The organism is Candidatus Endolissoclinum faulkneri L5 (assembly GCF_000510265.1).
Classification (GTDB): Bacteria; Pseudomonadota; Alphaproteobacteria; order Thalassobaculales; family Thalassobaculaceae; genus Thalassobaculum; species Thalassobaculum faulkneri_A.
Genome location: NZ_CP006745.1, coordinates 865,072 through 922,742 on the forward strand (window position 1 = coordinate 865,072; position 57,671 = coordinate 922,742).

The window sequence follows — 57,671 nt, forward strand, 5'->3', positions numbered from 1 at the left end:
CTGACGCAGCTGACGCTATTTTGCTCCAAGGAATATCTCAATCAGTATCGCAACGTCTCGGCAATACGGAAGCCATAGAAAGATCAGAAGATTGCAAGCTTGCTTTACGAGTGTTTATTGGCTGTCAAGAGGCAGCAGTTTCTACAACTGACTTTAAAAAAAGTGTTCTAAATAACATGATTGAGCGAGCCATAGCTATGGCAAAAGTAGCACCAAAAAATTCATATGCTGGTCTAGCTGATTCTGCGCAAATAGCTAATAAATGGCCTTACATTGAAATGTTTGATAAAACTGAGCTGAGCGTTGATAACTTGATAGAACGCGCTAAATCTACTGAAGAAGCGGCTCGTGCCGTGCACGGAATTACAAATTCTGAAGGGGCCCAGGCACAGTTTACAGTTTCTGAAATAACTATGGCTGCGACCAACGGTTTTGCTGGAGCTTACAAACAATCTAGCTACTCATTGGGAGTAGCTGTTATAGCTGCTGGTACTGACCAAAAAATGGAGCGTGACTACGATTATAGTACTAAGGTTTTTGACGAAGATTTAGATAAACCAGCTGATGTTGGCCGTAGAGCTGGGGAGCGCGCTGTACGTCGATTAAACCCGCGCCCAGTAAAAACTTGTCTAGTACCAGTTGTTATGGAACCGCGTGTATCCTGCTCGATGCTTAACTATCTTGCATCAGCGATTAGCGGTTTAGCCATCGCTCGGGGTACAAGTTTTCTAAAAAATTCTATGAATAAACAACTATTCTCTGAAGAAATTCGTATTATGGATGAACCACATCGACCTCGAGGTTTCCGCTCTAAGCCGTTTGATGCAGAAGGGCTAGCTACAAGCTCACGTGCAATGATTGATAAAGGCAGACTAACCAGCTGGATCCTAGATCTAACTACTGCTCGACAGCTTGGACTCAATAGTACAGCTAACGCGGTGCGCAGTAGCAACGGTAATATAGAGCCAAACGTTAGCAATTTCTACATGACTCCTGGTAAGGTATCACCCAAGCAGTTAATCAACGAAGTAAGGCAAGGATTATTTGTTACTGACCTAATGGGAACAAGCGTTAATTTAATTACAGGCGATTATAGCCAGGCAGCTATAGGATATTGGATCGATAATGGGGAAATTACTTACCCAGTATCAGAAATAACTATAGGTGGCCACTTAGAAAAAATGTTTACCTCAATAGTCCCAGCTAACGATTTAACATTCCAATATGGAACAGATTGCCCAACAATTCTTATTGATGGTTTAGTGGTTGCTGGTAAGGGTAGATAATCAATTTTATACTATAAAATTAGCATGACATTTTCTTTGATTATTGCTCAATCTGCTTTTAGTCATCAGTTAAAAAATGCACTAACTGGTAAACCAGACTTGTTGATTAATCAAACGGCCATTACCTTCTGTTTTCTGATATCAAGTCAGCATTTTTAAAACTTTGTGTAATAAGATTAAGTACACTGCATCTTAGTATTAAGTTCTTATTCTAAACAATTGCTTATACTCTGATTAATTAGAGTTACCACCTGATAAGAATTAATCAGTAAAATATATATTAGAAAGTGGTAAAGATCACTTTTAGATGCATAATTTGCACTTATCAAAAATACTAAAAGTTACGTATAATAAATAAGTTATAAATGAACTTTATTGTAAAAATAAATCGCACTCAGAATCTGAGAAACTATTTCTAGTTCGTTTTTAGCCAAACTTCAACAACATCAATCGATACATATTGAAAAGCATGTTATTGAATTAATCAAACAAATAGTACTTTTATAATACAGTATTACAGTTATTAATCAATCTCCTTCCTAAAACTATACATTAGTTGGTTAAAAGTAAATAGCTTTTTATTAATGAATGTATCAATAGCTAGTTAGTTTTATATATCACAAATTGCAAAAGCAACCTGTAACAAACTAATCAAGACTGTGCAATTATTCCTTTTGTTAAAATAGATGGCGGACGGAGTGGGATTCGAACCCACGAGGGAATTGCACCCATGGCGGCTTTCAAAACCGCTGCCTTCAACCGCTCGGCCACCCGTCCTTGTAAAGAAAGTATGTGAACATTTCATAGATAATTTATCATGCAACAACAATTCTACTTTGAAGTTATAGTAAATGCAATTGTAAGCTTGGAATAAGCCAAGAAATACTATCAGTAAGCAAAAGCTTTTTCAGCATTTATATGCTATTTCTCATTGCTTATCAAAATACCTTAAAAAAAAGAATACTAATGATTCAATAAATTATTGGCGATAGCTTAATTCAAATTAAATTCATGTAGACTTTAATATTCTAATCATTTTTAATACAGTTAAAGTATATTACAAAAGTTATACAATATTAGCTTTTTAGGACTAAATAAAATCTATATTAAGGAAATAGTAAATTGCCCATTTATAGCTTATGGTCAGCTGATACAAAAAAAAGAAAAACCTACCTTTATTTAAATAGTAGACACCAAAAATAATTAATTTTTAATATTTTAACTAATTAACATATACGCGTAAAAGCTACGCAATTTCATTAAGTTGACAACTGATTACAAGTCGCTTCTTTATTTAAAAACAGTTAATAACAAATCAAATTTTACTAAGCTTTATCTAGTAAGGCTAAAAATATCAATGTAACAAAACTTAACAAGTAATTATAAGAATTAATCAATGATTGAGTTTTGATCAATAAAATCCTCATAAACCTCCGAACAAAAATATCTGAATTTACAATTTCACACTATTGACAGATATTACAAGAAATTAGCATTGCCGAAAACAGATTATACGTAAATTACATAGTCTAGTAAAAACAAAGAATCATTTAATTGTAGATATTGAAACTCATTAATTTAATACTGAAACACTTATCGTATCATAATAATAATTAGTAATATTAAGCTTTACTAAATACAGATCAATCAGTGCATTGATTCTTCTGTCAAAGCATCCCAAGCTTTGGGTTATTATATTAGTAATGTCAAGAATATGTATGAATACCTTCACAAGGTTTTTTGTATTCGTCCATGGACGCTAACGTTAATTTTTATTGTAGCGCTAATTCTGAGCAACTGTTCACAAAAAGATATACTGGAACATACACTCAACACCAATTACGGTCATGCCTACTATGATCATAGAAGAAAATATAAGCTTGGCACTTCTTACAAAGTGAAAGGCGTTTGGTATTATCCGAAGAAAGAATTAAATTACTCAGAAGTCGGCATTGCTTCTTGGTATGGACCAGGCTTCAACGGCAGAAAAACTGCTAATGGAGAAGTTTTTGATGACAACAAATTAACTGCTGCACACCGTACCCTGCCAATGCCGACTCTAATACGTGTAACAAATTTGAGAAACAGACGTTCAATAATCGTACGTATAAACGACCGTGGGCCGTTTATACGTGGTCGAATCATCGACTTATCTCGCCGTAGCGCTCAGCTTTTAGGCTTTGTAAATAAAGGTACTGCTCCGGTTCGTCTCGAAGTGGTAAAATTTAGCAAATATTGAAAGTACTATAACACTGTACGAAAAAATAAATTACTTCTATGTATAAAACTAAATACTAAATTACAGTGTAGTATTTAGTTTGCTGATAACAAATATAACCTTAACTATAAGATAAATCTTGTTATCAGAAAAATCTTGAACTAAAGTAGATATTGGAACCTCTAGCAATTTACTGTATTCGTATGTCAATCACATCAATCAGATAATATAAACAATACCTAATAAGCGTTCACTAATTAATCGTAGTATTCTCTAGCATATAAGATTTACAAAGATCTGATACTCAGGTCTAAGTACGCCGTAGTATTTTTTGTAGTAATGTCCGAACCAAAAATGCTTATGAACGAATTACTCCTAACCCACTTGTACTAACGGATAGCTGCAAATGATAATAAGCACTATTATCCGCATGATTTATTTCATACTTTTCATGATTATTTTGGCGCCATCATTAGCCAATGCAACTAAAACATCAACTAGTGCGCGTGAAGCAATACTGTTAGATTACGATACTGGTTACGTGTTACTACAAAAAAATGCAGACACCCTAATGCAACCAGCATCTATCACTAAGATAATGACTGTATTACTGGCTTTTGAACGATTGGCAGATGGAAGGCTGCACATGCAAGATGAGATTCCGATTTCCGAGAAAGCCTGGAAAAAGGGTGGCTCTAAGATGTTTGTAGAAATTGGTTCAAGAGTAACTGTTCATGATATTCTGCGTGGTATCATAGTACAATCAGGAAACGACGCCGCAATCGCACTTGCCGAAGCAATCGCTGGGACAGAAAATGCTTTTGCGGAACTAATGAACGAAAAAGCTTCTGTTATCGGGATGGGACAAGCTACCTTCTGTAATGCTACGGGTTGGCCAGATCCAAAACACCTAGTTACTGCACGTGGACTTGCGGCTTTAGCTATCGAGACAATCCGAAAATTTCCTGAATACTACAAGATTTATGCGGAAAAAACCTTTAGTTATAATGGCATCAGGCAAAAGAATCGTAATCCTTTACTATACAAAAATATAGGAGCTGATGGGCTTAAGACTGGATATACTGAGATCGCGGGTTATGGGCTAACTGCTAGTGCAAAACGCAACGAACGTAGGTTAATATTAGTTATTAACGGTCTAGAAAGCGCTAACCGACGCTCCAGAGAAGGCGAAAGATTACTGGAATGGGGATTTCGTGAATTTAATAACTATAAACTGTTTAATCCAGGTCAAACTATCGAACAAGCTGACGTTTGGCTTGGTGAACAAAATACGGTATCATTAGTGACAGAAAGAGAACTGATTATCACTATGCCTTGTACAGATCGTAAAAAAATGCAACTTAGCGTGGAATATGATGGGCCGATTCTCGCACCGATTTTGAAGGGTCAGGTATTAGCCAGATTACGTATCTCTGCTCCCAACAGAGAAGATCAGATCGTTCCGCTTGTAGCTAAGAATAATATTGGAAAATTGGAAGGATTAAATCGCATCGCTCGAGCTATACAATATTTAATCTGGGATAGCTATATAGCGCAATTATAAATATACAGTATTAATTATAATTTTGTATTAAATGAAGCGCTATCCTGTATGTAACTAAATTTGTATAATTAGTGATAAAATATCAATACTAGGTTACTAGCTTGTATATTGCATTATACTAGAAGCGAAACTAAAAACCTGGTTTATAATATAACTTAAGATGTTAACTGTGCTCTAAGGTTTATAGATAGAAAATGCTTCATAGAAAAATGTATTTATAACTAATATTAGGCTATACTTCATATATAGCTAGAATATCTAGAAATTATTAGTTGGTATTGTGTGCATAATCTGGGAAATATTACTTAATATTATATATTTTGTACTAGAAATGTTTAATGAAGGATAAAAATCAAAGTTTGCCTCGTCCTTCTGCATCAACCGAACTGCTAGGGCATGAAAAAGAGGAACGCGAGCTTCTCGAAGCTTATAATTCAGGAAGGATGCCTCATGCTTGGCTATTTTCTGGACCACCTGGTATCGGTAAGGAGACTTTGGCTTTTCGTTTAGCGAAATTTATTCTCTCCCAGGAAGAAGATAAGGCACACCAACCATTCAGTCGTGATCTACCTCGCAGTCTTGCGATAGATCCTAATTGCCAAGTTGCTCTTCAAGTTTCCTCTGAATCCCATCCAGATCTTAAAATTTTACGCTGTAAATCAAACGCACAAGGAAAAACAAATTCGATGATTTGTATAGATAGCGTTCGTTCTTTTAAAAGTTCATTGCACCTTAAATCCTCCTCTGGAGGTTGGCGTGTAATAATCATTGATCAAGCTGAAAAGATGAACATTAATGCTGAAAATGCAATTCTTAAATTGCTTGAAGAACCTCCTGAAAAAACGCTAGTAATAATAATTTCCACTGCACCAAATGCTATGTTAGCAACGATTAAATCACGCTGTCGAAAATTAATGCTGAGGCCGATAAATGACAAGTTTATTAGCAGACTAATAACCAAGGTTCATCCATATCTATCAAACAATGACATGAATATGATCTTACGCTCGGCAGAAGGCAGTTCAGGAAAAGCTTTAGCATTCGTAGAAGCCGGTGGAGCAACAATATACCGTAACATTATCAATGTTGTCGCTAAAATGCCTAAAGTAAGTGGAGAAGATGTGCACGCATTAGCAATGAATTGGTGCGAAAAAAAATCAAAAAATACTAATCAAGACATTTTTTATATTGGTATTTACATGTTATTGCGCTGGATAGAACGTGCTATTCTGGCGGTTAATCAAGCCCCCAACATTCAAGAAATCATTCCTGGAGATTTAGAAACTGGGCGAATGTATATCTCCTCCATCGGTCTAGAGTCTGCGTTTCATCGCCGCGATGCTATACAACGACTGATCAAATTAGAAAATGCATTAATACTTGATCGCAAGCAAATCGTAATCGAAGCCTTCTATATTTTAGCACTCGGAGGAAAAAATAAGTATTCCACTTTTCCCCCGAGTGCTAAAATATAGAAGGCTTCGATTACGATTTGCTTTATTTTTAAATATAAACGCCAAAAATAAAATCTTACAACGAAACTGTTGCAAAAAATTTATCAAAAAAGTTAAAATAAAACAAATTATAGCAATTAATAATAATATTCGAATACTAGATCATAAAATTAATCTCTAGAGTGTACGGATCGATAAAAATTAGAAAGCTATTTAAGAATCCACAATAAATTACTGGTCAGTTTTTGAATGCCAGCTACAACACTAATTATTCAAAAAAAAATAGTATTATGATAAACAGAACTGAACAATTAGCCTGTTGATAAATAAGTGTAATAAACTATACTTTATTATTTATTAATAAACTTACATGCAAGGAAGTTTGTCAAAATTAATTAATGCTTCTTAGATTACAAATATTTTACTGAGTAAAATAGCTATAGACTTATTTTGCATTAAAAGTTTTCTATCGTTTTTGTTACTCAAAAATTTTGAAATAATAATTATTGTTACTTGAAAACAATTATAAGTATAAGTTTAGCAAAATTGACAATAGTATGATGCATAACAGAATCTAGTAATTCTATTACCGAGGAAATGAATGCGCCTATCTAGCTATTTTCTACCTACTCTAAAAAATTCACCACGTGAAGCGGATACCATATCGCATCGTTTAATGCTGCGAGCAGGGATGATACAACAATCTAGTACTGGTATTTATTCTTGGCTTCCGCTTGGATTTAAGGTCCTCAAACGCATTGAGCAAATCATACGCGAAGAGCAAAACGCAGCAGGCTGGAACGAAATGCTAATGCCTACCATACAGCCAGCCGAATTGTGGTATAAAAATAATTGTTACAACGATTACGGCCCAGAGATGCTTCGTATTACTGATAGGCATAAACACAACATGCTTTACGGACCTACTAACGAGTGGCAAATTACTGATATTTTTAAAAAACATATCCATAGCTATAAAAAGTTACCCAGCCGACTATACCATATTCAGTGGAAATTTCGTGACGAAGTAAGACCACGCTTTGGTGTAATGCGTGGTCGTGAGTTCCTTATGAAGGACGCCTATTCTTTCGATATTGACAGAGAGACTGCTAAAATCAACTATAATCGCCAGTTTATGGCATATTTACGGACGTTTAATCGGTTAGGCTTGAAAGCACTCCCCGTTAATGCTGATAGCGGTCTAATTGGTGGTAAAATGAACCACGAGTTCGTTATATTAGCCGATAAAGGGGAAAGTGAAGTATTCTGTCAAAAAGATTGGCTTAATGCAGACGTAAATATCGATAAATTTGATTATAATGAAAATCTTCAGCCTGTAGTTGACTCCTATCTCAAGCGTTACTCAGCAACCAAAGCAAGGCATGATCCCGTTAATTGTCCGATTGAGCTAGGAAATCTAATAAATCTTCCCTGCATTGAAGTTGGTCACATTTTTTATTTAGGCAATAAATATTCTGAGCCAATGGGTGCAAGGGTTACCTGTCCAAATGGCAGAAAAAAAGTTGTGCACATGGGTTCATACGGTATCGGAATTTCCCGTTTGGTCGGTGCTATCGTTGAAGCTTACAACGATAAAAACGGTATTGTCTGGCCAGAAAAAATAGCACCGTTCCATCTTGGATTGATCAATTTAAGTGTTGATGATATGACTTGTCGTACCGCTTCAGAAGATATTTACACTAAGCTTTGTTCAGCCGGTGTCGATATTTTGATGGATGACAGTTATTATAGGCCTGGTGTTAAGCTAGCTATCATGGATCTAATAGGCCTACCTTGGCAAATTGTCGTCAGTCCACGTCATGCTGTAAATAAAATCGTAGAAATTAAAAACCGTAGGACGGGCAAACGCGAGGAAATATCGGTCGAGGAAGTGCTTACTCGGTTCGCCCCAGCTAACCAAGCACTAACCTAAAGATCCCATATACTACGATATCGATCGCATATAGCATAGATAATGAAACTTATCACAAAAAGCTAAGTAATGATTTTCGGTGATTTTGAACGAATGCTAGCAATGCGCTATTTGACGGCTCGTCGCCAGGAAGGTTTTATTTCGCTTGTAGTTGGGTTTTCTATACTAGGTATTAGTCTTGGAGTAGCAACCTTAATCATTGTTATGAGCGTAATGAACGGCTTCCGAGACGAGCTAATCAGTAGAATCATTGGACTTAACGGCCATGCTAGCATCTATGCAAGAGATGGGGTAATTAAAAATTACGATAAGCTAATGATGAAAATTGCTTTAGTGCCCGGTGTATTTAGCGTTACCCCATTAGTTGAAGGTCAAGCAATGCTTGCTGCTAATAAAATTGCTTCGGGTAGTATGGTAAGAGGTGTACGAATAAAAGATTTAAAGTCCAAAAAACTTATCGCAAATAATATTAAAGATGGTTCCCTCAAGAATTTTAACGGTATGAATAAAGTAGTACTGGGTTCCCGCTTAGCTCATCGTATGGGATTGCAAGTCGGCGACTATATCACAATGATCTCACCTAGTTTCGCTGTCACAGCAATAGGTAATATGCCAAGAATAAAAACCTATGAGGTAATTGCCTTGTTCGAGATGGGCATGTACGAATACGATAATAATTTCGTTTATATGCCTATAAAGGCAGCTCAAAAGTTTTTCCAACAAGAAAATTCAGTTAATGCACTAGAAATCTTTACAGAAGATCCAAACTTGTTGGATAATATAAGATGTAAGATAATTAAAGAACTGCCATCAACAGTATATTTTTATGACTGGCAGCAAAAAAATAACAGTTTATTTAATGCATTGCAAGTTGAACGCAATGTGATGTTTTTGATCTTAATGCTAATAATTTTAGTTGCAGCATTTAATATAATCAGCTCAATGACTATGCTGGTAAAGGACAATCTCAAGGAAATTGCTGTACTGCGAACCATGGGTGCCTCACGCGGTATCATCACCAGGGTATTCTTTATGACAGGAGCTAGTATAGGCTTTATCGGTACAGCTATGGGTACAGTGCTTGGATTATTATTTATTGCAAAAATAAATACAATTCAGAAATGGATAGAAAACATCTTTGTTACCTCAATATTTCCATCAGAGATATATTTTTTAGCCAATGTACCAGCTAAGATAAACTCAATTGAAGTAATCATGATCCTTATAATGACACTAGCGCTTAGTTTCATGGCAACAATATACCCTGCTTGGCGTGCTGCTCGTACTGATCCAGTTGAAGCTTTACGCTATGAATAAAACGATAAGAGTCTCACAACCAAAAGCATCTGTAATTTCAGATAAAGAAGCTATTGTTCTGAACGAAATAACTCGTATGTTTAGCGTAGGAAACCAGCAACTGCTAGTTTTAAGATGCGTTAATCTAACTCTTAATAAAGGACAAATTATCGGCTTGGTAGGTCCATCTGGCGCTGGTAAATCAACCTTGCTACACATTGCTGGACTTTTGGAACAACCAACCAGTGGCAGGGTTATTGTAAACGGACGCAACTGCTCCGGACTGAGTGATGGAGAACTCACTAGTATTCGCAAAAACACTATTGGTTTTGTCTACCAATTTCACCATTTGTTGCCAGCATTTTCTGCTCGCGAAAATGTCATGATCCCACAAATGATTGCTGGGTATTCCAAGCATAAAGCACGAAAGCAAGCAGACAAATTACTGGATATGGTAGGCTTAAGTTCTCGAGCAAATCATCGGCCTGCTAGGCTTTCCGGAGGAGAACAGCAAAGAGTAGCGATCGTGCGCAGCATAGCTAATTTACCAAGAGTATTGATTGCCGATGAGCCAACTGGTAACCTCGATCAACAAACAGCATATCAAGTATTTAACCAACTCCTCCAGATAGTAAAGAGTACTGGTTTATCAGCCTTGATAGCAACCCATAACATGGATCTAGCAATACAAATGGACCGTATAATCGAGTGTCGTGACGGATTATTAGTTGAACAAAAACCATCCACATGACAGCTTGACTATTCAAGTCCTAGCTGATTCTCGATCAATAAAATCAAATAAAAATTACACTAACACCCAGAATGATAGCGTACTAAATGCTTAATATTTAGCAAATAATTGCGTGGAATAGGTAAGCTCAATTTTATCTGTTTGCAGATGCACAAGCACAAATGGCTGTCTAAAAGTTCATCACTTCATTTATCTTATACCATATTTTTAACTAGTTCAGTAATACCTTATCTCCATTACCAGCAGTTCGGTTTTTTAGTATAATCTTTCTTCTCAAATTAGAACAATCCTAATCTAATGATAATTAGAAATTACATTAAATATAAAATCAAGATTTAAAATTTTATAATTCAGATTAACTAGGTTTTAGTTATTGATTTTATCCTAAAGATAAAAATAATGTTTTTTAATAATAATTAAGGTAATTCAAAATACTTCATGTTACATTAACCAAATTATTTGTTTATGAATTAACTAAATAATTAGCATAGGCAAAATAGAAAATTTCGTTTATGTGGCTTTTTATCTAAAAAACACTAGAATAATCAGAATATTAAAGTGTTACTAAATATTAGAATTTATTTTATGGTTCAAGCAAACTTAATTAGATACACTATATTAGTAATTGAATATTAATATATGCGGTTATTATGTCTTATGCTCAATTTATTCATCTTCGTGTGCATTCAGCGTATTCTATGGCTGAAGGAGCAATTCATGTCAATGAGATTGTAAGGCTCGCCAAGCAAAATGCGATGCCAGCTGTCGCCATAACTGATAGCAGCAACATGTTTGGAGCGTTGGAATTTGCTGTTACAGCTTCCAACGAAGGCGTACAGCCCATAGTAGGAGTACAGCTTAACATTAGCCCGACAATCGATACGAAATTACCGGGCACGTATGGAGTTAGCAATAGTAAGCTGCCGGATCAACTACCGCTGATTGCTCAAAACGAAACGGGCTACATGAATTTGATTAATCTTGTAAGTCAAGCTTTTCTCGATACTACAGAAAATGAAGCTCCTCTAATTTCCCTAGATAACATGGAGGGACGTACCGATGGTCTGATTGCACTAACTGGGGGTCTGAAAGGTAGTTTGGGTCGTTTACTATTGACTAAAGGCGGTAAAATCGAAGCGAATACTATGCTCAGACGTTTAGAGGAACTTTTCCCCAATAGACTTTATATCGAACTACAGCGCCACTTTCTTGAAGAAGAACTCCAAATAGAAAATTCTCTGATTAATTTAGCATATGCTCACAATCTACCTCTGGTAGCTACCAACGATGTATTCTTTGCAGATCTAGATATGCATGAACCACAAGACGTGCTTCTTTGTATAGCACAAGGCACAACAATTAGCAATTTAAACCGCTGGCGAGTTACTCCACATCATCGATTCAAAACCGCTGAAGAGATGCATAGACTGTTTGCAGATTTGCCAGAAGCAATTAACAACACTCTAGTAATCGCAAGACGTTGCGCGGTAATGCCGGAAAAGACTGCACCCATACTACCAAGCTTTGAGACGCAAGATGGTAGAACTGAAGCCGAAGAATTGCGAATAAAAGCTAATGAAGGTCTAGAAAACCGTTTAAACTTTTATGTTTATAATAAGGAGATGAATGCTACTACTCGAGAAAAAACTGCAATTCCCTACCGCAAACGACTCGATATGGAGTTAGCGATTATCGAACAGATGGGATTCTCGGGATATTTTCTTATCGTATCGGACTTCATAAAATGGGCTAAGACAAAAAAGATTCCGGTTGGTCCAGGACGCGGATCAGGCGCAAGTTCACTTGTTGCTTATTCTTTATTAATTACCGACTTAAATCCGCTACGCTGGGGATTACTATTTGAGCGCTTTCTTAACCCAGAGCGCGTATCAATGCCAGACTTTGATATAGACTTTTGCCAAGATCGCCGTGATGAGGTAATCCATTACGTGCAAAAAAAATATGGCCGAGAATGTGTCGCTCAAATTATCACTTTTGGGAAACTTCAAGCTCGTGCCGCTCTGCGCGACGTCGGTCGTGTACTTGAAATTCCCTACAGCCAGGTAAACAGGATTTGCAAATTGGTGCCGAACAACCCTAATAATCCAGTAACCTTGAAACAAGCAGTTCAAAATGAAAAAGAGCTCCAAGTGCAAAGTGCAGCCGATAAAAATGTCGCCAACTTGATCAAGATTGCTCTAAAGTTGGAAGGACTATATCGCAATGCATCTACGCATGCTGCTGGCATAGTAATAGGTAATAAGTCATTAAACAATCTAGTACCTCTCTATCGTGACCCGCGCTCAAATATGTTAGTCACTCAATTTAACATGAAATGGATAGAGCAGGCTGGACTTGTAAAATTTGATTTTTTAGGCTTGAAGACTCTAACCGTACTCAAGTTAGCCGTTGACCTATTAAAAGAACGAGGACTAGAAATAGATCTATCTAAGATTTCTCTTAGCGACGAGCAAACTTATTCCATGCTAACCAAGGGCGATAGTATTGGTGTATTTCAGTTAGAAAGTTCAGGAATGCGTGATGTATTGCGACGCATGCGTCCTGATAGATTTGAAGATATCGTTGCGCTAGTTGCATTGTATCGCCCTGGACCGATGGCAAACATAGAAAAATACATCGCATGTAAGCATGGCGAAGAACAGGTAGATTACATGCATCCTATTTTGGAGCCAGTTCTTAAGGAAACTTTTGGTATAATGATTTACCAAGAGCAAGTGCAGCAAGCTGCTCAGCTACTCTCTGGCTATACCCTCGGTACTGCAGACCTGCTACGCCGAGCTATGGGTAAAAAAATTAAGAAGGAAATGGATGCCCAACGTGATAAATTTATTAGGGGAGCAGCTGCAAATGGAGTAAGCAAAAATCAATCTAATTGTATTTTTGATCAAATCGCTGCTTTTGCAGGATATGGCTTTAACAAATCTCACGCCGTGGCCTATGCTATGATTAGTTACCAAACATCTTATCTAAAAGCTAATTATCCAGTTGAGTTTCTAGCAGCATCAATGACCTATGAAATGAACAATACAGATAAACTAAATGTATTGCGTCAAGAATTAAACAATCTTAATATCAAACTACTACCTCCAGACATTAATAAATCAGGTCAGAATTTTTCAGTCGAAAAGCTTGAAAATGATAACTACGGTATTCGCTATGCTCTTACTGCAATAAAAAATGTTGGCATTTCAGCGATGAGCTTACTAGTCTCTTCACGAGATAAAACCGGGCCGTTTAAAAGTATAATAGATTTTGTTGATCGTATTAACCCCAATCAAGTAAACAAGCGTCTGATCGAAAATTTAATTCGTGCCGGGACTTTCGATGAATTACACAACAATCGTGCAGAATTATTTGAAAATATTAATACAATTATGCTTCGCCTGAACATAGCGGCAAGTGAGCGAAACTCTGAGCAAATAAGTCTTTTTAATCTCGCAAAAGATTCGGCATTACAAAAACAAATCTTACCTAAAAGGAGACCAGACTGGACAAGTATAGATCGCCTGCGTGCGGAATTTGATGCACTTGGATTTTACCTCTCAGCCAATCCGTTAGACTCCTATGCACAAAATTTAGTTAAAATGAAGGTTATCGCTTCTAGCGAAGCATATTCCGAAACCCTATCTAAGAACGGAAAAACAGAACTGATGATGGTTGGAATAGTCATTGGTAAACAAATCCGCACTTCTAAGTTTGGCAAACATTTTGCAGTTATACAATTTACTGATAGTAAAGGTGTATTTGAGTTAACCATGTTTTCAAAACTATTTGCTACATCACAGGATTTATTAGAATCAGGAGACCCACTCCTGATTCGTGCTAACGCAAGAATTAAAGACAACAACTTACAATTATCAGCCTCATCAATAGAATTACTAAACCAGGCGATCGATCGGGTAGCATCCGGGATAGAAATTTTTCTCAGCAATGGTTCATCTCTAGAACAAATTAAACAGTTGATAGAAAAAGAAGTAAACGGATTTGGCCGTATTTATATTATTATCCAAACTAGTCGCGGTAACGTCCGCATCAAACTACCAGACAATTATCAACCTTCCAGTAGTTTGCGTGAAGCTATTAAAGATATGCCAGGTATCAAATATATAACGAATCTTTCCTCGATTTATGTCGATCCTCAGCACTAATGTTTCCACAATTAAATATAAATTTAATCTATCACTTGACTAAACTTCCTTAATATGTGGTAAAATTTTTACCAAAGTCAGCTTAATCTTAAATTGTCCTAAAACAATAGCTTCGTTTGACTTAACGCAGACAATAAAAATTTATTTAAATCGATAATTTAACTGCTTTAATAGTTTAGCCTTTGGCTAATATATGACCATTGTTATTATGTAATAATCATGCAATAATAAAAGTGACTATTCTTAATTGCATAAAAAAGTGTAAGCAATTAAGAATACATTGCTCATACAACCAAATACTACATAGTAAATAAAACTTATTTCAATTATTATATTGCTCATAAAATTGATACTTCAATTGCAAGTAAACATCGTTTCTCTACCTCATAACTAACTAGCTGGATATCTTTTAAATAAATACTAACGACTGTGCTGGCCCTGCATCCAAACTACAAGATCCTTCTCCAAGAAGAGAACCTAATTTTTAGATTAACTCAATATCAAAGCAAAAGCCAAAATTATCTTATTTGATTATCGGATGATAACCCCAAAGCAACGTATATTATTACGGATAATAGCAAAGAAACCCAAGCAAAATCTGTCAATAGCAAATATTAAAAATATTTTACACTAGAATACTATAAGAAATATCACATCATTGTTATTGATAATGTTTATCATCAAGACAAGAATCCATCATACTATGTTATCTGACTTACAACAGTAGCAGTAATTAACTGTAGAAATTTAACAAAACAGTAATTTAAATAAGTGATAAATTCGTTAAATTACCGATTATTTGCTGTTTACTTGTATCCTTCTCTAAATTATACAAGATAGATACAACATTTAAGTTATTGAGTAATTTATTTATTTGATAGTCCTGCAATGATGGCGTACACGAGCAGCATCACCCAATGCTTCAAACAGCGCTCTACTAACAGGGTCAGCAACAGCATTATATTCTGCATGCCACTGCACTCCAATTGCAAAACTAGCAGCATCAGCAATGGAGATTGCTTCAATCGTATCATCGTCAGCAACACCATTGACAATTACTCGGTGACCAGGCCGCATAATTGCCTGGCCGTGCAGTGAATTAGTTACAATATTTTCGGTCCCAAGCATAGTAGCAATTGTTCCGCCTGGGGTTAAACGTACTTTTTCCCGTAAAGCAAAGATAATCTCTGGATCTTTGCAGCCCTTAGGCATGCGATGACGGTGTTTTCCTGGCATATCTCCAATCTCTGGATGAAGTGAACCTCCAAAAGCAACGTTCATTTCCTGAATACCACGACATAGGCCGAGAATTGGAATACCACGTTCTACGCAATTTCGTATCATTGGTAAGGCTACTCGATCTCGACCAAGATCCATTTCGCCATGCTGTTCTGTCAAGTCCTCTCCATAATAGTGAGGGTGTATATTTGCTCGACCTCCGGTCAACACTACCCCATCCAGCACTGCTAGTAGATCATCAATATCTAAAGCATCTGGCATAGAAGGAATTAGAAGTGGCGTGCAACTAGCCACAGCAGCAACTGCCTCAATGCTAAGTTGGCCAACGAGCTGAGCTTCAATTACCCCTTCAGCTAGATAGCGGTTGCATTGAATGCCAATCACAGGCCGTGCCATGTGTTCTCCTTTTAAAATTGAGCAAGAGAGCAATAAATATCCGCTTCTTTGTGTTTAAATCCAAGTCCTCAAAGAGAGAATAAAAATCGCTTAAAAACAATAACATTACACTTGAGGATATAGTCTTCAAAGCCTCCATATTATTCAATCGAACAGCGATTTTTTAAAGTTCATGATTAACCAAAATACCTAGTGCACCATAGCCAATCAACTTAAATTATACATCTATGTATACGATAAAGATATGCAAAAGGCATTCAAAATGCACCAATTAATAGATAATTAGCCCTAACTTCTTCGAGAGAATTTTGTCTTAAAAATTTTATAGACCAATAACTTATCCTTAGGGGTATTCTCTTAACTGTATATCAAACTATTTTTAAACACCTTTTTCAATATTGTTCAATAATGCTGACTAATCCTCATGAAGAATTTTTATTTAATCAGCCAATTAAAAAATTTAAGCGTTTTTACCAAGTAAAGATAGTAAAATATTAATTAACTAGTGAAATAAAAAATAATTACTTAGTTTATCGCATTAGATTTATATTGTCACTTCTTTATTAAGTCTATTTACCTACTATTGAAATGCTTTCATTCTGAAGTAATAGATATTCTTTAGTTAATTGCAATAATCATGCTTCTAATAAGCTGCCCTTAAGATACGGAGCAAATCTATTCATGTAATCGCATACAAAATTTAGCCTATCATTTATCACTTTGTTAATCATTAGATAAAAAGAACAAAAATACGGTTAAGAAAAAGTTATTAGCAGATTATACAATCAATCAGTATAGTAATATCATATAAGTTTAATACCTAATAGTGAATAAAAATAACCCTAAAACGTTAACGCCTATAATAAGCAAACCAATATAATCTTATTGTTTTTTTAAATAGTGCAGTTTAGCTGCATAAATTAAAAATTTAATTAGTCAAGTGATTAAAAAACTTTCTAAGTATAACATAGACTAGACTTAGCGCTACAATCTTCTAGGCTAAAAATTAGACCATGAGTTTAAAGCCGCTTTGATTAAATCAATCAAAATATACTGTAGCATAGCGAGTTGGTAATTTGACTATAAAGATAAGATTAAAATTATCCTAAATAATGCAATTTTATTTGTCCTAAGTCTTAACTTTCCCTTGAGCTAATTTTTAACATATATATAAAAATTATCCCCTTATAGATCTAGCATTACAGCATATTAAAACATCCAAAATCAATAGCACAATGTTTTATTGGTTTCGTATAAGTCTAAACTACATTAATATGCTTATAATTTTATCTTTAAATTCATTAACTATAATGAATAAATACTTTTATTACGCGCAATACTATTTTAGTAGCGCTCTAAAAATTAGAATAACTTTTTTATGCACCTAGTTATATAGGTATTATTAAAATAACTGCTCATGTTATCAAAAACACTAACAATCCTAGAGATTACTTTAGCAAAAGTATTATCAGCCTTATAGATTTAATAGTTGATTAATTAACAGCACATTAATTAGTAAAAATATCTAAGATCTGTTAAGGAATTCTTTTTCGCCTGCATACGCCAAATTATTTAACTTGCGTTTGCATATTTGCGTTAAGAATAATATCTGAGATATTGATAATAAAATCAATAAATAAAAACTATGATTTGCATTAGTTTAATTTAACACAAATTTAAAATATGCTTCCTTCGTTTTTATTATCTCTGGATATATGGAAGGCCTTACATTAATTTAAAAATCGTTCAAATTAATGTAAAATTTTTGCTTATTTTTAAAATAAAGTATTCGATCAAGCTGTTGCAATTGTGCAATACAAGCAGCAAATTTATTACTGCATTATACAATTAGTTGTGCAATACAGTAATTTAATCGTCGGTAATAAGCATTATTTTTACACAAAAAGTAAAAATAAACTATCAACTTATATTTAAAATATTATGTTTTTATTCCTAATATTTTAGCAATCTTGTTACTAACCTTTGCTTAGCGGATTTAAAATTATCATTTTATACCCTAATATAAAGATAATCTTATAATATAAATAGTCGCTTTTTATGATGGTATATTTTTAAGCCCTTAGTATACAATGGTTATCCTGAGTGGATTAATAAATTTCTTCTTCTTGGCTCGCCTTACATTGCCAAGTATATTCTTAAAATGAAATTAGCAGTTAATGACTCTTAGATGATGAACTTTGACCCGTATTAAAATATACGCATACTTTAAAATCAAAGGATTAATACACTAAATGATAACAAAGACTATCAACTGTTGGATCTTCGATATGGACAATACACTATATTCGGCACGTTCTAACATTTTCATACAAATTTCAGATAGGATGACAGAATTTATTAAGGAAAAGTTTGATTTAAAGCTTACATTGGCTAGGAATCTACAGTACGATTTGTTCAATCGTTACGGTACCACTTTACGCGGTTTAATGATCGAATACAATATTGATCCATTGTCTTTTTTAGAATTTGTGCACGATATCGATGTCAATGACATCGATCCAGCGCCAGAGTTGGAAAAATTACTGGCGATGCTGCCAGGCCGTAAAGTTATTTATAGCAATGGGTTAGCAGATCATTGTGCACGAGTAGCAAAAAGACTAGGCATCAATCACCATTTTGATCATATCTATGATATAGTCGCTTCCGATTATGCACCTAAACCTGATCCAGCACCTTACGATAAGCTAATTAGTTTGTTAAGTATTGACCCCAAGACGACAGTAATGATTGAAGATATAGCTAACAACTTAAAACCAGCTGCAGATCTTGGGATGACTACGGTTTGGCTAGAAAACGATTTCAACTGGGCTAAAGCTGGCTGCGATCAACCATACGTGCAAAACATAGCTAAGGATATAATTAGCTTTTTGAGGGCTGTAGTAAATAGAGAAAAATAACTGATGCAAACATTCTCCTACTAGCTTGCTATCTACTTGGATGTAGTATCCTAAGCAACGCTTGATTTTTAAACTGTTAACAAAAATTAAAAATTATGAATAATGATTTACAAAATATCATCGATCATGCCTGGGAAAACCGAAACAACATAAGCGCTTCTAACAAAGGTGAAATCCGTGAAGCCGTCGAAACCGTCTTAGAAAATCTGGACACTGGCTTAATTCGTACTGCCCAGCCTAAAGGTAATCACCAGTGGATGGTTAATCATTGGGTTAAGAAAGCGCTATTACTGTCTTTCCAACTAAACGATATGCAATTATTTTTCGGCGGTCCAGAAGATGCGAAACATGGAAAATATTTATGGTGGGATAAAGTTCCTTTGAAATTCTCTGGATGGAATAAACAACGATTCCTCGATGCCTCCTTTCGTGCGGTTCCACACTGTGTAGTACGCTATTCTGCGCATATCGCTTCAGGCGTAATATTAATGCCATGCTTTGTCAATGTTGGAGCATTCATCGATCATGGCAGTATGATCGATGCTTGGGCTACAGTTGGTTCTTGTGCTCAGATTGGCAAAAATGTGCATATATCCGGCGGTGCTGGGATCGGTGGTGTACTCGAACCGATGCAGGCTGATCCAGTTATTGTTGAAGATAACTGTTTTATCGGTGCCCGTAGTGAGGTGGTTGAAGGCGTGATCGTCGAGGAAGGCGCAGTACTTTCTATGGGAGTTTTTATCTCTAAATCGACCCACATCGTTAATCGCAATACCGGAGAAGTTCATATAGGTCGTGTACCGGCTTATTCAGTTGTAGTGCCTGGATCAATGCCAGGAAGATTGTTACCTAATGGTATGCAAGGTCCATCGCTTTCTTGCGCTGTAGTGATTAAAAATGTGGATGCTCAGACTAGGTCAAAAACATCAATCAATGATTTACTCCGTTATTGATTATATGAAAATATTTATATGTTAAGTTCTTTTCATACCAGCACATCGTTATCACAGTCCCTTGATCCTGTTCAAATTGCTGCAGATTTAATACGCTGTCCCAGCGTGACTCCTGAGGAAGGTGGAGCTATAGATTTATTGCAATCTTTGTTAGAATCGATGGAATTCATATGTCATAGATTATATTTTGAGGAGTATGGAACAGATAAAATTGAAAACCTTTATGCTCGTCGAGGCAACACCGCACCGCATTTCTGTTTCGCTGGTCATTCAGATGTTGTACCAGTTGATGACGTAACATCTTGGAGTGTAAGACCATTTGACGGTATCATAGCTAAAGATCATCTTTGGGGTAGGGGTGCTGTAGATATGAAAGGGGCGATTGCTGCTTTCATCGCTGCAGTTGACAAATATCTCGTTTACGGTGGAAACAAAGGCTCAATCAGCTTGTTGATCACCGGCGACGAAGAATCTCAAGGTATTAACGGCACCATTAAGGTCCTTAATTGGATGGAAGCTAACGGCGAGATTCCTGACATGTGCATCTTGGGAGAACCAACTAACCACACAGTTATGGGAGATACAATAAAGATCGGCCGTCGCGGCTCATTCACAGGACATATTACTTTGCGAGGTATCCAAGGGCACGTCGCTTATCCAGATCTCACCCAGAATCCGGTACACCAACTAATCCGTATATTTACACCATTCATCAATGATAACTTAGACCAGGGTACAATACATTTTGCACCAAGCAATCTATCAATAACAACGATTGACGTGGGCAATCTAGCCAATAATGTTATTCCAGCCAAGGCACACGCTACCTTCAACGTACGCTTTAACGATAACCATTCATCAGAATCGCTTAACCTTATGTTTCGTAAGTTTTTTGATAATCAGAATGTGTCTTACACGCTCAAAACCGAATGCTTACGTGAGAGTTTCCTTACAGAACCTGGCATACTATCTAAGTTAATATCAGACGCTACGTTTATAATCACCGGAAGACGTCCAGAGCTGAGCACAAATGGCGGTACATCAGATGCTAATTTCATCAAAAGATTGTGTCCGGTAGTAGAATTTGGTTTAGTAGGTAAAACTATGCATCAGGTTGACGAGCACGTACCGCTAGCTGATATTTATACCTTAAAAGATATTTACCTGACTGTACTAAAATGCATCCTTGGCTAATTGTAACACAATTACATGCTGTTAATCAGTAATAAGTTTCACTAAATTTTATCACTTTAGCTAGCGCCATATATTCGAATTAACAGTTATCTCAAACAATACCAACATCCTAGCTGTTATCAATAGCTAGGATGTTGGTATTGCGAAGTAGGTAAAATGTAAACTTGTCACCATCGTTTCAGATGTAGCGAATTAGTAAAAATAAAAATGTTTTTTAAAAAAAATTTAATAATAAGAAATAATAAAGAACGTTAATCTGCTTAAAAATACAATAACTCATTCCTAGGTCCTTTTATTATCGTAATAGATCACTATCCATTATTCTCTTGGCTATAAATATGTAAAAATTGATTCTTTATCATAAGAAGATTAGCTCTATACTTGAGCTATATTTAATTTAATTTTTATCAAAAATATCTTAGTAAACTTATAGATCATTAGTTTCCATAAACTTAAATGGTTATAAGTCTAACAGATTAGGTATGATTGTTGGTTTTTGACCTAAAAACTTTGAATACCTCATCTATCCAAGCCACAAGGATTTATTGTGCCTAACAAATCAAGGAATATACAAATCTTCACAGTAATCATTTTATATAGCAAATATATCGCCTTATAGAAATTTTATTTTCGTCAACGATAAACTGTAAATAGAATCATTTTATCAGTTTTAGCTAATGATGATGAATAAATTTTACTTTAAAAAAAATTAACAAATGCGTCATCGATAGTAATTGTTATTGCTTTGCAATAAGTAAAGTTACTATTTGAATGTTTAATTAAATAATATAATGTAAGTAGTAAAAATAAAAAAAGCTATATTAATATGCACATAAAATAAGCTATTTAAAGAAATAATTATTGTACTACATGTCAGGTAAGTGCAAATTCAGCCCAATTAATTATTGAACTATTAAAATATTAGTTAAGATAACGGTAAAACAGATGATCAACTTTTATACTAATCAGTAATTACCATGCATTAGTGATTAGAATATACTTCACATACCCGGATTACAAACTCTTGATATAATCAACCTTACTACAAGTCAATCTCAGTGCTTCGCAAGCTATGCTTTATTAGTGATTAATAATTAAGTTAAACACACTGCCAACAGTGTAAAGAAACTAAATAAGAAAGCTAAGTAAACGGTATTACTTAAATGTATATAATTTACAAAACAGCTAAAGAAGCTAGGGCCTCTTCAATAGCTGCAATAGCTTTATCGTTCCCGTTGGTTACATTGTAACCGCCAGCTGCCTGAGCCATGTCAAGACGTCCGCCCCCACCTTTGCCACCAATAGCAAATGAAGCAGCTCGAACTAGATCAACTGCGTTAAACCGACCGACCAAATCATTAGTAACACCGACTACCAATGAGGATTTACCATTATTACTACCAATAATAGCAACAACACCAGAGACGATTTGCTGTTTGAGGCCATCAGCTACGCCTTTTAATTCACAAGCAGGAATACCATCAAGCAACCTTATAGTGAAGGTGATTCCGTAGATACTCTTAGTAATACCACCGCTAAAAGCTAATTGCTTTCTGCTATTAACCAAATCACGTTTAAGCCGATGAATCTCTTGGATCAAAGCATGAACCCGAACAGGCAATTGTTCTGGAGTACTTTTTAATTCAGCTGCAACCTTTGTAAGAACCTTTTCGTGGGAATTTATCCAATTTAACGCATCTACGCCAGTTAAAGCCTCAATTCGCCGTACACCAGCAGAAATAGCTATTTCCGAAATGATCTTTACTATACCTATATCCCCTGTCCTTTGCACATGAATTCCACCACAACATTCCACTGACCAAGCAAACTTGTTACCTGATTCAATCCCTCCCCCCATAGACACAACGCGTACTTTTTCACCATACTTTTTGTCAAATAGTGCTGTAGATCCTTCGGTGAGAGCTGATTCCAGTGTCATTTGACGTGTAATCACGGAAGAATTCTGACATACTCGGTGATTAATCTCATTCTCTACCCATAATAAATCATCATTAGACATAGCAGTTGATTGAGTAAAATCAAAACGTAGACGATCATGCTTTACAAACGAGCCCTTTTGAGCAATTTGATTACCAAGCCTTCTACGTAAAGCCTCGTGTAGTAAATGAGTTGCAGAATGATTAGCACGTATTCGATCGCGTCGATCAACGTCGACTAGCATTTCCACCGAGTCACCAATCCTAATTATTCCACCATGACTTATAGCAACATGAACAAAAAGATCGCCAAACTTTTTCTTAGTATCGGTGATTGTTAGAGTAGCAGCATTGGAAGTACGCATAGTACCTGTATCACCAATCTGACCTCCGCTCTCTCCATAAAAGACAGTCTGATTTACGACAACCAAAACGTCGATATTCGACTGTATACTGCTAACCTGCTTACTATCGACGATCAAAGCGCAAATCAGAGCATTTGTTGAGGTACTATCATAGCCTAAAAACTTGGTTGCACCGACATCTTTACGGACCTGAGACCAGATAAGATCTGGAGAAGTCTCGACTAAGCCAAACCAGGATTTACGAGCAGCAGCGCGCTGACGGGCCATAGCTATATCAAAACCAGCCTGATCCAAAGATCTGCCTTGACCACGCAAAATATCAGTAGTAAGATCTAAAGGAAATCCATAGGTATCATATAATTTAAAAGCAAATTCACCACTTAGAGGCTGACCAAACCCAAGCTTATCGGTCTCGTCAGACAAGAGGTTTAGGCCGCGATCCAGAGTTTCCTTAAACTTGGTTTCTTCCGTTTTAATAGTCTCAGTAGCCAAAGCAGATGCGTGCATCAATTCCGGAAATCCTTCACCCATATCGCTCACAATTGTGGGAACCAAGCGATACATAATTGGATCAACACAGCCCATAATATGTATGTGACGCATAGCTCGACGCATAATTCTACGTAAAACATAACCACGACCTTCGCTTGAAGGCAACACACCATCAGCAATTAAGAAAATGCTGGCACGCAAATGATCAGCAATTACGCGGTGAGATACTTTAAACTCTCCATCCGGATCTACCCCTGAAATCTCCGCAGAAGCCTCAATGATATGGCGCATTGTATCGATTTCATAGTTGTCATGCTTTCCCTGCAAAACCGCAGCAATACGTTCCAAACCCATACCGGTATCGATCGATGGTCGAGGTAGCTCAACGCGCTCTTCTTGTGTAATTTGCTCATACTGCATGAAAACTAAATTCCAGATTTCTATAAATCTATCCCCATTTCCGTTGGGCCTACCGGGCAAATCACCAGAGAGAGAAGGTCCATGATCAAAGAATATCTCTGAACATGGACCACATGGACCAGTATCACCCATTGCCCAAAAATTATCTGATGTCGGAATGCAAATAATTCTTCGCTCTGGTAAACCAGCTATTTTGTTCCAGAGCTTAGCAGCTTCGTCGTCTTCAGCATATACAGTTGCCAACAGCTTGTCCTTCGGCAAGCCTAACTCACTAGTTATCATTTTCCAAGCATACTCGATAGCCTCAGCTTTAAAATAATCACCAAAAGAAAAGTTACCAAGCATCTCGAAAAACGTATGATGACGCGCTGTATAACCAACATTATCCAAGTCATTATGCTTACCTCCAGCACGCATGCATTTTTGTGAGGTAGCAACCCTTGTATGCTCGCTGGTTTCCTCACCAGTAAAGACGTTTTTGAATTGAATCATCCCAGAATTAGTAAACATCAGCGTTGAATCGTTGCGAGGAATAAGCGAGCTGGAAGCAACCTCTAAATGTTGGCGATTAGTGAAATAATCGAGAAAAGCTCGGCGTATATCTTTACTTGTAACCACAACATGTCTCCAAAGACTTTAGAAATATCGTTACATATTAAAACATGTAAAACGACTCGATCAAAATTCCTGAATTATACAAGCAAATTACTACGCACTACCATAAATTATTCGATAATTAAGAAGATTACTTTTATTGTTAAAAATACATAATTAAAAAGAAAACGTATATTATACGCGGTTGGATATTTTATTAAAATTATAGTTCTAAATCCTGATAAGTAATTGATTAAATGCTTTTTTGTATAAAGTGATCTAAATAGAGAAATTTTATAATTATTAAATTTTTACCACAGAGTATGGTTAAGTATTCACATTGATAATTTTATTAATTTCCTTCTACCATATGTAGGGAATATTTTTTATAAGTTAGTTTATCAACTAAAGATCATAAAATTTATTAAACAAAACCAAAATTATCGTTTAATGACGAACAGAGCATAAATAGTAAAACATCATGATTATCTTATGTTAATTAAAACTCAAAGGATTATTATATCTATTAACTAAGCTTTCGCTAGCTACCGGGCTATATTAAAAATCTAATATGCTATATGTATCGCTGCTTCAATGTAAAAAATGTTTACTTAATATAAGTAGAATCGGGCTAACAGAATAGTTATTTACTTTAGGATTAACAGCAATACATTGAGTATTACTTCATAATTTTTTCATAATGACATTTTTAATTGAATTTGTTTAATAATAAGCTAATCAATGACAATAAGTTTATTATGTAACTATTGTACGATTAATAAATTCCTTAATTTCTCCAGTAGGTTAAATAATATTACTAAGATAAATAATATTACTAAGAAATCGTTTGTTTTAAGGTTATTAAAATACAAATCGATATGTCTAGGCTGATAATTTAAAAAATAAACTAGCCTAAAACTGCTAACGCATTAAATGTTAAAGATTATGAGTAATACAGAAAACAAATACAGACCTAATCCTACAAATGGGGTAGGGGGGTAGAAAAGTCACAGCAACATAATACCTATTTTGATCTATAAATTAGGTTACTTATCAACTTCAATTATTTTAATTTTAACAGAAGACTATAATATCTTGTAATAAATCAAATAAAGATAACAGTGCCGCAAGAGGGAATTGAACCCCCGCCCCACGCATTACGAATGCGTTGCTCTACCTTCTGAGCTATTGCGGCAAAGAAAAAGTTAATAACCATTAAATTATTTCCCTACATAATTAATTAAAACTAAACGAAAATATAAAGCTTTGGCAATATTAGTAGATTTTTAAGTAGAATAACTTAAACAAATTCCCTCCGGAATACAATTCCGTATAAAGTAAAATACGTGACAATACATTATTAAATAAACTTATAGTTTATGCGTTAAAATAGTAAAGCTACACACAGATTTAAATATAAATAAAAATGCTTCCTTGTATATCTAAAGCTTTTGCTGTTAAATAAATTATAAATAGCGTGCATAATATAACTCATTTATCGCTAATTTAAATATTAATTATGCATTTCTAAAAAATTACTTAGTTTATTACTAACCTTCCGCCTACCCCGCTGATAACGGTTTTCCCAGCCAAAAGGCAATGCAAAAAATAAATCAAACCAATGTCAAAAATATATAAATAAAACTAACAAATAAAGATCTAAGTTTCCTTTATATTCTCTTCCATTCAGCAATATAGAAATAATAATCACTTCATACTGCATGAAAAAATTAGCAGGATTATCTTAAAAATTATTTACTATTTAGTAGATAAACTACGAACATTTTTAATTGAAACTTTATCCTAGTAAAAAATGCAATATTAGTTATAATTATATTAATGACCAGAAGCCCTTTTGACAAAAAAAAGTTTTTAATAGCTTACTAGCTTTTCTTCATACGATTTAACGCCTAAGTTACGCTAAAAATAAATATCGCCTAACCTTAAAGCAAAATATTAAATAAACAAAAACTTAAGTTAGCAAACAAATTTTTGTTTGTTTCAGAAACTCAAGTGTAGATCATCGAAGATCTAGCCGGGTCTATACCATTTCGCGGAAAACTACTTAAGACTGGTGGAAAAATTACTACTGGCGGACGAATCCAAGTAATTGTTTCAAATGTACAGCAATTACTGCATACGAGAGTCCATAAGGGAGTAACTGAGCCACAAGAAATACAAGTCCATGCCGGATCGCTTAAAGAAGAAGATGCCCTTTCCATCCAGTTACGAGATTTCATTAAGTTTCCATGTTCACCCTCTTCTAATCTCGCCCAAAGCATGCATGCTCGAGGTCCAATGTTATCCGGAGCTAAGGAAGCAAGTTGCGCCCTAGCCTCACCCCAAAAATCATTATCTAATGCAGTTTCAGCAACAGCTAAGCGGCTCTCAGTGTGTTCGGGTAAACTTTCCACCATCGCCTGTATTTTACTTAATAACATAGATCCAGCAATCTCATCTTTCCACAAGATACGCATTGATGTAGCCAGGTCTGGGTGAGGTGTTTGTTTCCACTCTTTAGATACTAGCGTGTAGGCTTTATCTTTACGTCCCATAGCCCCTAGTAGCTGCGCTTCTGCCACAATAGCAGGTACAAAATCCGGTTGACTTTCTCGAGCCTTAGCCGCAAAAATCAGAGACATGTCTTGGTTTTTAGCTAATCTTGAACGCTCTATAAGCAGAGCAGCCCGATGTCTTTTACTAGCTAACTTAGAAATAAGTCCTCTCTTAACAAAATCCTGAAGAACGGACTGCGATTCTTCCCATTGACCATCCTGAGCGAGAGCGAACACAATTGTAGTGGCTACTTTAACAGAGGTTGGCCGAAGCTTATTTGCCTTTTTAGCTAGCTGTAGAACATAAGGATAATCACCTCTTGCACTAGCCAACCGCATCAAGCCCAGTAACCCAAAAAATGCAGTATTTTCATTGTCTCTCATAGTAGCAAAATAACGTCCAGCAACAGCTAAATCCCCTCCTAGTACGGCCGCCTGAGTAGAAAGCAATCGAGTTAAACATGAATCGCTTAGAAGATAGTCAGCTTCACGCGAGAAACGTTTAGCATCACCTACTTCACCAACAGCAACTGCTGCCATGCCCTGAACGAGAGCCTGATAGCCAGCTTTATCGCGATAAACTTTACGGTAGTGCCATACTGATAAGAAAATTTGTATAAGCCCATAAATAACCCTCCGCCCAATGAATACTATCGCGATTATCATACTAATTGCTAATAAAAACAATGCGCATGAAGTCTCTAATTGCCAATCCAACCAATCTATCCTAACCCATCCGGGGTACTGGGATAGCCAAACTGCGATAGAGACAAAAGCAACAAGCTGAATAAGATAAAATAGTGATCCTCGCATTTATTCAATCTCCCAAGAGTACAGCAAGAGCTTGCGAATGCAAAGTATGCACTGCTTGATCTACAGCAAAACGCGCCTTTACCGCAGTGATCCATGGCTGTGCTGCCTCGGCAGATTTACCGACTAAAGCGTCCAAATAATTAGCTGCCATCAAAAGATCACCATGATCAGCGGCTGCTTCAGCTCGATTAATTATAGCGTCAAGAGAATTATATTCATCTGTTTTGGTGCGTCGCAATGTTACTAACGAAAATATACGTTTCATTACTTTGTCAACTATATTATTAGAATTACCGATTGAAGATGCGGATTTGATTATCGATTCGGCAAAAGATGGGAAACTATACCGCAAGTCTGCCATCGAAGGTACACCATCCACATGATTGCGTAAAAAAACAATAGCGTCGGCAATTTTCAGCTGATCCCAAGCAGCACCTTCTAATTCGTCGAGTTCTGTCGCAAAAGAAATACCTTTTTGATTAGCTTCCTGTAAAAGATCAATCGCGACCAAGAAAGCCCCAACCTTCTTTTTTTGATTTCGGTATTCTTCTACTTTGTATTCTAGCTCTTTTTGAGCAACAGCTATATCGTCAAGTCGAGCGATCAGATTGGCATCCCTGTCTTCAAAAGAGTTTTGCAAAAATTTTATGCGCTCTTGCAAGATAACAAAATCATCAGAAGAGAAAAGCGGCCATCCAAAATTTTTTTGTCCTTTTATATCTAAAAAACTACGTTCTAAAATAGATAAACGATCCGACAAACCCCAAGCGGTTGGCAAAAATAAATTACTATCTTTCCCGCTGTTCTCTCTGTAGCGAAAAGTTGCTATAGTAGCAAATAGACTTTGAACTTTGCTATCCATCGCATCAATTTGCTCAGTTAGGCTATCGATACTTTTTTTTGTTGAATTAACCCATGCGGTTATTTTGGGCAAAAAATTAGTCTTAGTTTCCAAGACAACTAAGCGCGCTTGCAGCGACTCAAAATCTTTTTTCAACATTGCAAGAGAGTCGAAGAGAGAATCTAAAGATCCGTATTTATTAGTTTGAGATCTAATATCTTCCGACGAATTAGATACATCTGGCTTTAAAAAGCCTATAATAGAATTGATCAATGCCAAAGGCGAGGTTACATCAACCATAGACACATATTGCTCTGCTTTTTCGCGCCACTCCGAATAACTGACATAACCAATGCTTATAGCCAACATAATAAATATAATAATAATTAAACGCATGAAACCAACGCTTAGACTTTGATTCTCATTTGATAGTTTAGCTTTTTTATCACTTACGGTATTATTGCTAGTGTTTGCATCGTTCCCAGTCTGACAATGAGAAACCTTTATCTTTTTGGTACTCGAAGCAGAATTCTGAGATGGCGTGACCATTAAACCCGCATTTTTTCTATCAAAATCACATTTATCATTATAGTTTGCTGTAGGAGAAACAACATTAGAGCTGACAGCTAATGAATCTTTATTACTAACAGATATTAGGCATCCTCTCGGATGCAGTCGGTTTACTAGTAAATATATGGAGCTCCTCCATTCCATGTTCCTCTCCCTCTATTTTATCCTTGAGAGCATTTTTTTTATTCCCCGCCCTAGACTTCTTAACCATAAAATAATCCCTTTCTACAATTGTAGACCAATCAACTAAGAATCATCGCCTGGATAAGAGAAGCTTTTGTCGGCATTTTACATACATGTATAGCGCCCCAGTTAAGTTCTGAAATCACCTGAGCAATAGAATCGCTTAAACAATACGCCGATACCGTTGAACACGCGACCTCTAAAGATCGTTTCCCTACAAGAATCACAAAAGCCTCTGCACTACGTGGAGAAAAAAATAGTATTCCATCTACTAAGCCTGCACGCAAGGCCTCTTCCACTCTTAATGGAATGTTTGTCGACATGATCGTATAGTATGCTATGTGACGATACACTAAGAACCCATAGCCTGCTAAAGTTGCAACCAAATCTGTACTCACTGATTCTCCGCTTATCCAGATCAATGGTCCATTCTTTGGTTTACATACTTTTATAGCCAAGTTGACTAAAGATAGAGAGTCACCTAATGCAGAAGTAACCGCAGTAAAACCTGCCTTAATAGCTACCTGCGCGGTAGCATAGCCAACTGTTAAAACACGCAAATCACGACTTATTCCTAGTCGTACCGCACCCTGCACCCCGTTTCCGCTAGTTAGCAAAACTGCCTGCACATTATCGGTAATAGTTGGCATTTGAACAACTTGTTTAACCGATAACATGGGAGCTGGCAGCACTTCAATCCTATATCGCGCAAGCTCAGAGCGAAAATCATTTATCGCTGCTGCTGGTCGAGTAACTATAACCCGCCGTAATTGCATAAGCTATCAAACAAGAAAATTGCGCCCACAGCGAGATAGAATCTTCTCACCTACCCATCGACCAAGTGATTCTGCTTCACTAGCAATAGCGCTAGCAGTCACAGAATGGCGATGCATTCCATCCAATGACAACACCAAGCCGCTCAAAGTTAGCCGATTACCATTTAACACCGCATGACCGGAAATAGGTGTACGACACGAACCTTGCAATGTTGCTAACATCGAGCGTTCCGCTATTACCCTTGTACGACTTGCCCAATCATCCAAGGCAGAAAGCCACCGAGCAACATCAACCTCACGAGTCGAACTAGTGCCTATTCGGCACTGCACACCAATGGCCCCTTGGCTAACGGCTGGAGGAAATTCATCCGTCCCCATTATTCTAGTAATTTTATGCTCCATATTTAAACGTTTTAAGCCACAAACCGCTAAAAAAGTTGCTTCCGCTTGGCCTTCACGTAACTTACGCAAGCGAGTATTTACGTTACCACGAAACAAAACTACTTGCAAATCTGGTCGTCGACTGCGCACTAAAGCGGCACGTCGGACTGAAGCAGTACCAACTCGCGCGCCACCCGGCAAAGAATCAAAACTATCGACACAGCAAGAAATAAATGCATCCCGCGGATCTGAACGCGGTAATACAGCTTGAAGTACGGTAGCTTTGGCGATAGTAGTTTCCATATCTTTCATCGAGTGTACCGCAGCGTCAATTTTTCCAGAAAGCAATTTGTTCTCCAGCTCCTTGATAAACATGCCCTTGCCACCAAGCTCAATAAGCGGACGATCAATTACAGCATCTCCAGTTGTTTTCACCTTTTGTATTTCGATCGCTCCCTCCTCTCTTAGCTCAGGCCAAGTTGCCATTAACCGTTCGCTAACTTCTCTAGTCTGTTCAAGAGCCAGCAACGATCCGCGCGAGCCAAGAATAATCTTAGCGGTCATGATTATTTCTATTATAAGCCCGCGATCTATAAAATATATCTGAAGATCGCTAAAGCAGCGTAAGCACAGCTCAATTAATGATTCGCAAACGAGGCTAAAAAGCATTGCTCAATCGAGCTATCCTGGATTTTCATGTTCTTAATAGCATACAACCACTTAAGTAGTATCATTTACTAAACCAATCTATTTTTCATAAAGATACATTCTTGTATATTACTGCCTACTTGAGCACGAAGGAAATGATAAGTAAAAGGATTTTGAGCAGTTAATTGTCTTATTAGCACATCTAACAGAGTTGAACTTTAGCCTAGGGCTAGACAGTAAGTGAAGATAAATTGGAGTTTAGTTGTCATTACTAGTGCTTTATCAGCTTTTCCAGCTTTGCTGTTTCAGAATCGAAAATAATTCATTTTAAAAATAAAGTTTTATTTTTCTTGACATTTTGAAAATACGCACCGGTGCTACAATTTAGCTTTTTAAGGCAAAAAGTTATCTTCCAGAACTATTTTGTCACAGCGACAAACAAACAAACAGCTAACTTATTGTACCAGCTTACGACTTTTTTTATAAACTGTAGAAATCATAAACATAAAATAAGGTAATCATTATAATTCCTAACGATAAAAAGCCAAATTGAATAAAAAGCAAATAGAAGCAAACAAAATAAAACAAGCTACAATCAATCAAGTTACAGATAATACAATAGACTTAATTGTTGAATAATTAGTGCTAACTGACCACTAAATAATTGAAATTTATTTCACCCAATAATTTGCCAGATGCAAAGAATAAAATTTTTTTGGTAAAACCACTACAGCATAATCTAACAAGCTCTAAAGATACGACCCTTCTTTAATAACAAGAATACATTAATTATAGTATTTATTAATTACTAGTATTCTCAGCAGTTTATCTATCAATGATTGATTACTTCTTTCTTTATAAAGTATCTTAAGGAGATTCTGACAACAATTCATAAAACCGTTCCAATCGATTTGAAAAGACGCCTAGCATAGCTAATAATAAACAACTGCTAGTAGAGGATAAACAATAAAATTATGGAGCGGACGATGAGACTTGAACTCACGACCCCAACCTTGGCAAGGTTGTGCTCTACCACTGAGCTACGCCCGCTTTATAAAATTGAAGACAATAACAGAGGTTTATTACAAAACTTTGCTAATACGTACTAGTTTTTTTAGTAAAAATTTTTATACGTAACTGATTCATATAAATTAATACTTTATAATAGATACTCATCTGTATTTTTTATTAATGGCCAGTATCTTATCTTATACCTAAAGATCTAAATACAATCATGATTACGCTTTGTTTTAGAGAGAGCACAAATCAATTATAAAATAAGCTATATTAATAAGAAAAATAAACGATAAAAAGCATACTATCAAAGTTTAGGTGCCACTAATCTCAGATTCCACAAAAGCTTGCATCGCGCTGAAAGCATCTTATTCTAGCAAAGCCTTTGATAAAGCTCACAGTATACCTAAATCTATTTTATTTAATTTCTTTAAAGTAAAGATACAAAAGCAAATCGAAATATCAAGCCAAACGTCTTATATCATACCAAATAAAATATGTCTATAAAAACCTTCTGGGTGAACAAGTATAAAAATAAAAATCAAAATAAAAAAAATTTTATATGCTTTATACATTTTATATGCTTCATACATAAAATCAACTTTAGTGGAATTTTAAGGTGTTAACGAATGCACAATTGTTAATCTTCGTAAGCTTATCAAGACTTTAGATAAGTAATTGATGTCATTTTATAGACAAAAATTATCTTATACAAACACAAACCTTTCGACTGGCAGTGCAAGATGCAAAATATACCAACAAATAATTTTAAAAGTTAACCTAAATTAATATCATTCAATCATGGCTATGATTGAATGATATTATCAAACAAATCAAGCGCTAAATTATTTTCTTAGAGTAAACACTAAGATCATCAAAACAATGATAAAAGTAGTATTACGACACAATGCTCGCACTACGCTTACTACAATAGACGCAAGCACAAGCAACAGCAATCTATTGTAAGAATCAAAATATTTATTGATAAATTTAAGTTATTGACGAACTTGCAGACAGTTCCTTTCTATAAATGGGAAAATTCTCTATCTAAAATAAAAATTATTCTATATTCCTCTTCGGAAAGCGCCTAAATTCTATATTCCTCTTCGGAAAGCGCCTAAATTGATGAGAGGAAACATAACGTATTCCCTTAACTAAATAATCCTGACAAGTGAATAGTGTCAGGATTACACCTAGCCACAAACCAACTTCCCCTACTGTTGTGGAGTCTATCCATTTTGGGGAATCATCTCCAATAATTAAAAAGCCGATTGCTATTAAATGAACCGTTGTTTTCCACTTAGCTAAACGACTAATTGGTATGCTAACTCTTAGTTCTGCTAAAAGCTCACGCAAGCCGGAAACTATTATCTCACGCAACATGATTACTAAAGCTGCCAAAACAGTTGTTCCAGAAATATGATCAAGTGCTACTAGTGTCAGCAGTGATGCTACGACCAGCAGTTTATCCGCAATAGGATCAAGTAAACGCCCAATTCCCGACTGAACTTGCATAACTCGTGCAAGATAACCGTCAAAGTAATCGGTAACACTAGCTAATATATATGAGATCAAGGCAACCCATCGTAGAGTTTCTCCACCAAGCCAGAGACATATAGTAATCGGCACTACAGCCAAAATGCGGAAAATAGTCAGCCAATTGGGTAATTGATCTAGCATCTTGCTGCAATTTATCACTTTTAAAGAGAAATTTTTTTTCGTCCACAACAGTATATCACAGCACAGAATCAGAGAAGAAGATCATAAAAATTATGATATTTGCCTTAAATTATGAACGGAAGCAATACATCCATCATAATTTTGTGCCTGCACTTAATATGCTATCAATTTGTTAGCAGCTTACTAAACATCGCATAAACACCAATGTTAGTTATGAAAGATTTAAAGTCAATCTGCAGCCTGTTGATTAAACATTTTAAGTTAACCCAAGTCCAAATTGTAAATTGGTAAAAGCTAAAACTATAAATTAAATAGATTTTCAGCAAAATATATTAGTTAACATTCAATGAAATTTCGTATAAACAGAAATTTTTAAAATAATTTGTTTTCAATGTTTATTATATGAATAAATAAGATGTTTATTATATGAATAAATTAAGACGACGCAATATAAGAATAAATAATATTATAAGAATAAATAATATAATCTAATTACTCATTTGTAAGACTGGAATGATAATAAATTGATATCTATAATGTTATAATTTTTTATTGAAATCTATTACATAATTTTATTATATTAATTATAATGTTATTGCTAATAGTTCGTATGATAATATATATTTAGTAGATTTTTCTTAATCGAAATGCGTAATGTATTTCAATAAAGAGACCTGTTTTTAAGCAAGCATTTTTAACTTTTAAAAACATTTATTGTAATATTTTATTAGAAATAGCTGTCCTGATGGTTAAGAACTTTGTTATACTAACGATCCAGTAAAACCTACTATTCAGGTTCAATGTAACCTTTGCAAATTATACACTGTTCTTTGGAGCAGTGAGTTAGTATTCACATGAAACCGGTTGAAAGTATAGCATTTGCTGAATGGATGCATCATCCACCTTGTAGTCCCGTTTTATCTTTATTAACCAACAGTGGCTATTTAGCGCGGTTTGTCGGCGGAGCAGTTCGCAATCATATGCTTGGCTTGCCGGTTGTTGATTTTGATATAGCCACTAATGCATTGCCTGCTAATATACTTGCTCTATGTACATCAGCGGGTTTGCACGCGGTTCCTACTGGAATAAGACATGGTACTATAACCATCTTTATCGATGGTGCTTTCGTAGAAGTTACTACCCTACGCCGAGATGTGGATACCGACGGCCGTCATGCCATGGTATCCTTCACAGAAGATTGGCTCGAGGACGCCTCCCGTCGAGACTTTACTCTAAACGCAGTTTATCTTGATATGGATGGCAATCTTTACGATCCAACTACTACCGGGATTGCTGATATTCGTGCCAGAAGAATTCGCTTTATTGGTAATCCGCAGATTAGAATTCAAGAGGACTGCTTGCGAATTCTTCGTTTTTTCCGCTTCTATGCTGAGTATGGGGATAAAGAGCTTGATATTGATAGCCTTAAAGCTTGTGTTGATTTGGCGCCAAGTTTATCTTCGCTATCCGGCGAACGAGTATGGAAAGAATTTTCTCGGCTGTTAATTGCTCCAATGGCAGAAGAAGTGATAGTTATCATGGCAGAAAGTGGTGTAGCAAAGTATTTGTGGGATGGTCCATTTGATGCAAGCCAACTCGTAAAATTCATAAATATCGAGCGTTGCTACGGTATGAATCCAAATCCTATTAGTCGTCTTGCTGCTTTACTAGCTGAGTCAAATACAGCTAGATCAGTTGCTAAAAGACTTAAATTTTCTAATGCTGATGCAAAACGCTTAACTGCTGCTATTGCGACACCGAAAAATCCTCTGATGAATACTTACGAGTGCAAAACAACAATATATCGCTTAGGCGCTAAAAACTTTATCAATGCTAGAATGCTTCTCGCAGCAAAAACGGGGAAGGATATTGAAAATGATCTCGCTATTGCCCGACATTGGACACCGCCTGTTTTCCCTCTAACTGGCATTGATATAGTTGCACTCGGCGTTGAGCCTGGGCCAAAAATTGGGGAATTGCTACGTTTAGTAGAAAATTGGTGGATTAGAGGCGGTTTTACTGCAGATAAAAAAGCCTGCAAGTCAAAATTGCGCCGTATAGTATCCAACATCAAGATAAACTAATGATTAATTTGATTACTGACAAAGAAGCTAAAAGCCAATCAGATAGAGCGTAGTAACATTCTACTCTCAAGAAGGAGCTTCTTAACGATTGATGGTACGTAAAATTTTCTAAATTACCGATTGACTTTATTATTGCCTCAATTAAGCTTAATTATATCTTGCAAATCAAATCTAGACAAAATAGCATCCTTGTTAATTTAAAAAACAAATTCTCCTCATGGTTACCGTTATGCTAGGCGAATAAAAGGATCTGATTAATGATAAGACAAAGCGATAGCAATTTATAGATAAGGACGTTAGCACATTCATTAGATTACTCGCTGAGAAATACATAGTCGTATAAGATTGTCAATCTAGAATTTAATCTTAAACAAAATTACCTAACTAATAGACAGATCATTATTTTATGCTTGTGAATGCAGACAGTTTATAGATAAACTGGAAGCATTAGAAATAGCCAAAGTTTTATTTCATAATATATTAGACCGAAAATAAATCCACACTGCTAAAATGTATAGTTTTTAACAAACAAATGTATTAGTTAAACAAACCACTAAACAGTGTTAAAACTTAAAATATAATGATTATTACTGAACCTAGGCTTATAATTTAATTGCGAAAATTTTTGAATAAAAATCGAAGGTAAAAAGCAAAATTTGCTATCTATTCACTACAATCAAACCAGAATTTTGACTAAGTAATTACATTAATTGATAAAAATCAATGATTTTTGACTTTTGTAGTCTATGCTATTGCTTTGTCATTGACAATGAATTATAAGCTTTGAAAGAAGGCTATCATATTTAATTTATCTTTCCTTCGTTCAAATTAGCATATTTACAAGTTTATATTAGTATGGATAATAAATACAAGAATTTATGAATTTAACTAATAATTGAATCTTATTTTTATACTTTAATTAAAAGTATTTTACTTTATGGTATATTATGCTAGGTGGATTTGTACAATTTAAATTGCGAATTTATTCAATGAGAATCATATGACGATGATCTAATATAATTATTGTAACTTTTCGATAATCAATAATTATAGCGCTCACATTCTTGGGCTTATCTTGCTAAAAAGATAGCGACAGCTGTATGGCAAGCTTATCTATTTACATAGATGACATTTAATTATTCGTTATGGTGAACCAACAAAATTCTACCTTAAGAGGTACTTTACAAAGTAAAAGTATAGTTTGATAAAATATCAAGACATTGTTCTTCGTATTATTTAGTGTTTTTTAATGGTGTAAAAAAAATAATATTGATTTTGCTCTTAACTAGAATGCTACAAGTGCAAGCTTGCGGTCTGGAAATTGTTTATGCTAAGCGAAGGGTTGTTTTATTACGTTCTTTTTTTTTAAAGAACGTAATAAAACAACAGAAATTTATCAAAAATTGTCATTTATTTATCAGTTCTCACTAATTAAAAACGATCAATGTTAGTCATTTCGAACAAAGCATTCCTATATTCATAGGACGATAAATTATAGAATATCCTCATCATAAAATATTTTTATTTCTATATTGTTTGACTGCACTGATCAGTCCATTGAACTTAACATCTTAATCGTAAGATTAACGTAATTAGCTATTTTCGCTTAGCATGAATAACATTCAATAATGCCTTGATTAATACACTTTATTAAGGATGCAGTAGAATAATTTGGATCTAGTGAAATATTTTTATCTACTAGTAATACATTAAAAATTACTAAGCATCTATTGGGGATAGTTGAATTTGCCTTTATAGATGCTTCTAAGTATAAAACACTGACTAACTTCTCCACCTTATTTCTAACTATATATTTTTCGAATAAAGATCTCCATCTTACCAGAAACCAATGACATCATTAACTCTTGAAACAATGAAAAGCTTGAAAATTACCTTGTTATAATAAACTTTTATGGCGTGATTAAAGCTTGAGACTATTATTTTATGAATTATCACTTAATCGCTTAATTATAACTGGTTATATTTAGCAAAATAGAGTAAAGTCTAACTTTAGAATTAGACAATATTAATTAACAATGCCTAGCATTGTTAATTAATATTGTCTAATGGATAAATCAATAGTTTAGAATTTATATACAATATTATATTAGATATTCTATATTTAGCACGTAACTCTTAACAGGAAAATTTAATAGTTTAACAACGTTAAAATTTAGATTATAATAATTAATGAAATATAATGATCTGTTTTTTATTAAATCATTTGTATTGTCATTAAATTTTGATTTTTTTAGTAAAATGATCAATCTAGACATATTGCTCAACAATGTGCTAAAAAGCGATTTGCTTTATATAATTTTTTTTCGTTAAATTATTCGGGAATCCTAATGAAGTTTAATGGAAATGCACTACGCATCGGCAACGTGCTGGAGCATAAAAAAAGACTTTGGATTATTACTAAAGCCCAGGCAGTAAAACCAGGCAAAGGTGGAGCCTTTAATCAGGTTGAGATGAAAGACATTAGAAATGGTACGAAAATAAACGAGCGTTTTCGTGCGGGAGAGCAGGTCGAAGTTATACGTCTAGAACAACGTGAAGCAACCTATCTATATGATGACGGCAATATCTTGTACTTTATGGATCCAACTACTTACTCTCAGATAGAGATTGATGCTGGAATGATAGGTGATAAAAGATCATTCTTAAAAAATGGCTTAACGGTAAGTATCGAGTTTTTCGAGCAAGAGCCGCTATCTATTTCCCTACCACACACAGTAGTTATGAGAATTGTCGAAGCAGATTCTGTAATTAAAGGACAAACCTCTGCAGCCTCATATAAGCCTGCTCTTCTAGAAAATGGTTTGAAAATTTTAGTACCACCTTATATTGAAACTGGAGCTTGTATTATTGTGAAAACTGAAGACTTCAGCTACGTTGAGCGCGCGAAGAATGACAATTAATGGTCTGGTTTTTTTTAAAATAATATTTAGCCACAGAGGAATATACTAATGGCCGTTCATTCGGCCTTGTATAATGTAATTTTCAAGGCTTGCCAAAAAGCAGCACGCAACCTACGGCGAGACTTTGGCGAGATTGAAAATTTGCAAGTTTCTAAAAAGACCCCTATAGATTTCGTATTAACTGCCGACAGGCAAACCGAACGGTCACTATACGAAGAGCTGAAGCAAGCTAGACCAAAATACGGTTTCTTAATGAAAGCTAAAGGTACACTTCAAAGTACTGATCCGAATAAACAGCGTTGGATTATTGACTCACTTGACGGTGCCAAGAATTTCTTACATGGAATCCCGCATTTTGCCATCTCTGTTGCACTTGAAGAAAAAGGTGAGATAATTGCTGGTGCAATTTATCAACCATTAAATGATGAATTTTACTGGGCAGAAAAAGGTTCCGGAGCATATCTCAACAATCGTCGCTTACGGGTATCTAGCCGTAGTAACATTCGGCAAGCTTTGTTAGCTACTAACATTCCTACTTCTGCAATTAGTAATAATAAAAATTTATTTAGCATATCGCAAGCTAAACTGCGAGAAACAAGCGCTGGTGTGCGCTGCTTCGGTAGCTCAGCACTAAACCTTGCTTGGGTTGCTTCTGGCCGGCTTGATGGATACTGGGAGAAAAAATTAACCATCAGAAATACAGCGGCTGGTATTTTGCTAGTAAAAGAAGCGGGTGGCTATATTAGCGACTTTAAAGGTAGGGTTGCATTGCTAAAATCGGGAGATTTGATCGCAGCCAACAGCACTTTGCATACTACATTAGTCAATTCGTTAAGCGATATAAATATCTTTTAGATTATAACTGACTAACATATTTAATTCACTTAGAGAATAAGATTTTATCAAGTTTATTTTATTGCAGTAGAGATAAATTAATTAACAAGAGAACAATGTCTGTAGATTATTTCATATTAATTATTATTGCTTTAAAACATTGACTATCTTAACTCATCTGACAATCTGCTTATGTATGCACCCCTCCCCAATTTGGTCATTATTCGATTTTTATTTTAGATCAATAAGAATAACAAGTTTACGTTAAACAAAAAACTGCCTAGATTTGATTACTGCTCAGCTTAAAAGATAAAAATTGATTAATTCAATCCAGTAGAACCAAAACTACCAGTTCCGCGCTTAGTATCCTCTAAAGCATATACCTCTTCCCAAGCTACACTGATGACAGGGGATATCACTAGTTGAGCAATGCGATCGCCGTGTTCAAATGTCACCACTTTCTTACCAAGGTTTATTAGCATCACCTTGATCTCACCACGATAATCACTGTCTATGGTCCCAGGTGCATTATAACAAGCAATGCCGTAGCGAAGCGCTAAGCCTGAGCGTCCTCTTATCTGCCCTTCATAACCCTTAGGTAAAGCAATTGATAACCCAGTAGCAATAACCGCGCGCTCCATTGGCACTAGATTCAACGAAGCGCAAATAGCAGCATGCAAATCCATTCCAGCAGAACCACTAGTTTTATAGGATGGTAACGGTAAGTCCGCTCCATGGGCTAAGCGAACAACACGAATAAAAAGGCTCATGTAAAATTCCTACTCTGAAAATACTCTGCTATGTTGGCGGCAAGACGATGAGCAATTTCAACTTTAGTCATAGTTGGCCAATTTTCTAGTTTATCGTTGCTAAGCAGATAAATAGTATTATTATCACTGCCAAAGGTATTAACTTCAGAAGAAACATTATTAGCTACAACCCAATCACAACCCTTGCGAGTCAACTTAGCCATAGCGTGCTCTAGTACATTTTCTGTCTCCGCTGCAAAACCAACCATTAAAGCTGGTCTACCCTCAGTCTTTTGGGAAAGGATCTGTAATATGTCTGCATTCTCAATAAGTTGTAAAGTTTTAATGCCGCCAGATTCCTTCTTGAGCTTATGTTTGCTTATAGTTTTTACTCGCCAATCACTAATTGCAGCAGCACATACCACGATGTCAACAGGCAAAGCTGCCTCACAAGCTGCTAACATGTCAGTAGCGCTTTCAATCAGTACAGTATTTACTCCGAGAGGATAAGGTTCGCTAGTGGGGCCACTAACTAGAGTAACGTCAGATCCTAAATCTACCAAAGCCTTAGCGATTGAATATCCTTGCTTGCCAGAAGAACGATTAGCAATATAGCGAACTGGGTCAATAGACTCATATGTCGGTCCACTGGTTACAATTGCCTTACGCCCAGCGAGAGAACCAGAGCGCTTGACAAAATAATTTTCCGCCTCCGTAACAATATCAGTTACCTCAGACATACGACCAAATCCATGCTCGCCACATGCCATATATCCCTTATTTGGCCAAGCTATTCGTACTCCTCTGGATATTAGCCTCGTTAAGTTTGTCTTAGTTGCCGGATGCTCCCACATACGCAAATTCATTGCAGGAGCAATTAGCACATCATTATCAGTTGCGAGCAATAAAGTAGAAGCAAGATCTTCACACAATCCATTAGCCATTTTTGCAATTAAATCCGCAGTAGCAGGAGCAACAATAATAAGATCAGAAGAACGAGAAAGATTAATATGTTTCATTTCAGAATCTTCTGTTAATTCAAATAAATTTGTATAAACCTTGTTTTCCGTCAATACTGACAACGATAACCGAGTAACAAAATGTTCAGCTGCCTTAGTCAATATTGCATGGACAATTGCACCACGATCACGCAAACGACGAGTCAAATCAAGTGCTTTATAAGCAGCTATTCCACCGCCTACTATCAAAATAATTTTTTTATTACTTAGCTTCATAATTAAAAAAACCTAGGCAAATACACAGAATGATACATTCTACCCGATCTTTCTCGTGGTCAGAGATTAAATATTTGATATTTTAGCAGCAGCGATAGAAGTATCTATAGAATATAGATTAAAAAAACTAAAATCCATTTCCTAGCCTAAGCAACCAATCGAATTAAAATGATGATTTTAACAAAAAAAAACTAATATTAAGTAAATAAAATATTACTAAAGGTTAATTTATTTTAGGTAGCTGAAGTAATAAACAAAAAAAAATTTTTGCCTAGTTGTATTAGATTTAATTTACTCACCTGAATTACTCTTACTTATAAATAGCTAAGTAATTGAAATACTTGTATAATGCTTGTTAAAGTCAATATATAGCTTACGAGAAAGTCTTAACAAAACTATTAAGAATTAGCTATTATTATCTAATTTAAAGTAATTACTTACTTGAAAGTAACATAATTGAATGATCTGATTTACTCCACTTTGTATCACAAGAAATGCTGAACAACAAAAATATTCTTCGCTAATATCAATCTAGCATTACCGGAATAAGCATTTAGTTTAAAGATGGCTCTGAAATTAAATCAACAGCGCATTCGATATATGCACTTCAGCTGTAATTATGTTTAACAGCTAATTATTTAGCCATATATTTGACATTATTAATTATACGCATAAATTATATTATTTATGTAAAAGTCAAAGTTATGACAAGCACCGTTTCTATTGTTTAGAATAATATATCAGCCAAAACAATTTTAAATTTTATCTATCCAATACCAAAACACAAATAACTTGATGTACGTACCAAAATTCACAATCGCAACTTGTCTGGGCTATAGCACTAATAAAACGCAATAGATAAACTAAGCTGATTATTTTTCTTTACTGGAATAGTCCAATAGTTACCCAAAAACTGAATTACAGTAATCTGCTAAATGTGCATTTCACAACAATTAACAAAATATTGACTCCCTGCTCTAATTATGATGGCATGTCTATGCTGTTCATTGGGATGTATTTATGAGCATACACTTGTACCCTAATGACTACTATTGAAACATAGTGTGATTTACAATAGTGAAAAGCCAAGCGGATGGCCATAAACTAACTATCCAATTAATCAACTATTAAGGCTAAAATAGAACAATAATCGGTAAAGAATTTTTAATTATCATATCTGAATGATGTAGTTTGCTAAAATTTCCTAAGTTTATATTCATGAGTAGCTCTTTAAGAGCCAAACATTATAGTAATAGTGATAAATACTATGTAACACATGTTTTGAGTATAGTACCTTAATTTATATAATCAATTACTCTATATGGATAGAGTAAAATCGACCTAGTATTTCTTTACACCTAAAGAATATAGGGTTTAACTAAACAATGCTATTAATACATTGGCTATAATAGTCTTGTTATTTGAGTTTAATCTTTATGTAGCAAATTAGTAATTAAATTTTACTTACTCCTCATCACTTTATAGTCCCCCACCAATGACAGCACAATAGCCAATAGAGTCAATTTTTGAAGATTTCTTCCCAGCCTGTATGCATAAATGTTCCCCGATAGCAAAGTAGTATATTGCTGAACTAGCCAAGAAAATTAATACATTTAGCAGTAAATAAAGCAATAGGTAATTACAATTTCTAGCCTGTTAGATCATTATGAAATTATTTAATGAATACTTATTATTAAACATAATAAAAAACAAAATCAATCTACCTCTTATAGATGATCATAACATGATTATGACCTTATAATTCGTCAAATAAAATGAAAAATATCTCCATAAAACTCAAAAAAATTCTTCCTATGCATTCCATAATGGATCAGAAAAGAATTTGATATATAGACAAATATACCACTTCTTAATTGAAGTCATTGCTTAATGATAGCAATTACTTCAAACAACCTAACAGCTTCAATAATACAATATTCTTTTAATAGGATCAGTAAAATAGTAAGCAAGAATCTCTAATATATTGCTCTATATAATTAATATAGCAATATAAATTACTGTTTATTCAACTAGTTGACACATATATACAAAATATAGCGAAGATGCTAAAACTAATCAGCCTCTTAGATCATTACGTTTACTCTTTCCTTATCTATTGCTCCACAGATTTTCTAGTTCTCATGATCCAACCACCTCCAAGCAGACGATTGCCAGCATCAGCGTCATAAAAGACTGCTGCTTGTCCTGCAGAAATGCCAAATTGCATCTCGTCAAGAATCAGCTTGACGCTATCCCCAGCCAAATACAAGGTACCCATAGTAATTTCTTGAGAAGATCGAAGTTTTACAAATACGCGAAGACTAGAAGATAGGTTAATATTTTCATCAAGTCCCCCTATAAGCCAGTTTAATTCACCAACCATAACATGATTCGTTCCCAATGCTGAGCGCGGGCCAACAACAACTCGATGTGTTTCAGGAGATAGGCTAATCACGTAAAGAGGATCGGTATGAGATAAACCATCCATAGCTTTTCTACCGCCTATACCAAGGCCACGGCGTTGGCCAATCGTATAGTGAATAATACCCTCATGACGACCAATTACCGTACCATCCATATGTACTATTTCACCTGGTTCATATGCTCCAGGGCGCAATTTTTTAACTACTTCTGAGTATTTGCCATTAGGCACAAAGCAAATATCTTGGCTATCTGGCTTATCTTGCACATTTAGACCAAGCCGATGAGCGTAATCTCTAGTCTGACTTTTCCTAAAATCTCCTAGAGGAAAACGTAAAAATTCAAGCTGTTCTCTTGTAGTAGTAAACAAGAAATAACTTTGATCTTTAGCTAAGTCGATAGCTCTATGAAGTTCAACACCATGAGATCCAAGAACTCTACGTGCATAATGGCCAGTAACCAGCGCAGATGCGCCCAAGCCTCGAGCTGTTGCCAATAAGTCTCTAAACTTAATTGTTTGGTTGCACTGCACACAAGGGATAGGAGTGATGCCTCGCAAATAGCTGTCAGCAAAATTTTCAATCACTCTCTCGCGAAAACGGCTTTCGTAGTCCAACACATAATGCGGAATACCAACTACTTCAGCTACTAATCGAGCATCATAAATATCCTTACCAGAACAACAAGCACCAGCATTACCAATCTTTAAACCATGATCGTAAAGCTGCAAAGTAATGCCAACAACGTCATAACCAGCATGCTTCAATAGACAAGCCGTTGTTGAGCTATCAACGCCACCAGACATTGCTACGACAACACGCTGATCTCTACGCGGATTAGGTAAGTTTAAATCCAAATCAGGAAGCAAATCATTCATAAAGCACAAGCATATCTATACTGATAAAACTATAGAACTGATAAAACTATAAATAAAAACTAGGAAATCATTAGATGATTATAAAATTAATTTCAGCTATAACTGCCAAAGCTTAGTACCCATCTCGAATAATTTTGATATAAAAGCTAAGTATCGTAGTCCCATGTGACATATTTTCAATAGTTCATTAAAAAGATCAACTAGCAATGCTGCAGATACTAGCAAGTTAAAACGACAATTTTAATCTAAGTTATAATTCTAATACAACAAAATTACGCTATTGCTAACTTACCAGCTACAGAATGATTGGTAAAATCTAATACTAACTAAAAATCTATAAAGCAAATTATCACAAAACAGCGCTAGTTAATTCATTAATATAATATGACTACGGATAAGTAATGATTGCTATAAATGATCAAGCGATAATCTTTCATCAATTGAATACATAATAAAATTTCCAAACGAGCGATATATTAGGTATTAAATAAAATTTTTTACAATTTAATCTTAAATAATTACACAAATTACTTATCCTAAGGATAAGTATAAATTAGACAATCACTATCTAGCTAACTAGATAAGATTCCTTTAATGTACACAATATATGTTTTTGCATATATTTTTATGTTTTTGCATATATTTTTACAAATTTTTACTTTGTAACTAATAACAAGCTTTAATCGTAAAAAATAGTAACTAAGATAGTTTGATTTAGCCTCCACCTAATATATTATTACGTACCAATGCAATATTGCCTAAGTTTATGATAATAATCATATCGAAGCGAATTTCATAACAGAAAGCAATATCTTACTGTCTATGATTAACAACAGTGCTCGCAAAAGCTTGAAATAATAAGTTCAATGAAATCTCTTTCAATCAGAGGAAATTTTATGGTAAAAATGGGGGGATATAGATGGTGAGATATAAACAACGATAAAGTCAACCTACACAAAATTTATAACAAATAACACAAATTTGTAGCAAACATAAAGAGTTGCAATTATATTAAAACTGATCTTAGCACTTTTGATGATATCGCCTTAATAGCTTTTGCAGAACATGATATTCACAAAAACACAAAACTGTGAATAACCTTGTTGGAATTAGGTAGGGTATTGTTTGTGTCAATTAATTTCACTTCAAATTACTACTAGATAAATAATCATCCATATACTACCTTTTTGTGTAAAAAAACCTTGTTTATAGAGAAACAGACAAAATATTATACTCTGATAGTAAAGTAAAAGCTTTTAACGAGCCATTTATAGACAGAATTATAAATCCGGATATGGATTTATTTTTTATAACAACTAGCAAAATTGCTCAAAAGAATTAATCGCTCGCCTAAGCAAAACCATCTTAATTATACTACTACGACCTCATGATAATGTCTTAATCTTAGAATCGATAAATGATAGCTAGATAAATAATCGATAATATTTTACTTACAGCATTATTAATCATTATTATATAGAATAAAATAATATTATTAATCTAGCAATAATTTTTACTCGCGACGCAAAAGCCAGTCGATCAAAATATTGCTTACGCTTTTCTCTTTAAAAGCATTATCCATAGCATCACGATCGTAAATTGTTTCTACCCAATTGCGAAAAGTAATTCCACTTTCTTTTTCTGCCTGCAGGTATTGCTCATAAAAAAAATCAATAACTCCTGTTTTAGCTTGTCTGACATGTCCATAACGCAAAGATAAGTGGTTCTTCATAGCCTGGCGTAAAGGAACCTTTTTATGCTGCCATAAATACATCGTTGCCATAAATCCAGTTCTATCTGCTCCAGATTTACAATGCATCAATACTGGATATTCTAAGTTTTTCCAAATATCTATGCTAGCTAGCATAGTTAGCTTGTTTGAGGCTGAGCGTGAACGAATAGGAAAATCGACTAAATTAAGTTTAAGTTCTGCACATGCAGCACGTTCCAGAGTATAGGTAGCGTCATTACGGAAACCTCGTAAATTCAAGATTGTTTTAAAGCCTTCTGCTTTTATTTTGCGCAAATGAGTAGGACTAGGTTGAGCAGAACGCCAAAGATCTTTATCAACCCTGCACTTATTCAAAAAAAATACACGCACAAAGCCATGATCAACTAACATGAGATTCCACCAAGCTGCACGGCGAATAGTATCAGTTATAATATCCAGCATTTTAGCAATCTTTCGCAAGCCTACTGTCAACAAAATCAGAAATCAAATGATCGGTATAAATCACAAAAAAATTAAAATTTTGCTAAAAGACACTTGTACCGACTTGCTATTGTTTCGCTTGTGGAAAACCTTCGTACAAGTATACGCAAAATGGTTAGTTTACGCTACTATTGCCATGGTGATGGTAGCTTTAACAACAGCTGTTACCGCTTGGTTAATGGATCCTATTGTTGATAAAGTCTTCGTAGAAAGAAACTATTCTATGCTATGGCTAGTTAGCTTTGCGGTAATGATAACCTTTGCGGTGAAAGCCTTAGCATCTTTTTTTCAGGAAGCTCTCCTTGCTAAAGTGGGAGGAAGAATTGTAGCAGACGTTCAACTTAGATTGTTCATTCATATCATCAATCAGGATATAGCATTCTTCCAAAGTCAATCTACGGGAGTACTAGTATCACACTTTACTGTCAACGTCCAGGCTTTACGTCAAACAGCTTCTAGTGCCATAGTTGGGTTAATACGTGACGGTTTATCGGCAATATTCTTGTTTGGAGTAATGATATACCAAGATTGGCAGCTATCATTAATCGCTTTGTTGATCACACCGATCACTATCTTGCCTATACAAAAATTAGGTAAACACATGCGGCAAGTTTCTAGTGTAGTACAAGTCTGTATGGGAAATTTAACAACACTGCTAAATCAGTCTTTTCAGAGTATTCGGGTGATCAAAGCCTATGTAATGGAGAGATCAGAAACTAAACGCATTTACGCGTTAAGTAATGAAATTTATCAAATAACTTACCAGCAAAGCCTAGTACGTGCTGCTGTGCAGCCGATTGTCGATGGATTCGGTGGTTTAGCTATAGCAGCCATAATCGTTTATGGAGGATATCAAGTTATTGAAGAAAGAACGACTCCGGGAGCTTTCTTCTCTTTCATTACTGCTATACTAATGATTTATCAACCGTTGCGCGGCCTTGGGAAAGTTAGCACAACTTTGCAGGAAGGTTTGGCAGCGGCTGAGCGGCTATTTGTCCTGTTTGATTATCGTTCAAATACAGTCGAAGCACCTTATGCAAAAGCCATGGTACGAGCTCCAGCCGACATTGCTCTAAAGGATGTGAGATTCAGCTATTCCGAGGGAAATGAAGCGTTAGCTGGTATTAATTTAGTAGCTCCAGCTGGCAAAATTACTGCATTAGTTGGTCCTAGCGGTGCTGGCAAAAGTACTATTATTAATCTTATTCCACGATTTTTTGACGTAGACAGTGGCTCAGTCACTATTGGTGGAAGCGATGTGCGTGCTTTAACTATAAATAGCTTACGTGATTCAATAGCTTTGGTAAGTCAAGAAATTGTCCTTTTTGATGATACCGTTGCTGAAAATATTCGTTTTGCTCGATCCGAAGCTACGGATGAGGAATTGCATGCAGCAGCTCAAGTTGCAGCACACTCTTTTATTACTTCCTTACCAAAGGGCTATAATACTCGAATAGGTGAATGCGGACTTAAGCTATCTGGCGGTCAACGACAACGCATTGCTATTACACGTGCTATACTGAAAAACGCACCAATTTTACTGCTTGATGAAGCAACTAATGCGCTAGATAGCGAATCAGAGCGGCAGATACATAATGCAATTGTAAAACTTATGAAAAATAGAACCGTCTTGATTAGCACACACAGGATATCTACGCTGCTAGAAGCAGATGTCATTCATGCTGTTGAAGGCGGAAAAGTAGTAGAAAGTGGTAACCATCAAGCGCTAATGAAGATAGGAGGAACTTACGCTCAGCTTTACGCTAGACAATCCCAAAATTCTCTGAAGTAGATTCATAATAAACAACGGACAAAGAGATCATTAAAGTCAAAATATAATCCTATAAAAATATTAATTTTAAGTATTAAGGTTTAGATACAAAAATTATAAATAATACTGCTGCAATTAATAAAAATACGTTTTTATAATACGAGTAAATCTATCTGGATAATTTTGTTTTATAAATGGAAGTGTAGACTTCATTTATTTTATAATTAATAATGGGAGCGCTTAATAATTAACTTAAAGCACAAATCATAAATCAAAGAGTAGATAATCGTTTCTACAAAAACGTCTAGCTACCACTTTTCCAATGAACCAAGATAATAACAATCCCCAAATATATAATACATAAGCTATTGCATTATCCTAATCATACATAGGTCTCTTCCGGAATATTTCTACCTTCTCCTCGGCTATCCTTAAAAGATAACGATCAGAATAATCATTAGAATACCAAATACTGATATCAAAAATATATATCTTAAGTATACTGCCCAGTATTTATTGTCCTAGGTTTAAAAAATAATTGAGTTAACAGCGTTAACTTCAACAAATGAAGCAATTATAATTATAAGTAAATACTTATACGCAATCAAAGTATTGTCTTAAAACATAATTTTTTAAGCTAGATCCCCTAAAATCCAAATAACCAAGTTGAGACATAAATAACTAAGAATATAAAAACAAAATTATAATCAAAAAAGTCACATTTTTGTTCTTTGACATTTTAAGGTTTCAATCTAATTTTGAATAGCATTATCGGTTTATAGGCTTTGAATTTTAAAAAACAGAAAACCTCTCTCGCTGCCCTTCTCAAGGTATAAGATTTAATCTTGATAATGTAATTCGAATTATCATTCTAAAGTAAAATTTAATCGTATCCAATACGGCTAATTTTAAGCAAAATATCGGGCAATATATTTTAAATGTATAACAAATAGAATATAGCTGCTCCAGTACTATTATATTCCTGTATGGTGAGTAGGCCGAGATTGCAAATAAAAATAATCGGTAAGATATTACGTCAGTGGAAGAAAACAAGTATGTCGCCCGGAGTAATTTCCCGTTCAATATCTATGGGAATGGTAGTTGGATTTTCACCGACTGTCGGTCTGCAAGCGCTAATATGCTTCCTTATCACATTTATTTGCAACCGTTTATGGCGTCAGGATACTTTTGACTGGATAATTGCCTTAATTGGTTCGTTAGTAGTTAACCCATTAACCTTAGTACCAACTTACACGTTTTATTACTGGGTTGGATGCCACGCGATCAGATGCTCCAATGTGATGGAGGTACAAGATTTTAAAAATATTAGGTATTTTTTGTACGCTTTAAAAGAAGGTACCGCTGCAATATTTCTAGGATCAGTACCATTTATGATTATCGGCTTAGCGTTGGGATATTACATAGGAAAAATAATTGAGCGCCTGTTGGAAACTCGAATACAACGTCGTAAAGAACGTATGCTTAAGAAAAAGCTTAGCAACAAATCCAGTAAAACTGCATACAAATAAAATACTACACAAAGTAAGTAACGAATGATTTACACCACCTAGATAAAAGTGCAATAGTTTCCCTGGAATATGATGCCTCGCATGCTACTCCAAAACTAGCTTACAAGCTATCCAAAACGAATCTTTGGTATTAGCTTAAAGCTATTAATCACAGTATAAATTACAAATAACAAGTTAATTAAGCAGTAGTAATAAGCATAAATTATAAAATACCAAGCAAAAATCTTACTTTTATAGAAAAGCACTTACATTTTCAAGTTTTTCTAAAATATAACTTAATCTTTAATACTATTAAGATATAATTATTATCGAATTAAATTTAATAAAATTATTATGTACTGTAATTGAAATAGTGCAACTGTAGGAGCAATATTAACTTATAATATTTAATTATCTAGATGTTTATGAGAAGAAAAATAACTATTTATTATACTATCCACCAGGGTAAAAATAAAAAAAGCACTATTTTATGTTGTTTTACTAAATTTAGTATTAGATTAATTTTTTTATTCAGACTAAGTTAAAATCAAGATCATTTCTAATTTAGATCAAAGTATTTGATTGAAGCTATTGCTAAAATATCCAGTAGTTTTGGTATTTCATTGCCTTAATCAGATCATAGCGTAATCATTATCAATTAACTAATAAGCAAAATTTATCTGACTGAAAAATTATTTAAAATAAAGATAGCTGAATTTCTTCTTATAAAGAAAAAATGCTTAATGAAAATGTTTGCTGCAAAATAAGCAATGATTATTGTAGAATACTAATGTCTGCAAGCATACAGCAAATCTTAATTAATTATTGAATCACAAGCAAATATAGCAAAAGTCCACGATCTTGTTAAGATTTATCTAGTACAATATACGCTAGGAAACTTGTATTCGTTTGATTGTAGCACAATTTGCTAATTTAAAAAACATTTAATCGAGAAGGATGATAAAATTCTAAATTATGAATAAACTAGCCAAATAAACCTAAAAGAGTACATTAACAGAATAGCACTAACAAAATAGGAGACAAGAGTATATGCGCTATTGCATCTACAATAATATTAAACAGATATTTCTTCTGTTTAGAGACAGCAAAATGACCAAAACGAAGGCTAACTGGCCAGGTCATTAATAAGAATACTTTTCTTAACGAATTTTAGTTCCTTAAGCTTGTTATATGAAATAACTAGCTTAAGAGTGCACTCATAGCTATTTGATATGGTTAAACCATAATTAAGATAATAGTGGTCTTAAAAAGCACTAGCCTATCACTATAATTAAATTGCTAAATGAAACAAAGCTAAGATCAATAAAATAAGCGCTATAGATAGTACCCAGGATTAAAGTAAGCAACCTTACAAAAAACTACAGTAAACTCATTCTTGTTGTCGTTGAGATATACTAATGTTATATTCGATAATGGGAATCTTGCAGCAAGATTCATTCAGCTCATCACCAAAAAAACACTAATAGAATCATTGAAGATCGCAGACTAAACTAGCTGATAAAATTCAGGTTGCTTACTATTATACTTATTTGCTCTCAATCTCATAGAAGTATCCTCGACTAAAAATAAAAATTAAGCTAGACTATAATGCTATTCTCCTTAAATGTAATCTCCCATAATAATGCTACTAAAGATTGCTTTTACTCACCGGAAGATCTTTTGTTAAGTATAAATAAAATTCAGTTCAGTCCTCCTAGGATCAATTTTATGTATGCTGAATTAAATTTTCCCAATAGCTAAGAAGTAGTTTAAAGAATATAAAATACTACGAAGATGATGTAAAATAAAACTTACCCAATGTAAGCATAGCACAGAATTCTGCTACTAATTAAATCAACATTGCTAGCTAAGCAATCATAGTGCAAGGATTTTTCAATAAAAAGCTACACTTTCAATTAGAATAGAAAGTTTGTTGAGCGAACATAATATTCTATAAAACATCAGATCTCATGTCCTAAATAATCAATATCGCGCAAATAAACATTGTTATGATTAGAAAGATTTTTATAGTGATAGGTTTGATTCAAAAAATACTAAACAAAGCAGTAAACTATTGCTTAGCCTAGAACTATGACTTCTGAAGAGACCAAGGAATAATCAATACATCTTTATCTTCTTCGATAAACCGAGCCTCTATACCAAAAACAGAGGCCATAATTCCGATATCGAGTGCCTCAGAAGGAGGCCCCTCAGAAACTATCATCCCCTGATGTAATACATAAATCCGACGGCAAAATCGGGCTGCCAATGTTATGTCATGCAAAACCACCAAGCTACTTCTACCAGTCATAGCAAGCTGATTAAGTAAGATCATAGCTTCTAGTTGGTGACGTGGATCAAGACCTGTTACCGGCTCGTCTAATAGCAGTAGCGATTGATCTCCTGTTAGGGCACGTGCGAGCATAACCCGCATACGTTCGCCGCAAGACAGTGTAGTTACCGCTCTTTTAGTAAGATGTGCAGTATCTGTTGCCAGCATAGCCTTGTTGACTGCGATATGATCTGCTGCAGAAATTTTGGATAATGACGATAGAAAAGGAATACGACCAAGCATAACTACTTCACGTGCTGAAATCGGCCATTCACTATTAGCTCCCTGCGGTAAATAGCCTATCATTTGAGCAATTGATTTGCGATCTAATCCGATAATTGGCTTACCATTCAGTATGACCTCTCCTTCTGATGGCTCAGAAATACAAGCAAGAATTTTTAACAAGGTACTCTTACCAGAACCGTTAGGACCTAGCAAACCAACCACCTCACCTGTTCCTACCGACAAGGTAACTACTTCGAGTAATATTTTATCGCCGTCATATAAACTAATATTCTTTGCGTCAAGGCTAATTGAGGCAGGATTAGATATTAATGCTAGGGAGAAGCTCATAAGATTAGCATTAGTAAATGCTCCTTCCATTACTAAAAACTTAATTTTAGCTATTGTCTTTATCAAGATACATATTTAAACCACTGCGATTAATAGTATTATCTAACCAGATAGTTAATCCAGCCTGTATAATTTTTCTTATAAGTATATTTCAGTTTGGTTGAAATAATCTTGAGACCTCAATTATTCGCTGCAACTAAGCTGCAAGCAATAAATAAGCTTTGTCGCACCAGCTGCGATAAAGCAGTACGATAACTTTACTAATCTCATATATGAAATATATAATATCATCCCTGGTATTAACAAATCAACTATATGGAAATTTGATTTTTCTTGTATAAAACAAAAGTTATAGTTAATGATATTACACAAGTTGTCTGATCAGCTTTTAAAATAAATATTCACAAATACTATTTTAATAAGGCTTAATTGTTGCATTGCTGCCTCTAGTAGTTCCTGAGAGGAATTAAAATGCTGGTTTGTGTAATGCTAAACCATAAAGGTATAGAGATTGTAGTACAATTTCCGCTTCATAGAAATCAAAAAATATTAAGTTATTTCTTAATGATAAAAATAAGTTTTACTAAACTATTTATCAAAAAATAGCGCATTATGCTAAATAAATTTAGCAAAATTTTTTATTAAAATTGTATCTACTTAATTAATTACGATAATAATTACTGTAAAACACATTTGCCATAAGGAACAAATGATAGTTAAAGATTTAAAAGTTAAACAAAAACAATATAAATTGGATATATCATTAAAATACTTCGTCTACATTTTACTTTTTGATTTTATCAAGCGCGCTACACATGACCTCAACACATTAGACTACATTTAAATGATTGTTATCCATCCAAAGCTGAGAAAACATTAGATGAAATATTAATTAAAATAGCAAATCAATCAAAGCATATAGGGATATTTATAGGTATTGCTAATGTTTCGATTAATTACTACAAAAGAACTAGTTTTCAGGCAAACAACAGAAAGCTACCGCTTCGGTTTATTTATTTTTACATCACTGCAACCTACTTAATCCTTTGCTCATAGCATTAAGCCTTAATTTATGTAATTTATTACTATTATGCAGTTATGCTTTATTACTATTATGCAGTTATGCTTTAATATAGTAAGCGAGTCAACTAATATTAATATAGAAGAAACCTAGAAAGTAGGTAGTGATTAAGATAAGCAAATTCATTAAGCTTTAGGTACAGCGGATTAAGCAATTAAAGAAGGTATATTGGGCTATATTAGAATAAATTTATATTAATTTTCCAGCACTACTGCTGTAATAGATTAAAGTTAATTTACTTCTGATTATTTGTATAATTACTACATCAGATAACAAAATTTTGCACAAGGCGAGAAAACGTAGTAAAATACGGTTCGCGCGTGTATCGCGCACATCTATAAAAAAATTAGCTGTAAGCTGAACACTAAGTCGGTCAATATGGCAATTTAAGACAATGGTTGTCTATGGATAGAAATAAAAAAAAGAGCAAGAGATAATGAGAATAATAGTCTGTTCTTTGCGCCTTTAATCTATCCGGCGAACAAGTTTGGGCTAAATCAATCGCCAATCGTAATTAAAGGTGAATAAGAAATTGTTAAAGTTATTATACTATTTCTGATGCTCGGATATATTAAGCCATGCAAATTTTATGACATTTTGGTTGCTGATCATTAGAGCAGCAGAATAAGAATCAATAATCAGCACTGAAAGGTTGTTCAAATACGCAGGAATCCTTTGCTAATTCTTAACAAGAATATTGAAATGCTATCAATGTAAAAGCGATGATAGGAATGCCCACACGTGTTAAGTTTGTAATATACCCCCTATTCTACTATTCAGGGTTTTGGTTTTAATAAGAGCAAGTACATCAAAGTTAGCGCTAATTAGTATTATGTTCAAGCGCTAACTACTCCATTGTAGACTGTGATACTTAATCATTTCAGTGCACCGATGTCTTGTGACAAGACCGCCACTTAATCGTGCTCTATAAGCAAGAGCAATTTTGGCTAAGTTTAGCTCAGACTGAAAATAATCCGCCTAGTTTATGAAAATAACAAAAAAGAATGATCTTTCAACGTTACCTTATAGTAGCACATCTAGTAACAATTAACTATTAGGTTGACTAACTTGTGTAATATATCTCCGCTATTAGGAGCATTTCCCTAAGTTATTAATTTGATGAAGAAGCTATCCTTGAATCGGTAACAACGGCAACGCGCAAAATTAATTGGCGTATTAAATTTATTTTTACTGGAATTGAATACCATTACTCGACGACTTGCCTCTCACAGTCCAATGCCTAGATATAGATGTTAACGCAGAAAGTGTTCGAGTGATTCTTTCTCCTTAATACTACCAGTATCTACAGCGATCTAATTAAAAGATATATCCGCAACCTGTTTACATAAACGTTGAGAAATGATGAAGTGTCTGGTTTTGATCTTGCTGTATTGTGAACAATTCATGCCCTAGAGCTAAAGCACAGACTGCGAGCAAAATCTCGACAATTATGATGGGGTCTTCTCTTGCAAGTCTACAACCTTCATCTAAGATACCGTAATTATTAATAGAAGGCGGTTATTCACTAGAATAACTAATACCACTTGATCAATTTTGCTGGTTTCACACGTTGGGCTTATTGCTATTTTTAGCGCTAATATCTTTTCTAATCTAATTAAGGAGTCTAAATGTCCATAAACCGTAAAGAAACTGACAGCATGGGAACCATGTACGTACCAAACGATAGATATTGGGGAGCCCAAACTCAACGCAGCTTGGAAAACTTTCCAATCAGTTTTGAACGAATACCTAGTGCACTAATACACGCCTTTGCCTTGCAAAAGCAAGCATCGGCCCGAGCTAACAGCAAACTTGGTACCTTAAAAATAGAGCTAGCTAAAGCTATTGAGAAAGCTGCTGCAGAGATTGCGGCAGCAAATTATGACGACGAATTTCCTTTGGTAGTATGGCAAACCGGTTCCGGTACTCACACTAATATGAACTTAAACGAAGTAATTGCAAATCTGGCGAATAAATATCTAGGTAATTTGCCTGGTACAAAAAGCCCAATACATCCTAACGATCACGTTAATCTAGGTCAGTCATCCAATGATAGTTTTCCAACTGCCATGCACATCGCCGGAGTGCGTGAGATTTACGCTCGACTATTGCCTGGACTAAATTGTTTACAAAACGCATTAGCTAAAAAAGCACAAAAATTTCAAGGTATTGTTAAGATTGGTCGCACCCATTTACAAGATGCTACGCCATTACAATTAAGTCAAACGGTCGGCGCCTGGCAATTTCAAGTAAGTACTGGGATAGAACGTTTGGAGGCAGTTCTACCACGACTTTTACAACTTGCTCAAGGAGGTACGGCAGTAGGTACTGGTATAAATACTCATCCGGCATTCGCCGAAAAATTTATAGAAGAGATTAGAGCTCTTACAGGGCTGCCATTTACTTCTGCCACTAACAAATTTGAAGCGCTTG

At 34.9% G+C, this 57,671-nt stretch carries 30 protein-coding genes and 3 tRNA genes (2 of these 33 only partly in view); 17 read left to right on the forward strand and 16 right to left on the reverse strand.

Annotated features, from left to right (window positions below):
- Positions 1 to 1,286, forward strand: the 3' portion of a protein-coding gene (locus P856_RS02585; protein ID WP_025300617.1) for a TldD/PmbA family protein. It extends 64 nt beyond the left edge of the window; only the last 1,286 of its 1,350 coding nucleotides appear in the window; its start codon lies off the left edge, out of view; the stop codon is at positions 1,284 to 1,286.
- Positions 1,287 to 1,973: 687 nt separating this feature from the next.
- On the opposite strand, the gene P856_RS02590 is transcribed toward P856_RS02585, so the two are convergent.
- Positions 1,974 to 2,063: transfer RNA gene (locus P856_RS02590), tRNA-Ser, on the reverse strand.
- Positions 2,064 to 3,000: 937 nt separating this feature from the next.
- Here P856_RS02590 and P856_RS02595 point away from each other — a divergent pair.
- The 7 genes from P856_RS02595 (at position 3,001) to dnaE (ending at position 14,671) form a co-directional block, all read left to right on the forward strand.
- Entirely contained in the window at positions 3,001 to 3,525 is a 525-nt protein-coding gene (locus P856_RS02595) for a septal ring lytic transglycosylase RlpA family protein (protein WP_044214888.1), read from the forward strand.
- A 430-nt stretch (positions 3,526 to 3,955) separates the two neighbouring features.
- On the forward strand, positions 3,956 to 5,068 hold the full coding sequence (locus P856_RS02600) for a D-alanyl-D-alanine carboxypeptidase family protein (RefSeq protein WP_227028656.1): 1,113 nt from the start codon (positions 3,956 to 3,958) through the stop codon (positions 5,066 to 5,068).
- Between the two features lie 338 nt (positions 5,069 to 5,406).
- Positions 5,407 to 6,543, forward strand: a complete 1,137-nt coding sequence (locus P856_RS02605) for a DNA polymerase III subunit delta' (protein ID WP_025300620.1) — start codon at positions 5,407 to 5,409, stop codon at positions 6,541 to 6,543.
- Positions 6,544 to 7,123: 580 nt separating this feature from the next.
- Positions 7,124 to 8,455: a proline--tRNA ligase gene (gene proS / locus P856_RS02610; RefSeq protein ID WP_025300621.1), complete on the forward strand. Its 1,332-nt coding sequence runs from the start codon at positions 7,124 to 7,126 to the stop codon at positions 8,453 to 8,455.
- A 69-nt stretch (positions 8,456 to 8,524) separates the two neighbouring features.
- A complete protein-coding gene (locus P856_RS02615; RefSeq protein WP_025300622.1) occupies positions 8,525 to 9,772 on the forward strand; it encodes a lipoprotein-releasing ABC transporter permease subunit in 1,248 nt (415 codons plus the stop codon).
- Positions 9,765 to 10,502 carry an ABC transporter ATP-binding protein gene (locus P856_RS02620; RefSeq protein WP_044214892.1) on the forward strand — a complete coding sequence of 246 codons (738 nt, stop codon included), beginning with the start codon at positions 9,765 to 9,767 and terminating at the stop codon, positions 10,500 to 10,502. The genes P856_RS02615 and P856_RS02620 overlap by 8 nt, the downstream gene beginning before the upstream one ends.
- Positions 10,503 to 11,152: 650 nt before the next feature.
- On the forward strand, positions 11,153 to 14,671 hold the full coding sequence (dnaE, locus tag P856_RS02625) for a DNA polymerase III subunit alpha (RefSeq protein WP_025300624.1): 3,519 nt from the start codon (positions 11,153 to 11,155) through the stop codon (positions 14,669 to 14,671).
- Between the two features lie 870 nt (positions 14,672 to 15,541).
- Here dnaE and P856_RS02630 read toward each other — a convergent pair.
- Complete coding sequence (locus tag P856_RS02630; protein WP_025300625.1) at positions 15,542 to 16,306, reverse strand: gamma-glutamyl-gamma-aminobutyrate hydrolase family protein; 765 nt, start codon at positions 16,304 to 16,306, stop codon at positions 15,542 to 15,544.
- Positions 16,307 to 18,558: 2,252 nt separating this feature from the next.
- Between P856_RS02630 and P856_RS02635 the strand changes: the two genes are divergently transcribed.
- From P856_RS02635 to dapE, 3 genes are all read left to right on the forward strand, one after another.
- Complete coding sequence (locus P856_RS02635) at positions 18,559 to 19,224, forward strand: pyrimidine 5'-nucleotidase (protein WP_025300626.1); 666 nt, start codon at positions 18,559 to 18,561, stop codon at positions 19,222 to 19,224.
- A gap of 92 nt (positions 19,225 to 19,316) precedes the next feature.
- Positions 19,317 to 20,177: a 2,3,4,5-tetrahydropyridine-2,6-dicarboxylate N-succinyltransferase gene (gene dapD / locus P856_RS02640; RefSeq protein WP_025300627.1), complete on the forward strand. Its 861-nt coding sequence runs from the start codon at positions 19,317 to 19,319 to the stop codon at positions 20,175 to 20,177.
- Between the two features lie 18 nt (positions 20,178 to 20,195).
- Positions 20,196 to 21,371, forward strand: coding sequence for a succinyl-diaminopimelate desuccinylase (gene dapE / locus P856_RS02645; protein ID WP_025300628.1), 1,176 nt, complete (start codon positions 20,196 to 20,198; stop codon positions 21,369 to 21,371).
- A gap of 1,174 nt (positions 21,372 to 22,545) precedes the next feature.
- Here the strand turns inward: dapE and alaS are convergent.
- The 8 genes from alaS to pgsA form a co-directional block, all read right to left on the reverse strand.
- Entirely contained in the window at positions 22,546 to 25,203 is a 2,658-nt protein-coding gene (alaS, locus tag P856_RS02650; protein WP_025300629.1) for an alanine--tRNA ligase, read from the reverse strand.
- 1,098 nt (positions 25,204 to 26,301) lie between these two features.
- Positions 26,302 to 26,374: transfer RNA gene (locus P856_RS02655), tRNA-Thr, on the reverse strand.
- Between the two features lie 814 nt (positions 26,375 to 27,188).
- Positions 27,189 to 28,547 (reverse strand): heme biosynthesis protein HemY, encoded by a 1,359-nt coding sequence (locus P856_RS02660; protein ID WP_025300630.1) that lies wholly within the window; start codon positions 28,545 to 28,547, stop codon positions 27,189 to 27,191.
- 4 nt (positions 28,548 to 28,551) lie between these two features.
- A complete protein-coding gene (locus P856_RS02665) occupies positions 28,552 to 30,102 on the reverse strand; it encodes a COG4223 family protein (protein WP_081713434.1) in 1,551 nt (516 codons plus the stop codon).
- A gap of 98 nt (positions 30,103 to 30,200) precedes the next feature.
- Positions 30,201 to 30,917, reverse strand: coding sequence for a uroporphyrinogen-III synthase (locus P856_RS02670; protein ID WP_025300632.1), 717 nt, complete (start codon positions 30,915 to 30,917; stop codon positions 30,201 to 30,203).
- 6 nt (positions 30,918 to 30,923) lie between these two features.
- Positions 30,924 to 31,862, reverse strand: coding sequence for a hydroxymethylbilane synthase (hemC, locus tag P856_RS02675; protein ID WP_025300633.1), 939 nt, complete (start codon positions 31,860 to 31,862; stop codon positions 30,924 to 30,926).
- A gap of 1,059 nt (positions 31,863 to 32,921) precedes the next feature.
- Positions 32,922 to 32,996, reverse strand: a tRNA-Gly gene (locus tag P856_RS02680).
- Between the two features lie 1,023 nt (positions 32,997 to 34,019).
- On the reverse strand, positions 34,020 to 34,640 hold the full coding sequence (pgsA, locus tag P856_RS02685) for a CDP-diacylglycerol--glycerol-3-phosphate 3-phosphatidyltransferase (RefSeq protein ID WP_025300634.1): 621 nt from the start codon (positions 34,638 to 34,640) through the stop codon (positions 34,020 to 34,022).
- A gap of 854 nt (positions 34,641 to 35,494) precedes the next feature.
- Here pgsA and P856_RS02690 point away from each other — a divergent pair.
- The 3 genes from P856_RS02690 (at position 35,495) to P856_RS02700 (ending at position 40,500) form a co-directional block, all read left to right on the forward strand.
- Positions 35,495 to 36,724 carry a CCA tRNA nucleotidyltransferase gene (locus P856_RS02690; RefSeq protein ID WP_025300635.1) on the forward strand — a complete coding sequence of 410 codons (1,230 nt, stop codon included), beginning with the start codon at positions 35,495 to 35,497 and terminating at the stop codon, positions 36,722 to 36,724.
- A 2,348-nt stretch (positions 36,725 to 39,072) separates the two neighbouring features.
- On the forward strand, positions 39,073 to 39,645 hold the full coding sequence (gene efp / locus P856_RS02695) for an elongation factor P (RefSeq protein ID WP_025300636.1): 573 nt from the start codon (positions 39,073 to 39,075) through the stop codon (positions 39,643 to 39,645).
- Between the two features lie 48 nt (positions 39,646 to 39,693).
- Positions 39,694 to 40,500, forward strand: a complete 807-nt coding sequence (locus P856_RS02700; protein WP_025300637.1) for an inositol monophosphatase family protein — start codon at positions 39,694 to 39,696, stop codon at positions 40,498 to 40,500.
- Positions 40,501 to 40,799: 299 nt separating this feature from the next.
- On the opposite strand, the gene dut is transcribed toward P856_RS02700, so the two are convergent.
- The 4 genes from dut to P856_RS02720 form a co-directional block, all read right to left on the reverse strand.
- The gene (dut, locus tag P856_RS02705) at positions 40,800 to 41,249 is read right to left on the reverse strand and encodes a dUTP diphosphatase (protein WP_025300638.1); all 450 of its coding nucleotides are present in this window, start codon (positions 41,247 to 41,249) and stop codon (positions 40,800 to 40,802) included.
- A complete protein-coding gene (gene coaBC, locus P856_RS02710) occupies positions 41,246 to 42,463 on the reverse strand; it encodes a bifunctional phosphopantothenoylcysteine decarboxylase/phosphopantothenate--cysteine ligase CoaBC (RefSeq protein WP_025300639.1) in 1,218 nt (405 codons plus the stop codon). The genes dut and coaBC overlap by 4 nt, the downstream gene beginning before the upstream one ends.
- A 2,113-nt stretch (positions 42,464 to 44,576) precedes the next feature.
- Complete coding sequence (mnmA, locus tag P856_RS02715) at positions 44,577 to 45,761, reverse strand: tRNA 2-thiouridine(34) synthase MnmA (protein WP_044214896.1); 1,185 nt, start codon at positions 45,759 to 45,761, stop codon at positions 44,577 to 44,579.
- Between the two features lie 1,513 nt (positions 45,762 to 47,274).
- The gene (locus tag P856_RS02720) at positions 47,275 to 47,934 is read right to left on the reverse strand and encodes a fused DSP-PTPase phosphatase/NAD kinase-like protein (RefSeq protein WP_025300641.1); all 660 of its coding nucleotides are present in this window, start codon (positions 47,932 to 47,934) and stop codon (positions 47,275 to 47,277) included.
- Positions 47,935 to 47,980: 46 nt separating this feature from the next.
- Between P856_RS02720 and P856_RS02725 the strand changes: the two genes are divergently transcribed.
- Positions 47,981 to 49,765 carry an ABC transporter ATP-binding protein gene (locus P856_RS02725; RefSeq protein ID WP_025300642.1) on the forward strand — a complete coding sequence of 595 codons (1,785 nt, stop codon included), beginning with the start codon at positions 47,981 to 47,983 and terminating at the stop codon, positions 49,763 to 49,765.
- 965 nt (positions 49,766 to 50,730) lie between these two features.
- Positions 50,731 to 51,273 carry a DUF2062 domain-containing protein gene (locus P856_RS02730; protein WP_025300643.1) on the forward strand — a complete coding sequence of 181 codons (543 nt, stop codon included), beginning with the start codon at positions 50,731 to 50,733 and terminating at the stop codon, positions 51,271 to 51,273.
- 990 nt (positions 51,274 to 52,263) lie between these two features.
- Here P856_RS02730 and P856_RS04510 read toward each other — a convergent pair.
- Both P856_RS04510 and P856_RS02735 read right to left on the reverse strand, forming a co-directional pair.
- Positions 52,264 to 52,395, reverse strand: a complete 132-nt coding sequence (locus P856_RS04510; RefSeq protein ID WP_264357522.1) for a hypothetical protein — start codon at positions 52,393 to 52,395, stop codon at positions 52,264 to 52,266.
- Between the two features lie 946 nt (positions 52,396 to 53,341).
- The gene (locus P856_RS02735; protein WP_052323027.1) at positions 53,342 to 54,187 is read right to left on the reverse strand and encodes an ABC transporter ATP-binding protein; all 846 of its coding nucleotides are present in this window, start codon (positions 54,185 to 54,187) and stop codon (positions 53,342 to 53,344) included.
- A 2,679-nt stretch (positions 54,188 to 56,866) separates the two neighbouring features.
- Here P856_RS02735 and fumC point away from each other — a divergent pair.
- Positions 56,867 to 57,671, forward strand: partial view of a class II fumarate hydratase gene (gene fumC / locus P856_RS02740; RefSeq protein ID WP_025300645.1) — the 5' portion only. Its footprint extends 605 nt past the window's final position; 805 of the gene's 1,410 nt are visible here — the first part of the coding sequence; it begins with the start codon at positions 56,867 to 56,869; the stop codon falls past the right edge of the window.

Bases quoted from the DNA above. Each gene is read 5' to 3' on its own strand.
- P856_RS02595 (WP_044214888.1), top strand. From the start codon at position 3,001: ATGTATGAATACCTTCACAAGGTTTTTTGTATTCGTCCATGGACGCTA.
- P856_RS02600 (WP_227028656.1), top strand. From the start codon at position 3,956: ATGATTATTTTGGCGCCATCATTAGCCAATGCAACTAAAACATCAACT.
- P856_RS02605 (WP_025300620.1), top strand. From the start codon at position 5,407: ATGAAGGATAAAAATCAAAGTTTGCCTCGTCCTTCTGCATCAACCGAA.
- proS (WP_025300621.1), top strand. From the start codon at position 7,124: ATGCGCCTATCTAGCTATTTTCTACCTACTCTAAAAAATTCACCACGT.
- P856_RS02615 (WP_025300622.1), top strand. From the start codon at position 8,525: ATGATTTTCGGTGATTTTGAACGAATGCTAGCAATGCGCTATTTGACG.
- P856_RS02620 (WP_044214892.1), top strand. From the start codon at position 9,765: ATGAATAAAACGATAAGAGTCTCACAACCAAAAGCATCTGTAATTTCA.
- dnaE (WP_025300624.1), top strand. From the start codon at position 11,153: ATGTCTTATGCTCAATTTATTCATCTTCGTGTGCATTCAGCGTATTCT.
- P856_RS02630 (WP_025300625.1), bottom strand. From the start codon at position 16,306: ATGGCACGGCCTGTGATTGGCATTCAATGCAACCGCTATCTAGCTGAA.
- P856_RS02635 (WP_025300626.1), top strand. From the start codon at position 18,559: ATGATAACAAAGACTATCAACTGTTGGATCTTCGATATGGACAATACA.
- dapE (WP_025300628.1), top strand. From the start codon at position 20,196: ATGTTAAGTTCTTTTCATACCAGCACATCGTTATCACAGTCCCTTGAT.
- P856_RS02660 (WP_025300630.1), bottom strand. From the start codon at position 28,547: ATGCGAGGATCACTATTTTATCTTATTCAGCTTGTTGCTTTTGTCTCT.
- P856_RS02665 (WP_081713434.1), bottom strand. From the start codon at position 30,102: ATGGAATGGAGGAGCTCCATATATTTACTAGTAAACCGACTGCATCCG.
- P856_RS02670 (WP_025300632.1), bottom strand. From the start codon at position 30,917: ATGCAATTACGGCGGGTTATAGTTACTCGACCAGCAGCAGCGATAAAT.
- hemC (WP_025300633.1), bottom strand. From the start codon at position 31,862: ATGACCGCTAAGATTATTCTTGGCTCGCGCGGATCGTTGCTGGCTCTT.
- pgsA (WP_025300634.1), bottom strand. From the start codon at position 34,640: ATGCTAGATCAATTACCCAATTGGCTGACTATTTTCCGCATTTTGGCT.
- P856_RS02690 (WP_025300635.1), top strand. From the start codon at position 35,495: ATGAAACCGGTTGAAAGTATAGCATTTGCTGAATGGATGCATCATCCA.
- efp (WP_025300636.1), top strand. From the start codon at position 39,073: ATGAAGTTTAATGGAAATGCACTACGCATCGGCAACGTGCTGGAGCAT.
- P856_RS02700 (WP_025300637.1), top strand. From the start codon at position 39,694: ATGGCCGTTCATTCGGCCTTGTATAATGTAATTTTCAAGGCTTGCCAA.
- dut (WP_025300638.1), bottom strand. From the start codon at position 41,249: ATGAGCCTTTTTATTCGTGTTGTTCGCTTAGCCCATGGAGCGGACTTA.
- coaBC (WP_025300639.1), bottom strand. From the start codon at position 42,463: ATGAAGCTAAGTAATAAAAAAATTATTTTGATAGTAGGCGGTGGAATA.
- mnmA (WP_044214896.1), bottom strand. From the start codon at position 45,761: ATGAATGATTTGCTTCCTGATTTGGATTTAAACTTACCTAATCCGCGT.
- P856_RS02720 (WP_025300641.1), bottom strand. From the start codon at position 47,934: ATGCTGGATATTATAACTGATACTATTCGCCGTGCAGCTTGGTGGAAT.
- P856_RS02725 (WP_025300642.1), top strand. From the start codon at position 47,981: ATGATCGGTATAAATCACAAAAAAATTAAAATTTTGCTAAAAGACACT.
- P856_RS02730 (WP_025300643.1), top strand. From the start codon at position 50,731: ATGGTGAGTAGGCCGAGATTGCAAATAAAAATAATCGGTAAGATATTA.
- P856_RS04510 (WP_264357522.1), bottom strand. From the start codon at position 52,395: ATGACCTGGCCAGTTAGCCTTCGTTTTGGTCATTTTGCTGTCTCTAAA.
- P856_RS02735 (WP_052323027.1), bottom strand. From the start codon at position 54,187: ATGGAAGGAGCATTTACTAATGCTAATCTTATGAGCTTCTCCCTAGCA.